The organism is Mycobacterium sp. UNC410CL29Cvi84 (assembly GCF_000686745.1).
GTDB classification, from domain to species: Bacteria; Actinomycetota; Actinomycetes; order Mycobacteriales; family Mycobacteriaceae; genus Mycobacterium; species Mycobacterium mucogenicum_B.
The window spans coordinates 1-57,671 of sequence record NZ_JMLM01000024.1 but is presented as its reverse complement, the minus strand read 5'-3'; the positions used below and the strand labels follow the sequence as shown (position 1 = coordinate 57,671).

The 57,671-nt window shown below is 64.9% G+C and carries 42 protein-coding genes (1 of these 42 running past the window's edge); 18 read left to right on the top strand and 24 right to left on the bottom strand.

Going from position 1 to position 57,671, the window contains the following annotated elements; all coding sequences use genetic code 11:
* From BR47_RS0125510 to BR47_RS0125485, 6 genes are all read right to left on the bottom strand, one after another.
* A protein-coding gene (locus BR47_RS0125510; protein WP_231506779.1) for a TylF/MycF/NovP-related O-methyltransferase crosses the window boundary here: on the bottom strand, window positions 1–150 show its beginning. Its footprint begins 711 nt before the window's first position; only the first 150 of its 861 coding nucleotides appear in the window; the start codon lies at window positions 148–150; its stop codon lies beyond the left edge, outside the window.
* A 125-nt stretch (window positions 151–275) separates the two neighbouring features.
* Window positions 276–1,151 (bottom strand): rhamnan synthesis F family protein, encoded by an 876-nt coding sequence (locus tag BR47_RS0125505; RefSeq protein ID WP_029121219.1) that lies wholly within the window; start codon window positions 1,149–1,151, stop codon window positions 276–278.
* 154 nt (window positions 1,152–1,305) lie between these two features.
* Window positions 1,306–1,977 carry a class I SAM-dependent methyltransferase gene (locus BR47_RS0125500; RefSeq protein WP_029121218.1) on the bottom strand — a complete coding sequence of 224 codons (672 nt, stop codon included), beginning with the start codon at window positions 1,975–1,977 and terminating at the stop codon, window positions 1,306–1,308.
* 87 nt (window positions 1,978–2,064) lie between these two features.
* On the bottom strand, window positions 2,065–3,138 hold the full coding sequence (locus tag BR47_RS0125495; protein ID WP_029121217.1) for a GHMP family kinase ATP-binding protein: 1,074 nt from the start codon (window positions 3,136–3,138) through the stop codon (window positions 2,065–2,067).
* Window positions 3,139–3,153: 15 nt separating this feature from the next.
* Window positions 3,154–3,729 carry an HAD family hydrolase gene (locus BR47_RS0125490; protein WP_029121216.1) on the bottom strand — a complete coding sequence of 192 codons (576 nt, stop codon included), beginning with the start codon at window positions 3,727–3,729 and terminating at the stop codon, window positions 3,154–3,156.
* Window positions 3,730–3,748: 19 nt separating this feature from the next.
* On the bottom strand, window positions 3,749–4,339 hold the full coding sequence (locus BR47_RS0125485; protein WP_029121215.1) for a D-sedoheptulose 7-phosphate isomerase: 591 nt from the start codon (window positions 4,337–4,339) through the stop codon (window positions 3,749–3,751).
* Between the two features lie 468 nt (window positions 4,340–4,807).
* On the opposite strand from BR47_RS0125485, the gene BR47_RS0125480 reads away from it, so the two are divergent.
* From BR47_RS0125480 to BR47_RS0125470, 3 genes are all read left to right on the top strand, one after another.
* Entirely contained in the window at window positions 4,808–5,506 is a 699-nt protein-coding gene (locus BR47_RS0125480) for a glycosyltransferase (protein ID WP_029121214.1), read from the top strand.
* Window positions 5,503–6,444 (top strand): glycosyltransferase family 2 protein, encoded by a 942-nt coding sequence (locus BR47_RS0125475; RefSeq protein WP_029121213.1) that lies wholly within the window; start codon window positions 5,503–5,505, stop codon window positions 6,442–6,444. Before BR47_RS0125480 ends, BR47_RS0125475 begins: the two co-directional genes overlap by 4 nt.
* A 141-nt stretch (window positions 6,445–6,585) precedes the next feature.
* Window positions 6,586–7,338, top strand: a complete 753-nt coding sequence (locus tag BR47_RS0125470) for a class I SAM-dependent methyltransferase (RefSeq protein ID WP_051635001.1) — start codon at window positions 6,586–6,588, stop codon at window positions 7,336–7,338.
* Window positions 7,339–7,393: 55 nt separating this feature from the next.
* Here BR47_RS0125470 and BR47_RS32825 read toward each other — a convergent pair whose 3' ends face one another.
* The 11 genes from BR47_RS32825 to BR47_RS0125420 form a co-directional block, all read right to left on the bottom strand.
* On the bottom strand, window positions 7,394–9,577 hold the full coding sequence (locus BR47_RS32825) for an acyltransferase family protein (protein WP_036427746.1): 2,184 nt from the start codon (window positions 9,575–9,577) through the stop codon (window positions 7,394–7,396).
* Window positions 9,578–9,880: 303 nt separating this feature from the next.
* Window positions 9,881–10,732, bottom strand: a complete 852-nt coding sequence (locus tag BR47_RS31460; RefSeq protein WP_051635000.1) for a hypothetical protein — start codon at window positions 10,730–10,732, stop codon at window positions 9,881–9,883.
* An 80-nt stretch (window positions 10,733–10,812) separates the two neighbouring features.
* Window positions 10,813–12,003, bottom strand: a complete 1,191-nt coding sequence (locus BR47_RS0125455; RefSeq protein ID WP_141772315.1) for an O-antigen ligase family protein — start codon at window positions 12,001–12,003, stop codon at window positions 10,813–10,815.
* A 92-nt stretch (window positions 12,004–12,095) separates the two neighbouring features.
* Entirely contained in the window at window positions 12,096–12,758 is a 663-nt protein-coding gene (locus BR47_RS33340) for a hypothetical protein (protein WP_141772314.1), read from the bottom strand.
* 211 nt (window positions 12,759–12,969) lie between these two features.
* A complete protein-coding gene (locus tag BR47_RS31455) occupies window positions 12,970–14,316 on the bottom strand; it encodes a tyrosine-protein kinase domain-containing protein (RefSeq protein ID WP_231506777.1) in 1,347 nt (448 codons plus the stop codon).
* A gap of 187 nt (window positions 14,317–14,503) precedes the next feature.
* Window positions 14,504–16,351, bottom strand: a complete 1,848-nt coding sequence (locus tag BR47_RS0125445) for a DUF4012 domain-containing protein (protein WP_081831395.1) — start codon at window positions 16,349–16,351, stop codon at window positions 14,504–14,506.
* A 78-nt stretch (window positions 16,352–16,429) separates the two neighbouring features.
* Complete coding sequence (locus tag BR47_RS31450) at window positions 16,430–16,855, bottom strand: hypothetical protein (RefSeq protein WP_029121209.1); 426 nt, start codon at window positions 16,853–16,855, stop codon at window positions 16,430–16,432.
* A 554-nt stretch (window positions 16,856–17,409) separates the two neighbouring features.
* A complete protein-coding gene (locus tag BR47_RS0125435) occupies window positions 17,410–18,768 on the bottom strand; it encodes a right-handed parallel beta-helix repeat-containing protein (RefSeq protein ID WP_081831394.1) in 1,359 nt (452 codons plus the stop codon).
* 121 nt (window positions 18,769–18,889) lie between these two features.
* On the bottom strand, window positions 18,890–20,257 hold the full coding sequence (locus BR47_RS0125430; RefSeq protein ID WP_231506782.1) for a glycoside hydrolase family 1 protein: 1,368 nt from the start codon (window positions 20,255–20,257) through the stop codon (window positions 18,890–18,892).
* Between the two features lie 153 nt (window positions 20,258–20,410).
* Window positions 20,411–21,346, bottom strand: coding sequence for a hypothetical protein (locus BR47_RS0125425; protein ID WP_141772313.1), 936 nt, complete (start codon window positions 21,344–21,346; stop codon window positions 20,411–20,413).
* Window positions 21,347–21,668: 322 nt separating this feature from the next.
* On the bottom strand, window positions 21,669–32,702 hold the full coding sequence (locus tag BR47_RS0125420; RefSeq protein WP_029121205.1) for a type I polyketide synthase: 11,034 nt from the start codon (window positions 32,700–32,702) through the stop codon (window positions 21,669–21,671).
* Window positions 32,703–33,046: 344 nt separating this feature from the next.
* Here BR47_RS0125420 and BR47_RS0125415 point away from each other — a divergent pair, with 344 nt between their 5' ends.
* The 3 genes from BR47_RS0125415 to pe are packed head-to-tail and all read left to right on the top strand — an operon-like array spanning window position 33,047 to window position 38,653.
* Window positions 33,047–34,486, top strand: a complete 1,440-nt coding sequence (locus BR47_RS0125415; protein WP_029121204.1) for a condensation domain-containing protein — start codon at window positions 33,047–33,049, stop codon at window positions 34,484–34,486.
* Between the two features lie 31 nt (window positions 34,487–34,517).
* Complete coding sequence (locus tag BR47_RS0125410; protein WP_029121203.1) at window positions 34,518–37,493, top strand: MMPL/RND family transporter; 2,976 nt, start codon at window positions 34,518–34,520, stop codon at window positions 37,491–37,493.
* Window positions 37,490–38,653, top strand: coding sequence for an acyltransferase PE (gene pe, locus BR47_RS0125405; RefSeq protein ID WP_029121202.1), 1,164 nt, complete (start codon window positions 37,490–37,492; stop codon window positions 38,651–38,653). Before BR47_RS0125410 ends, pe begins: the two co-directional genes overlap by 4 nt.
* Before the next feature lie 3 nt (window positions 38,654–38,656).
* On the opposite strand, the gene BR47_RS0125400 is transcribed toward pe, so the two are convergent.
* On the bottom strand, window positions 38,657–39,298 hold the full coding sequence (locus BR47_RS0125400; protein ID WP_029121201.1) for a GAP family protein: 642 nt from the start codon (window positions 39,296–39,298) through the stop codon (window positions 38,657–38,659).
* 9 nt (window positions 39,299–39,307) lie between these two features.
* Entirely contained in the window at window positions 39,308–41,020 is a 1,713-nt protein-coding gene (locus BR47_RS0125395) for an AMP-binding protein (protein WP_020103507.1), read from the bottom strand.
* A gap of 263 nt (window positions 41,021–41,283) precedes the next feature.
* Between BR47_RS0125395 and BR47_RS31440 the strand changes: the two genes are divergently transcribed.
* From BR47_RS31440 to BR47_RS0125360, 7 genes are all read left to right on the top strand, one after another.
* The gene (locus BR47_RS31440; protein ID WP_177127433.1) at window positions 41,284–42,213 is read left to right on the top strand and encodes a hypothetical protein; all 930 of its coding nucleotides are present in this window, start codon (window positions 41,284–41,286) and stop codon (window positions 42,211–42,213) included.
* Between the two features lie 64 nt (window positions 42,214–42,277).
* Window positions 42,278–43,156 (top strand): CDP-diacylglycerol diphosphatase, encoded by an 879-nt coding sequence (locus BR47_RS0125385; RefSeq protein ID WP_029121200.1) that lies wholly within the window; start codon window positions 42,278–42,280, stop codon window positions 43,154–43,156.
* Window positions 43,157–43,233: 77 nt separating this feature from the next.
* The gene (locus BR47_RS34070) at window positions 43,234–44,748 is read left to right on the top strand and encodes a serine/threonine-protein kinase (RefSeq protein ID WP_081831401.1); all 1,515 of its coding nucleotides are present in this window, start codon (window positions 43,234–43,236) and stop codon (window positions 44,746–44,748) included.
* A gap of 36 nt (window positions 44,749–44,784) precedes the next feature.
* Window positions 44,785–45,654 (top strand): glucose-1-phosphate thymidylyltransferase RfbA, encoded by an 870-nt coding sequence (gene rfbA, locus BR47_RS0125375; protein WP_020103509.1) that lies wholly within the window; start codon window positions 44,785–44,787, stop codon window positions 45,652–45,654.
* Complete coding sequence (gene rfbB / locus BR47_RS0125370; protein ID WP_029121199.1) at window positions 45,654–46,652, top strand: dTDP-glucose 4,6-dehydratase; 999 nt, start codon at window positions 45,654–45,656, stop codon at window positions 46,650–46,652. Before rfbA ends, rfbB begins: the two co-directional genes overlap by 1 nt.
* 14 nt (window positions 46,653–46,666) lie before the next feature.
* Complete coding sequence (rfbD, locus tag BR47_RS0125365; RefSeq protein WP_029121198.1) at window positions 46,667–48,073, top strand: dTDP-4-dehydrorhamnose reductase; 1,407 nt, start codon at window positions 46,667–46,669, stop codon at window positions 48,071–48,073.
* A 69-nt stretch (window positions 48,074–48,142) separates the two neighbouring features.
* Complete coding sequence (locus tag BR47_RS0125360) at window positions 48,143–48,628, top strand: flavin reductase family protein (RefSeq protein ID WP_020103512.1); 486 nt, start codon at window positions 48,143–48,145, stop codon at window positions 48,626–48,628.
* A 1-nt stretch (window position 48,629) separates the two neighbouring features.
* Here BR47_RS0125360 and BR47_RS33610 read toward each other — a convergent pair whose 3' ends face one another.
* The 5 genes from BR47_RS33610 to BR47_RS0125335 all read right to left on the bottom strand — a co-directional run bounded on the left by BR47_RS33610 (window position 48,630) and on the right by BR47_RS0125335 (window position 52,929).
* On the bottom strand, window positions 48,630–48,791 hold the full coding sequence (locus BR47_RS33610) for a hypothetical protein (RefSeq protein ID WP_090563021.1): 162 nt from the start codon (window positions 48,789–48,791) through the stop codon (window positions 48,630–48,632).
* A gap of 209 nt (window positions 48,792–49,000) precedes the next feature.
* Complete coding sequence (locus BR47_RS0125350; RefSeq protein ID WP_029121197.1) at window positions 49,001–49,753, bottom strand: succinate dehydrogenase/fumarate reductase iron-sulfur subunit; 753 nt, start codon at window positions 49,751–49,753, stop codon at window positions 49,001–49,003.
* A gap of 2 nt (window positions 49,754–49,755) precedes the next feature.
* Window positions 49,756–51,660 carry a fumarate reductase/succinate dehydrogenase flavoprotein subunit gene (locus tag BR47_RS0125345; RefSeq protein ID WP_029121196.1) on the bottom strand — a complete coding sequence of 635 codons (1,905 nt, stop codon included), beginning with the start codon at window positions 51,658–51,660 and terminating at the stop codon, window positions 49,756–49,758.
* A gap of 62 nt (window positions 51,661–51,722) precedes the next feature.
* Window positions 51,723–52,550, bottom strand: a complete 828-nt coding sequence (gene sdhC / locus BR47_RS0125340; protein ID WP_029121195.1) for a succinate dehydrogenase subunit SdhC — start codon at window positions 52,548–52,550, stop codon at window positions 51,723–51,725.
* Window positions 52,551–52,644: 94 nt separating this feature from the next.
* Window positions 52,645–52,929 (bottom strand): Rv0250c family protein, encoded by a 285-nt coding sequence (locus BR47_RS0125335; RefSeq protein ID WP_020103517.1) that lies wholly within the window; start codon window positions 52,927–52,929, stop codon window positions 52,645–52,647.
* Window positions 52,930–53,074: 145 nt separating this feature from the next.
* Here BR47_RS0125335 and BR47_RS0125330 point away from each other — a divergent pair, with 145 nt between their 5' ends.
* The 5 genes from BR47_RS0125330 to BR47_RS31420 form a co-directional block, all read left to right on the top strand.
* Window positions 53,075–53,833 carry an isocitrate lyase/PEP mutase family protein gene (locus BR47_RS0125330; RefSeq protein WP_029121194.1) on the top strand — a complete coding sequence of 253 codons (759 nt, stop codon included), beginning with the start codon at window positions 53,075–53,077 and terminating at the stop codon, window positions 53,831–53,833.
* The gene (locus tag BR47_RS33335; RefSeq protein WP_155987080.1) at window positions 53,824–54,231 is read left to right on the top strand and encodes a hypothetical protein; all 408 of its coding nucleotides are present in this window, start codon (window positions 53,824–53,826) and stop codon (window positions 54,229–54,231) included. Before BR47_RS0125330 ends, BR47_RS33335 begins: the two co-directional genes overlap by 10 nt.
* Window positions 54,232–54,368: 137 nt before the next feature.
* Window positions 54,369–56,885, top strand: coding sequence for a nitrite reductase large subunit NirB (gene nirB, locus BR47_RS0125320; protein WP_020103520.1), 2,517 nt, complete (start codon window positions 54,369–54,371; stop codon window positions 56,883–56,885).
* A 13-nt stretch (window positions 56,886–56,898) separates the two neighbouring features.
* Entirely contained in the window at window positions 56,899–57,288 is a 390-nt protein-coding gene (gene nirD / locus BR47_RS0125315; RefSeq protein ID WP_020103521.1) for a nitrite reductase small subunit NirD, read from the top strand.
* Between the two features lie 161 nt (window positions 57,289–57,449).
* A partial coding sequence (locus BR47_RS31420) for a transposase family protein (RefSeq protein ID WP_029118606.1) occupies window positions 57,450–57,671 on the top strand: 222 nt, incomplete at its 3' end.

Sequence of the window (57,671 nt, the reverse complement as noted above, 5' to 3'; positions counted from 1 at the left end):
CAGCTTCTTTCTTGGGCGGACCTCGCGCAAGGCACCTTCGCTGAACCCATATCTGGTCAACATGCGTTTGAGGAGTTCGATATACAGCTGTTGCTCGCGAGTGTCCGTCATGCTGCGCTGTCCTGTCCCGATCTTCTGGTCGTCGGCCATCGAATGCTACCGCCTTTTACGGCTTCTCAGGGGCGGGTTGTCGTACCCCGTCCCAGGTCGGTACGGGGACCTTGCTGCTCTATATCACGGCTGGGAAGTATGCCGTCCAATGCGCGAAATACTCGTTATGGATGCTGCCCCAAACCCAGCCTTTCGACGTTCGATCGGATCAATTCCGCCGGGTACGGTGTGTGCGTTTCAATGAATTTGTCAAGAGTTGCCAATGAGTCATGCCAAGGATGTTTATAGCGTGGCAAGGATGCTTTGAGGAAGGGAAATCGGAGCATCTCAATAAGTCCGTCCCAGAAGAAGAGTGTGCTGTTGCCGCGCTCTACAAAATGGGCAGCGTAGCGATCTTCATGCGACGCTGCCCGTGCTCGCAATACGGTCTCTGCCGAGAGGAATGGCTTTGTGACCAGCCCGGATTCACGTGCCCGGACGGACAAGCCGATTTCGTATTGTTTGATCAGTTCCCATTTTTTCACGGTGTACTGAAATCCATTCCAGAAGTCCTCGAGGAAAGGTCTTGTGCGGCGATTGAGATCCCAGGCCACGAAGAACGACTGGAGGTGCCGTACCTGTTCCAGACTCTCTATCGCACCGTACATGTCGGCTCCGTAGAACGAATCCCACATTTCTTCGATTGGATAGAGCGGTCCGAATACGCTGTCGTTGGCAATAACGAAGCGATCGAACTGATCCAGCGTCCAGCCGGATTCTTTGAGGATGTTCCAGGCGAGGTGCCACGACCCGAAGTCCAGTGACAGTGTGCGTCGCGTGTATATGCCGGCGCACAGAGGGCGAATTAACGAGACTGAGTCGGATGTGATGTTGGGCGATCCAGAAACGAAAATAATTGTGGCATCCAGCCGGCGCAAGGCGTCGAGGTAGTAGACAACGTAGGGATCGACGACGCCCTGGAGATCGAAGTGCGCAAAAAAAACCAGAGTACGACTACCGGAAGGTGGTTGCGGAGGGAGCTGCTGATGGGTTTCGTGCACGAACCTCAGAGCATTGCCGGCTACGCGGTACCGCGCAGCGTTGACATGATCAGACAAGCGTTGGGGTATTTCGCGTGACCTCATTTGGTGCCTTGTGCTAGCTCGCGGAGAACCGGGTGATCGGCATTGGGAGACAGTATCGACGTTGAGAGATTCAGGTCCTCGTTCCCCAGATCACGGTTTCGAATCCGTACAGCGCCCACGTTCCTCGCATCACCTTGTGGCGAGTACGGCTGAGCGGTTCACTGAGGAGTCCGAGCAGGGCCCAGTTCAAAGGCCGGAACCGCTCGGCTGCAAAATCGATCTTGACGCCGGCTGTTGTGAGCAACCCGATCACCCGGTGATAGTCAGGCGGCCGGACGTGCGTGTCGTCGTCGAAGAAGTTCAATGTGCCTTCTCTTGAAGGGAAGTTGACAGTAACTGCTGCAGGGAAAGCCAGGTAGATACGGCCTTCGGGACGGAGTGCACGCGCCATTGCCGTGACGACACCGTCGGGCTCCGCGCAGTGCTCCAGATTGTGAGAACTCACGACTGCATCGAACTCATCGTGCCGCTCCTCGATTGCTCCGAGGAATCGGTCAGGCGGGACGACCAGATACTGGTCGGCGTAGTCGTTGGGGTCGTGCTCGATACCGTAATCGGCGATGTCGAGTCCGACGTAGCGGATATCGGGGCGAATGGACTTGAACAAGTACGGCGAATCGTTGCCGCAGCCGACGTCGAAAACTTCGGCTCCCCAGGGTAATTCAGCGAGGAACCGTCGGCGATTGTGTGCGCGCATGACGACATGCCCCAACGACTTTGCGCGTTCGCTGATCTGCGGCATCTCAGTTGCTGTCCTCGTCCGTCAACCTCGCTCCTGTCCTACTGGGACTATCAGCAGTAGTGCCCGGTGGCCTCAGTCCGATTGAGATCAGTTGTTGCATCCCGACATACATCGAGGAGCCTTGTGCTCTGGTATCCGCCATGTCGCCGCGCCGCTCTTGGTGAACAGGCACGGTGCCACCGAGCCGCCGCATTCCTTCTCCAGCCCCCGCACCACCTCGATGCGGCGCCGCGGATCGACGATCATCATGAGGAACCCACCGCCACCGGCGCCGGACACCTTGCCGGCGACCATCCCGTGCGCGGCGGCTACTTCGTAGGCGCGTTCGATATCCGAGTTCGAAATGCGGGACGCCAACCGCTTTTTGGCCTCCCAACCACGTAGCAAGGAATCGGCGAACCCGGGAATGTCGCCAACCACCAGGAGATCCTTCATCTCCAGAGCCTCGGCGCGGATCGTGTGGGTTGCGTCGAGCGCGTCCTCGTGACCTTCGACAACGTTCCGCTGCTGTTCGGCGATGACTTCGGACGACAGTCTCGAGACGCCGCCGAAGTAGAGAAGCAAAGACGCTTCCAGCTCGGCGACGACGTCACGGCGAATGCGCAGTGGGTTCACGACGACTTCTCCGCCGCGGCGCGATTCCATGTAGTTGAACCCGCCAAACGCCGCGGCGTAGTGATCCTGCCAACCGCCCGCCATACCCAGGTCGACGCGTTCGACCTCCCATGCGAGCCGCGCCAACTCATAGGGACCCGGTGTGATACCGATCAGCTCGCAGGTCGTGATCAGCATGGCTACCACCAACGCAGACGAAGAGCCCAAACCGGACCCGGGCGGGGCATCTACCTGGGTGGCGAGCCGGATCGGGAACGGTGATCCGCCGTTGAACTCTGCCATCACCCGCCGATACACGGCGACATGAAGAGGGAAGTCGTCTTCGAGGCAACGAAGTTCGGCGATATCGGCCTCTCCCGAGCAATCGCGGTCCGGGGACTCGAAAGCTATGTGCTCGCCGCATCCGGCTTCGGCGAACGCGTACGCGTACCGATCGATAGTGGCGTTGAGTATTCGTCCGCCGTACTCAGCTGAGTAAGGATCGACATCGGTGCCGCCACCGCCTAAGCCCAAACGCAATGGGGCTCGCCCGCGCACGATCTTCATGAGCTGCGTTCCTCCTTAGTGGAGTCCCTCCTGCGCCGATATTACCGCTAACGTAAATTCGTGGAGGGAATTGAACGAAACGTCAATACCGCTATCCGGGGCTCTCGTCTCGCCGATATGGACGCCTATGCATCCACCGGTCATCGCAGCTACGTTCTGGGCTAATTCAAGATCGCCACGGCTGTCGCCGATCATCATGCTGAGTGCCGGGTCGACTTCGGGGTGACGGCCGAGCCAGTCCAGGAGAAGGCCGGGGCTGGGCTTTCTGCAGCAGCAGCGCATGTCCTCCAGGTGAGGGCAGACCTGGAAAGCGTTGATTTCGAGACCATTTCGACGAGTCTCGGCTCGGATGCGGCGATGTATCGCAGCTACTTCCTCGGCCGCCATCAGTCCCTTGCTGATGCCTTGCTGATTGGTGGCGACGACCACATAGGGCGCCCACTCCAGGAGGGTACTGATGGCGGAAGCGGCTCCCGGCAACCATTCGAAGTCGGCCCAGCTACGGACATAGTCGCCAACTATTTGACGGTTGATTACTCCATCTCGATCGATGAACAAACACCATTGCCGACCGATCCGGTCGCGAACGATATCCCGAACGGACGAATGGTCAGCAGCTGTGCTGCAGGGACCCGAAAAGTGAATATTCGACATGTTCTGAAATGGCGTGAATGAATACGATGTGCGATTCCTGAATGCGACCTGTATCGGTTGACGGAACGTTTATCAGATAGTCGGCGAATTCAGCCAACTTGCCGCCAGTAGCTCCCGTCATGGCGACCACTGCGACGCCAATTTCCCGGGCTTTCTCCGCTGCCCGGATCACGTTCGGAGAGTTACCAGAGGTGCTGATGGCGACCAGTGTGTCGCCTTGTCGGGCGGATGCTTCAAGCGCACGCGCGAAGACTGTTTCGTAGTCGTAGTCGTTTGCTACGGCGGTGAGGTGAGACGAGTTTCCGTGCAGCGCCTCCGCGCCAAGGGGCGGCCGGTCGAAGATGAAATGACCTGTTAGTTCTGCTGCAAAGTGCTGCGCGTCGGCCGCGCTTCCTCCGTTGCCGCACATGAACAGTCGCCCGCCTGCGCGATAGCTGGCAACTATCCGATCCTCGACCGCCTGGATGGTAGCCAGCAGTGCGGGGTCGTCGAGGATGCGTTGCTTGACGGCGACAGTCTCAGTGAATATTTCTTGGGTGCTCCTCATGTGCGCTCCTACTGACTCAACACGTATTGCGACCGCTTCAAACAACAGTGGTTTCGGGCACTGCGACCGACGCGCTGCTGCTATTCTGCCGACAATAGACGTCCGCGACCAGATGCACTGCGGAAGGCCAGGGAAATTAGAAGTGATTTCGAAAGTGGCGGAGATCAGTTGACCGGGCCGGCCGGCGCCTGTGTACGGATCTACAGTCCGCTGCACTACGTCTCTGAACATTTCGTCGAGCGCTTGATCGAATCGCTCGACGCCGGAGGCATTCCATGTGTTCGCTTGTCCTCGCGTAATGGTGAGGTGGGCGCAAATCGCCTCGCGAAGGTGCAGGCGCTCGGCGCCCACGTACGAAACGTACGCCAGTATGTCCGTACGGGGGGTCCCAACGTCGTCGCTTGGCCCCTGACTGGTTGGTGGGAGATACCGTTGTGGCGCCACCGTACTCACCCGACGTTCATTGCCATGCACGATCCCGAAGCGGTGGCCCGACAAGACGGCCTGACGCCACTGGCCGCGGTGAATGCGATCAAGCTGTCCGGCTCTCGTTGGCCGCATCTGGTGACCATGAGTCCGGAGGCGTACACGGCCGCCGCCCGACATGTCGATCAAGATCGCCTGCATCATGTGCCGCATCCAATGCGTGCCCCGCAGTTGAACCAAGCGTCAGCGCACCGAAAGACCGTCCTCGTGCTTGGTCAGTACAAGCCGGCGCGGGATCTGGCTGTCATGTCTGCGATCGCACCGGCCTTGCGGGCAGCCGGATGGCTGCCCACAGTCGCCGGCCGTGGCTGGCCGTCTGTATCCGGCTGGGATGTCATCGACCGCTTCGTCAGCGAGGCGGAGTTCTCCGAGTTGCTCAGCTCCGCCGGGGCGGTCTTGTTGCCCTACAAGCACTACTTCCAGAGCGGTGTGGCGCTGCGCGCCCTCGAGGCCGGTGTGCCCACGGTCGGGCGGAGCACCGGATTCCTCACCTCTATCCTCGGCGCGAATTTCTCTGGAGCCGTGCTCAACTGGGACGACCCTGAGTCGTGGCTGGAGGCGGTCGCCGCGGCCACCTCAGCCCGTGAGTCGCAAATGCATGCTGCTGCAGCCTATTCAGATCGAGCGGCAGCAGCCTGGCGTGACCTCTTGTGTAGGTCGGAACAGATGTCGGTCCCATGAGCAACGCAGCAGACGGCGCACTGCATGTTCTGACCGTTCACTTCAACACGCCGGCTTTGGCTTCGAGCTTGGTGAGATGCCTTCCTTCGCAGACGCCGAGCGGGCGCAGAGTCGTCGTCCACGTGCTCGACAACTGTTCAACACCCGAGAATCTCCGCGAGCTCCGTGACAACCTTGCCGGCTTGGGTGCAGTGACCCTCCAGGTCAGCGATCGGAACATCGGATTCGGCGCCGGCATCAACTTGTTGGCCGGTCAAGACGACATTGGGCCTTCCGATGTGCTGTGGTTCCTCAATCCTGACACCCGACTAGAGGTTGGATGCCTCGATCAGCTCGAAACTGCGCTGGACGAAGGTCACTTCGATGCGGTCTCCCCGTTCATCTTCAGTGGAGACGGGGCGTCCACCTGGGTGTGGTACTGCGGTGGTGATGTCGACAGGCTCTCGGTGCGCGTGGCACATCGCCTGTACGGCTGTGCAACCGCTTCCGTGCCGAGCGAGGCGTTTGAGACCGAATTCATCACGGGTGCGGCTCCGATGATGAGAGCGTCCGTGTTCCGCGCGGTCGGCGGGTTCCCTGGCGACTACTTCCTCTACTGGGAAGACGCCGAATTCTCGTGGAAAGCAAGAGAACTGGGACTCAGGCTGGGTGTTGTCCCAACGGCGCGACTTTGGCATGCAGTGGGGGCTTCGTCGGGCAGCGGACAGAGTCGGACCTTCTACTATTGGGCCGCTCGGAATCGTTTCGTGTACGCCCGCGACACAGGTGTGGCGTTGCGGAAGCTGATTTTGGGTCGCGGCGCACCGGAGACATTACGGCTGATCGCTCGCGCGCTGCGTGAGCAGGACGAGCGAACCCTGAAGCTGGGGGCCGCACTTCGTGGTACGTACGACGGGATTCGGCAGTTTTCCGTGTCGAACATGCGAAGTGCATCTTGAACGGGTGGGTCTGCCGTCGGGTGAATACGGCAAGCGGTCGCGAATTAGGCAGCGGCAGCTGCGATCTCCGCGCATTCTGACTGTCGGACGGAGTCTGATGAAATTGCCCGCAACGTCAGTATTGCGTCCTACCATGAGAAGGTGGTCAACGCACTGAACCTGCCCGCACAGTTGCGCGGGCGCCACGGCGACCCACATCCCCGTGTCCAAGAGGTCGTCGACCAGGTGCTGGAGGGCAAGAATCGACCGCGCGTCCTGGAGGCTGGATGCGGTTCGCTCAGTCGGGTCACTTTGCCGAGCGGACGTGTGCTCGTGGGCATTGACATTGAACAGCGGCAGCTGGACCGCAACACGTCGCTGGATGAGAAGATTCTCGGCGACCTGCAGACCATGGCTACGCCCGTTGCGGGCTACGACCTCGTGGTCTGTTGGGACGTGATCGAGCATTTGCCGTTGCCGATGAACGCATTGGAGCGGATGACAGCGGCGCTCAATCCGGGCGGCGGTTTGGTGCTGGCCTTCCCGCACCTCTGGTCGTTGAAGGGCTTGCTGACCAAATTCACTCCGTATTTCGTCCACGCGCTCTTCTACCGATACGTCGTCGGCGACAAGCGTCGCTCCGACGAATGGGACCAATTCCCTACCTTCTTTCGTGCGTGCATCGCGCCGGCGAAGTTGCGGGGCTGGGCAGGTGAGCATGGCCTCGAGGTGGCTTACGACGAAATCTACGAAGGACCGGTTCAGACGGGACTGCGCGCGCGAAACCGATTGCTGGACAGTGGCTTCGCGGCGCTGGGAGCGGTTTCGCGAGTGCTCAGTCTTGGCCGGCTGGACTTGGGACTGTCTGATTGTCTTTTGGTGCTTCGCCGACCGTCGGGCACTGCTGCACTCTGATCTCAGCATTTGACGCTCAGCTGCATCGGTGCGCCGGGACGCCGACGAGCCCGTTCTATTCCGAAATGAGTACTCCGGATGTCGTCAGCGACTCCAGAATGACAGGACGGATCTTCTGTCCGTACGCAATGGTCATGTGCACCATGTCCCGCTTGGTGAGTGTTGTTCCGACGAAGCTGGGGCAGAGTCGTCCCGATGCACAGAACCAAGGTTGGGAATCGATCCACGTCCCACCGATGGTCTGCGCGAGTTGCTGCTCCGCGTTCGCGGCCACTCGCCAAGCCTCGCTGACCCTCGATATGCAGTCCTCGGGCGAACTCGAATGCTTTCCGTAGCACTCGCTTATTGCGACGCCGCCAGGAGGCGGTGCGATGAAAACGACCTTCTTTACGCTTGACCTGAACTTGTCGATGAAGGCTCTCAATGCATCAGCCCAGTCCTGCGGACTGAGGACCTCCCCGGTAGTCGCGAGTCGTTTGGGGCCGGAAAAATGCGAAATCATGACCACGTCCGGCCGTGTGTCGTTGATGTAGTCGACGGCGATCTGCTTCTTTTTCGCACACGCGTCGACCATCGACTGGTCCTTGTATGAGACCGGCTGCTCGATGAAGTAGCACGCGTACTGTGCCTCGCTGTGAACCTGGAAGGCGCCGTTGGAGTTCAAGGCGATATCTCGCAGCGGGCCCAGGTAGCCGAGCGCGACGGAATCGCCGATAACGACCGCTCGTGTGTGCGCGGTTGGAGAACCCCAGGTGCACAGTTCCGGGCTTTGAACGACGGTGCCGCCGCATAGGTGGACTTCGGCCGGCGTGATGAGATCTTTGACGGCTACCTCAACAGATGGCTCCAATTGTGGCCAGTCGGTGGCCCGCAGTGCGGCCAAGATTTCCTGGCGAAGTTCGCTCGCCAACGGCGCGGTGGCTGTTCCTTCTGGGACATCGTAGGAAGCGGCGACCGAAAGAACTTCCGGTGGCACCACCGGCTGGCGATAGGCATCGGGACGCTGTGCATACGCGGTGAGTGCCACAGTCAGCAGGGAAGCGGCCATGATCGCAGCGAACTGAGTTGGACGCCGTAGCGTGAGCCGGCGGCGCTCCAATGCGCGCTGTGCTCGACGCAACTGAGCCAAGTCGATGCGGCGTAAGGGATCTTCGATGAAGTGGTAAGACGCGATGGCCAATCCCAAAGACAGTGTTATCGCGGCTGCGTAGTACGCAATCGAGGGGGCCATCATGACCCCGAGCAATATGATGACCGGCCAGTGGACCAGGTAGAGCGAGTAGGAGATGTTTCCGAGATAGGTGCTGACTGGATTGCGTAGGAACGGCTGGTATCGGGGTTCGCCGCCGACGCCGGCTGCTATCACCAATGCGGACCCTACGACGGGGAGGAGCGCCCACGGCGCGGGAAACCCCATCGCCGGATCTGTGATGAGCATGATGCTCGCTACGATGACCGCCAGCCCGGCCCATGACAGCATGGGCTTCACCACTGTGGGAATCCGGGCCAAGAGACCGGTAGCGGTGGCCAACGCTGCTCCGACACCCAATTCCCAAACCCGAGTAGATGTTTCGAAGTATGCCCGCGCGGGCCAAGCTGCGGATTCGTAGACAGCCCACGCGAACGACAAGGTCATGATTATCGCCATGGCGCCGCCGGCAAGCTGCATCCTGCGCCGGTGTGTCCACGACCTGCGAATCACGATCAGACTGATCACGAAAATCACTGCCGGCCAAACGAAGTAGAACTGTTCTTCCACCGAGAGTGACCAGTAGTGCTGGATCGGAGATGCTGAATCGTCCGCGTTGAAGTAGTCCGTGCCAGTAGCGGCGAAGTGCCAGTTCGCCATGAATACGGATGCAAACAGCGCATCGACGCCGACTTCGTGGGCTCTGAATGGCTTGAAGATCAAGGTTGCAGCCGCATACGTGAGCAACAGAACAACGGTGGCCGCCGGGATGATCCGTCGGACCCGGTTCCAATAGAACTGTCGGAAAGGGACGGTCCCGTGTTTCTCCGCGCTTCGTAGCAGGTTGCCAGTGATCAGGAACCCTGAGATCACGAAAAACACATCGAGTGTGACAAAGCCGCCCTCTGGCCAGTGCCATAGGTGGGTGGCGAAGATCGTGAGCATGGCGAACATGCGCAGACCTTGGAGATCCAGTCGTTGATGCGACGCCGCGGCGGTCCGATACCGCTGTCGGTTGAATCGGCGATACCGCTTGAGAAGTGACGCCACAGCCAGTCTCCTATTGTCCGGAGAAGCGTATCGTCGCCAGCGTCAATTTTTCGGCGAACAGGTGAAGCTGTGAGAGCGTTCTTTGCACAGGGCAAGTATCTGCCGCGGACCCGTCAACGTGACGCCGCCGAGTACGTCATTGGGTCGGCGGGCAAGAGAACTGCGCTGCCCAAGTCAATCGGAGCACGGATGAAAACCGTTCCTCGGGAACAGATTTTGATCCTCCACGACCAGCACGGGCGTCCACATGATCCGTGGCGGTCAACACCTCGACGTGAATGGTCTGATCCCGAATCCAGATGATCAGAGGGGGAGTTGCCCTCCTGCATCGTCCCCAACGTAGTCGGAATATCGCGAGTGCTGGAAGTCGTGATACACCATCACCTTCTCTTGCCATCTCTCCTGGGCAAACTGCACGAAGTCGTAGCAGGGCGACAGCTTGCGGTATTCGCTCCGCGCGTTGAATTCGCGAATGGCAAGTCGCGCTCCGGTGTAGTCCGAGAAGACTTCTCCCGATCCGATGACGTCGTCCATGTTGCAGAACACACGTGGCAGAATCGACTCTGTGCTCAGATCGAATATCTTGAACGCCTCAACAGTGGAGCTGTAGTAGTCCAAGTCGAATGAAATCATCCCTACTGGAGCATCTGCGCATCCCCTGGAGATGAATCCCGGGAGGGTGTCCGAGATCGGCCCTATGACGAGTTCGGCTGTGTCCAGTCTGCTTTTCAAGGCGGGGACGTCCATCTCGTAGAAGCCACGCTTCCAGGCGTAGGGCAAATCGCGATAGTCGACGGGTGCTGGCAGGCCTGAGCCCATGTCGAATCCGACGATACGGACGCGCACCGGCAGCGCTTCCTCGACTTGTGACTTGATTTGTTCCAGAACCAGCAATCCGGCCCCGCCCGCGACACCGAACTCGATCCAGGTGACTTCTTTGTAGCCCAGTCGAACCGCAGTTTCGGTAGCGCAGATCGCCGTGTATGCGTACTGCGGTCGCGGCAAGATTCCAAGCTGGACCTGCTGCATGAGCGAGTACCCCGGACTACCTGGAAACGACGCCAGGAAGCGTCTGCCGATCAAGCCAACAGATGACGAATCTTTTGCGGCCGCGCGGACCAACTTGTTGATCAGTGCAGCCTTGCGGTTCGTCATCTGCAATCCTCGTGTTGAATGCACTGGCGTCTTGCGAAGAAGCCAATTTCAGTACTGCGGCCGGCGATTATTGAGTCAGATCAACGCACTGATATCGTGCCACCAGTGTTGCCGGTACGGTGACCGGAACCGACATCCCCACCAATGTCAGGCCGGTCGTGGGGAGAAGGCGACTCGGTCTTTTCTGACTTTATGAACTGCACCGCCAGCCCGACGGCGATGAAGATCATGCTCTGGTATTGGGTTATCAGGCCCACGGTCAAGAACAGCGGGATCTGCCCAACCAGCGCGAGCTCTGGTACAGATCCCCTGCCGGCAACGACTCGCGCCACAACGACGAACAACGGAAACACAATCATTGCAGTGATGATCCAACCCCAGGTGACACCGAGATACAGGACGGCGCTGTCGACCGAGTCAAGTGATGTGTTGCCAGGGAAGAAATCTGGGCATCGACCGAACCACTTGATTATCGGCAAATACGTGTCGTACAAGTAACTCCGGTAAGTTGCGCTGACCTGTTCCTCTGTCGAGGATCCCGCTGCCCATTCCTCGATGATGGGCATGACGTGCGGGCCGACCAAAAACGTTGTTGCGGCTGCAACCAGCACAGCTACAGTTCGAGATGCTTGCTCTTTGGCGAGGTAAGCCATGGTCAGGCAGCCTGTTAGCGCAGCGGCCAGCATCGCGCCCCTGCTGCCGGTCGTGATGATGCCGCAGCCGACGGCAATAACCATCAGTATCTTCCACGGGAAGCGAAACGACGCATGCGCAATGAACGGGATTGCGAGCACCAGCGAACCGCCTAGCGCGATTGAGTGCCCGAAAGCCCACGTGCTGCGATCGGTACCGCCGCGTGACTGGATCAGGTGCCAAGTCTCGAACTCGGGGGATTTTGCGTTCCAATCGACTGACCAGTTTACGAACGGATGCCAGGCAAAGAACAGTTCGATCACCGCGAGATAGCCGACGACTGCGAGAAAGACAGAGAGCGCATCAACGGTGAATTGGAGCCCGGCGGAGGCCGCCAGTATGCGAATAACAAAATACGGAAGAACCCAGCGCACTGCCATTTCTGCCAGCACGCCTCGATTGACGTCGTCCATCGCGAGAGAAGCTACACCCAAGATTGCGATCAGGTAGGCATCAAAGGCGGTGAACTGGATGTGATGGCCGCCGAAGGTGATGGCGAAGACGAGAATCATTATGGCTACCATGCAATAGATCGGAACTGTGGCGAGGAAGTGGACGCTGATCCAGATCGGAACCATGGTGATAGACAGTAGCCAAATGATGAGGGCCAATCGTGGTGCCGTCAATCGCTTGAAGGGGAGCGTGTGCATGTTATTCGGGCCCCTTGCGCTTAGTGTTCCGGACCTGCTGCGGAAGCTGTGATGGGCGTAGTTGGCTGGCCATCTTCGAGAGCCCACACTTTGTCGAAGTCGAAGACCTCGCCGGCCGGGGTTCGGTTTGGAGATTCGCGCCAAAAGCCAAATGCCCCAGGCGATATCGGTATCGGCAGCGGTTTCGATACGGTGACTCCGGGGCCCGACACGCTTACGCGGTCGCCGGTGGAGCTGAGTACGAACGTGTAGCGATGGTCGAGTTCCAACATATGAGGGAAACTTCCGGACGCCACTGTCTTCAGCGTGCCATTGACCAGTCTGCTTCTCAGCTCCCAGGAACTTCTGTTGGCGAGGAACACTACGACATTGGTTTCGAGATTGTTGTCTCCGCCGGTCCCGATCATCATTGTGGTGTCGCCGTTGAGATGATTGATCCGGCGAAACTGACCGTCTGTGCCGATGCTCTGTACAGGTGTTCGAAATTGTCGTACTGCAATCGCATCACTTTTCCCGGCATACGTGAACTGCCCGTCCTTGATGTAACCATCCATCGCGGGCAGCAGAGGTGCACCGTTCTGAGGCATGCCGCGCAAATCCCAGTCGTCTCCGAGGCCGTTCGTCGTATCCGGTCGGTCGAAATCATCGATGAATGATGCCTCGTTTGGTGGTGATTCGGGCATCGTGTGACCAGGCATTGTTGCTGTGCTTGTGAAGCTCGGTAGCAAGACTTCGCGCGAATCGTACGGTGGTGGAGGTTTGGGTGTGCATGCGGTGAGTGTCAACAGGATTGCGAATAGGCACCAACCTCGGCTGTTGGCCAATCGTGTTGGAGTCCAGGCGGAATCACCGCGTCCGGCGCTGAAGCTGCGTGGATTCATTGCTTGAGTCAAGCTAGGTTTTGCGGGAATGACGGCTATTGCTGCCACGATTGTCGCCGTAGTAATAGTAGGCGCCGCCGTAAGCTGAACGAGAGCGCGGCGGCGTCATCACGAAGACCGAGCCGAGCAGGGCTGCGCCTACGTTCTGAAGGGCATCAGTAGCATTCTTGAGTTGATCACGCCTGGTCTGTCCGTAGCGTCCGAGCAGTAGGGCGCCGTCGGCGTTGGCCGCCAACAATGCGGCGTCCGTGACCGCAAGTAATGGGCAAGAGTCCACGATCACATAGTCGAATTTCCCGCGAAGCTCCTCGAGTAGATTCTTGGCGGCGTGCGATGCCAACAATTCGCTCGGGTTCGGTGGCGTTGCGCCGGCTGCCAGTACAGTGAGGCCGGAGAATTGCGTCTCCTGCAGAGCATCAGAAAGCGAGACGGCGCCACTGAGGACGGTGCTCAATCCTACTGCGCCATCAACATTCAGATGTTTGTGCGCGATCGACCGACGCATGTCGCCATCAACGAGCAGCACATTGTTTTCCACTTCGACCAAGGCCAAGGCGATGTTCACTGCGGTTGTCGATTTACCTTCATTCGGAATCGAGCTCGTGACAACGATTACGCGCGGCGGGTTGTCGACGGAAAGAAAGCTGAGGTTGGTGCGTAACTTCCTGAACGATTCGGCAATCTGCGAATTCTCCGTGCCGAATGATATGGCGGGGGTTCCTCGTCGCGCCTTGTCCATCGGAATGTCGCCAACCACGGCCACGCCGGTGATGCTCTCGAGATCCTCGTGCTTCTTGACGGTGTTGTCGATCATTTCCCGCCCGAGGGCGCACGCGACGCCGAACAGAATGCCCGCGAACAGACCCAATGCCAGATTCCGCATCAGGTTCGGAACGGCGGGGGAGCTGGCAATCGCGGCGGGCTGCTCGACTACTACCCGAGTGTCGGGAAGGCTGCCATCACCTGGGGTTTCAAGCTCTCGAACCATCTTGACGAACTGGTCCGAAAGCGTATTTGCGATGTCGCGTGCACGTACCGGTGACGGGTCGAGGACGTCCACGTCGATCAGAACCGTGCCCATTTTCGACCGCGCGCTGACCTCCTGACGCAACGCCCGCGCGGACATGTCGAGATGAAGTGCATCGATTGTGCGCTGTGCGAGCGCCTCGCCGGTGAGCAGAATCGTGTACGAACGCACCCGCTCCTGAGAGAGCAGATTTCCTTGGTACGTGTCCATCAGTGAACTACCGGCATACGTCGAAACAAACAACCGTGTTGACGATTTGTAGAGTGGGGTTGTTGTGACAGTAATTGCAATTGATGCCAGCAGTGCTAAAACAACCACTGCGCTGATCGTCATCCATCTCAGTCGCAGTATTCTCAAAAACCTCTGGAGATTCAACGCCGCTCCCTCCTTCTAATCGTCGAGCGGGGTCGATCCAGACGTCTGTTGTGAGAGGTTGTTGTCAGCCTGGCGGTGTTGTTCAACGCATGGATCTTGCTACCTAATGTATGTCAACGCTCGCGACAATTATGTGGAACGGCAATCATTTCTCGGGACATTCGGGGACCTTGACCACGGGGACGCTCTGGTCGACGAGGGGTTGCTGGGGAACCCGCGCCGGGCCCGGAGCCGTCGGCTCGGACAGGCGAAAAGTCAGTACGCCCGACTGCCCGGGCGGGATGGCTACCTGGATCTCGAAGGTCGGATGACCGCGGTCCGTCCCGGTGAACACGGGTATCTGCTCTCCGTTGGAAAACGCTGCCACCAACTTCGCCCCCTTGGTGGCAACGAGCCGAACTGATGTCAGCATGGTTCCGCTCGGGATGGACAGCGGGACACTGCGATTAACGCCCAGGGAGCCGGCCACATACTCGGGTAGAGGTGTGTCGGGTACGACGCTCCGCAACTTCACGGTTACCGTCGAGGTTCGAGTGTCCGCGCCACAGCCTTCGGCGTCGTAAGTGACTTCTTGTCTGAGATAGTAGTCGAGTTTGTTGCCTGCGAGGTTGTTGGTCACAACGGCCGCGTACGGCGAGGTGTCGTCAGGAATGGTGTGAGCCAGTGGAGTCTGCTCTAGCAGATTTTCCTCTTCGGGTTTTGCGCTCCACATCGCGATTCGGCGCTCGCTCACTGCCTTCCCGAGCGCGTCGAGGAGTCGTCGTGGCGACTCGATGGCACCGGTCATCTTTTTGACGACGGCCGTCGCGATGTCCTGTAGGAATCTCTTGCGAGCACTCTGATCCGTCGGAAACCTCTGGTAAGCAGTCGATTCGGTGAGTTCAACTACGTTTTCGGCGGTGATGACCTCGCCGTCGGGCAGTGTCAGCGGCCCGGTGGCCCCCAGTACGTAACTCAACGCGACGGGGTCCAGTGCGATGACTCCGTCGACATCCGTACCCGTTTGTTGCGCCCACATGGAGCGCCAGATCTGAGCCGCGTATGGAAAGTGCGAACTGAGATTGCTGTTGCGGTAGTCGGTGCTCGGATTGGTGAAGCCGTACTCCTCGCTGAACTGAGGTCCCAAGTCCAGCGGTTTGAAAGGTCCAGTTAGTTCGGTGTTGGGGCCCAACGCATTAACCGTCGGCACGCCGTCGTCATAACGAAGGATCCCAAACCCGCCAAGTATGCCTCCCGTACCCCTCGCTTCGGCGTTGGTCTGAAAACCCATGAAGTAGGTGCGCGGTCCGTCGATGCCCATTAGCGCCGGTGCCAGCTTGGCGGTGATGGAGGCTTTATCGAGGAGGCTCGTGATCTTGATGGTCTGTGCCTGGAGTTCCCTGCGCGCGTTCTGAAGGGCGGACAGGTAGGTCGGTTCAGAAATTGCGGAAGCATCCGCTTGAAGGCGCCGGGCGTCGGTTGCGACCTTGGCTATCGCCGGCTCTTTGTCGCGAAGAGCTTGAACGTCGACGTGCGAACCTTCGATCAGATGGGTCGGGGAAAGTGCTTCGCCCAATTGGGATGCCGGCTTCATCACATCGGATGCGAGTTCCAGAACGACCTGCGAGATTTGCTGAGCGGTCTTGAATGGACTGCCGAGCCACGGCACATGTGCTGCGGCATTCCACGGCAGCGACCGCGTTGCACTGCTCGCCTGCTTGGCATCTGTCTCCGTCGCCGAGGCGAAGCGCACCGCCGCCTCAAGGTCTCCCGCCGACAGCGCTTCCTTTGCATGCTGTGCATTGGCGCGAGCCTGCGCCAGGCTGGATTTTGCTGCGGATCCTTCGAATCCCAACCAGCACAGAAACCCGATTAGGGCGAGAAGGACGGCCAACCCCAACAACCGAGCGCGGCGTTTACGGCGCCCGGTGCGTGAATGACCGGGGGCGGCGTCGGGTGGTGCGTCGCCGTCATCGGGTGTGTTCTCCGTCGCGCGTCGCGAATGCCCGCTCACTCAGGAACATTCCGCATTTGAACGACAGTCTGTGCTGTGTCCGCAGATCTATCCACGTCCTGCCCGATGGGCCGCGACCTAGCAGCCCCGAGTCAACGAAACGGTGATGGTGCCGTAGGGGCCTATCTTCGCGCCTGCGCCGAAGAAGCACACCGCGAAGTTTATGTTCTGCGTCAGGCGTTTCCACGGGTCCTGGAGGAAACCGGGGATGATCGACAGTGGGGTGAACGTACCTACCAGGATCGGTGCGCCGGGGCTTGGGTTCGAGCCAGGGCCGACCCACCACCACGGATCGTTCTGCCACCAGGTGTTGAGCGGTGCGAACGACAACGGGCTCTGGGCGACGTTATCGAGGACGTGCGTGATCGGCGCGAGCGGTGCGGGCGCTGCCATATCCGCCTGTGCGACCGGCGTCAGGATGGCTGCGCCGGCGATCGCGCAAGAGGCCAGGCCGACCTGAAGTTTGACCGTTGCGTCCGACATGCGAGTTGCGAGAACAGACATGGTCCAAGCCTTCCGCCGAAGGGAGCTTGCATAGCAGCTTCGCAGAAATTGTGTCTGGCGTCAATAGTGAACGTTGCAGGTTGGCGGATGTTTCGGATGTTGTAGCGCCGACTCCGGCGACCTCTATCAGTCTGCGCAGCGGTCGGCACGGCCGCTCTTCATGCGGGCAATCTCGGGGGCGCGACCGGGCGCGGGTGTGGACGACGTCCGAGTTGTGCTCATTTGGCGCATTCGGGACCGGCGCCGTTCGATCGGTGGGATAGGGCCGAGGCTGGCAAATGGCTTGCAGGGCGTATGCAATGCGAAGTCGTCTGGTAGTAACCAATTTCAGGTGCTCGCCCGAGCTGAGGTCGTGATGCGACGATCGGCAAAGACGTGTGAATCCGGAGTGGGGTACTTCGTGCGTGCCGGTGCGGAATGGTGGCAGGGAGGCTGAGTTTACCGAATGAGTTTCCTCAATGGTGGATTCCGCGTTACGTTGGCGCGACGCAGTCGGAGCCTTTGTGGAGGGGTGTTATATTTCCGTCTGTGCCGTTACTTTCGGCCAACTGTCGCTATCGCAAGACGGTCATCGTCGATCCGATTTCGCGACCAGTTATTGCCCGCCATTCGGCAAACTGCTCTACCGTCTCCGGGCGCTTGCCTTCGATCAGTCGACCGGCTCTCATGGTGATTCTGTTGTTCCGAGTTACATATCCGGCCGGCGGTTCTAGGCCGTGGTAGCTGAATGCCGCGTAGGCATCGTCGAATACGTTGTTTTGAATCGTAATGTCAACGGGCGTCTCGAGCAGATATGTGAGTAGGTGAACGCGGACGCTTTGATCTGGCCGAACATCGGAAAATGCGCCGTAGCCTGCGCGTTCGCACCGGTTGCCCTCGACCTGGACCCGGGTGAATCCGGGTGAGGCGGGATTGCTGCTTTGAGACCAGAATTCAACAGTCTGGCCGCAGTCGTGTATGTGGTTGTTACGCAGCACAAGGTCGTGCCAGAAGACGGGATCATCTGCCGCGTCGTGGCCCTGTGCGGTCCACGCGACGTCATAAACGTGTGCGATCTCGTTGTTTTCAATCATCCAGTGTGAAACGTTGGTCCAACACTCGATGCCATTGCCGAAGCGCGTTTCCCTATCTACGGTATCGAGTATCGAACCGCCGATGTAGTCGATCTGACATTCGTGGATATGTATATTGCTACTCAAGCCGCGAATTCCATGCCCACCAGATCCGGTGACGTGTATGTCGTGGATATTATTTCCGCCTTCATTGCAGTAAACCGCCGCTCCGGTGCCATCTCCATGAGGCGCAGCTTTGATTTCTCTGGCCAATGTCGTGGGATTGGCGGATGCTTTCACGTACAGCAGGTGATTCGAACGGTCGCAGAAGAAGTCCCATGGAAGCCGGAGTTCCGAGAGGTCGAACTTGAGTGCCGGCTTGACGGCCTGGTCCACCAAGAGGAAGCCGATGTTGGTGTCATTTGTTGCGTTGTAGCCGTCGTGGGTGTCCGGAGAACCCAGATCGATCGTCCATATCCCGGGGGAATCCTCGCTCCAGCCGGAAGCTTTGTTGAGCAGCTTGTACATCGTCAGCGTGGGCTTGGCTCCGGTGCCGTATGCACCTACTTCGCATCCTGCCGGCAGGATGAATTCACCGTAGAACGTGTCGCCGCGCCGAAACAGCACGAGTGATCGGTCTTGGGGGAGTGAGTCATTGGCCTTCTGCAAGGTGGCCCAGGCGGACTGTTGGCTCTGTCCGTCATTGCTGTCGTCGCCGGTGCTCGAGATGTAGTACGTCGGTATCGGAACGGCATACCCTCGCGCTTGGCCCGGGTTGCCGGCGAACAGGCCGGCGGCAGCAGCCGCGGTCGTCTGTGCAGTTACCCGAACAAATGTGCGGCGCGAGAGGGGCATTCCCATTGTTCGTGCTCGGTCCGTTCATTAGATGTGAGCGGCAGTGACGACCCAGTTCAATCGCCAAGGCTACCGGAGTGCTGGTTGCGTTTCGGTGTCAGAAGGGGCAGTGCCTGACCGCCTCGAGTCATTTGAGCGTGGTCAGCGGTCCGTTCACGTCCAGCGGCGCGCAGCTGTCCTGGCCAACGGTCGTCGAGCAGAGCGGCGCGGGGATCACCGGCCGGTATCCCGGCGGGGTGCCCCCGTCGTGGGTGATCTGTGTGTAGGTCTGGACGGCGTCGGTCGGAACCCGTCGCAGCGCTGGATTACCGAGTGCGTCAACCGAATACAGGCCGAACCTGGGCCGATAGCTGCCCCATTCGTAGTTGTCGATGAGTGACCAGTAGTTGTAGCCGATGATCGGGATGCCGTCGGCCTTTGCTCGCTGTAGCCAGAACACGGTGTCGCTGAGGTACTGCGACCGGGTCACGCCGTCGGTGCGCGGCTGGCCGTTGTCGGTGACCATGCCGTTCTCGACGACATAGATGGGCAGGCCGGGATACCGCTGGGCATAGTGGCGTGCCACGTAGTAGATGTCCTCGGGCTGCAGCTTGATGAGCCATCCCGCCGCCGTTCCCGGTGCGGTGGCCGGATTGTCTCTGGCCGTTCCCGTGTAGTAGTCGAACCCCAGGTAGTCGAGGGTGTCCTTGACCCGGTCGAAGAACGAATCCCGAACCACCCAGTCCAGGCCCATTCTGTGCAAACCCATGGTGTCGGCTTGGAGGAACTGTGCCACTACATCCGGCGAGATGTAGGCCTCGTTGGTGGTCACCTTGGCCCTCGGGTCGGCATCGTGGGCCGCCCGGTAGACCGCCCGGTGCGCTTCAGCGGCGCGGTCGAGGAATGTGCCGAACTGGTCAGGTTTGATGGCGCCGGTGCGCACTTCCATCGCGCCGAAGGCCAGTGGCTCGTTGATGCTCACCCACAGCACGCCCTGCCCCGCATAGCGTTTGGTGATCGCCTTGGCGAAGTCCGCGAACGCGGCGACATTGTTGAGGAAGCCGCCGCGGTCGGCGATCCAGCCGGGGTAGACCCAGTGCATCAGCGTGATCATCGGCGTCATGCCGTTGGCGAGCAGCGTGGCGACCACGTCGTCGTAGTAGGCCAGTTCTTTTTCGTCCCACTTGCCCGGTTCGGGCATCACCCGCGCCCATTCGACCCCGAAGCGAAAAGTGTTGACGCCCATGGCATGCGCGTTGGCGATGTCCTCCTTGTAGCGGTGCCGGAAGTCGTCGGCCTGCTTGTAGGGGTCCACCGGAAGAGTCCCGGGAGAAGACCCCGGTGCCACCGGCGCGCCGGCTGTCCGATCGACGTATCGGCGCCAATTACTGTCCGGGGCGCTCCCTTCAACCTGGTATCCCGCTGTCGCGGTGCCCCAGTAGAAACTGCGGTCCCAGACCGAATGCCCCGGGTCCGGCTCTTGGCGCGAGAGGCAACCGGCACTGCTCATTGCCATGATGACGACTGCTGCCGACAGCGCCCGGTAGCACTTCATGCCAAACCTGGATTTCCGTGATTGCTTGGGCGAGCAGCTCTGCCTGTTGAGGTCGCCAGTGCGCGAGAAAAGTCTTGTCCTGCATCGATTTCCCTCGGCAACAGTCCTCCCGGCTCAACCCAGCGCCTGAGCAATCAAGGAGGCGAGGTGGTGTCCGCTCACGGTGTAGGCCGCCTGCGTGAAGTGTGTGCCGTCCACCGTCAACGATGGCGGCACCATCCCCGCCGCAACAGCTTCGGTATCGGCGGCGGTGGGCGTAATACCTGTGGCGGCCGGCCCCTCTGACATGAGCCAGCTCCGCAGATCAACGAACCGCGGTCCGTACATCTTCGCCAGGGCATCGTTGGTGCTGGGGATGCTCCCGATTATCAGGTAATGCGAGGTGCCGGACAGAGAAGAGGTCATCGACGCGATGTCGCGAATAATCGCGGCCGGCTGCGATGGATTGTTGGCACCAGCCCAGATGATTGCAAAGCAGCCCCGGTAGTCAACGCCATCGTCACCGGCAAACAGGGAACCCGGCGCGACTGGAACGGCACTGTCCGCGGGATCGTCAGGCGTGAACGAGAAGTCGTCGACAGCTGGGGCCAGCATGTGCTGCAACGTTCCCGGTACGCCGGCTAGCGTGCCGTGCATTTTCAGCGCCCCGGCCTTCGCGTACTGGCTCCAACCATCGGTGGGACGGATTGCTTCTACGTGGATCGGCGAGGCCGATCGTGCGGGTATTTGGTTGCCGATCAAGGTTATTCGGGGCCTCAGGCCGCCTTGTCGAACGGCGATCTCAGCTGATCCGAGCGAGGGGAGGCCGAAATTCTTGGTCGGCAGACCCAGATCTTGGCCGATCGTTGCGACCATGGTGGGGTTTGCCTGTTGCCACGCAGTATCGATCCGGGTCAAACCGTAAGTCAGTGAATCGCCCCAGGCCACGAGTTGGTTCGGAGGGCAAGCCGAACCGCCTGGTTCTGGTTTACCGACCGCGGCGCAGCAGGTGACCGTCAGTACGAAGCACATGGCACTGGCGAGTGCAGCGAGATGACGCATCGACTTCACGTGCTCGGCCTAGCTGGGACTGCTCGAAGGTGAGAACTCCACAATCTTCTCTGCACAGGCCGCACCGGTGCAGAGTCTCGCGAAATCCCATGACGTGTAGCCGTGGCTGACTCCCTTGGTGCGGCCGCGAGCGAATAGGCGCTGCGTCGTGGGAGCGATTATAGCTACAGGCGTCAATAACTGCTCGGTCGATCCGTGAGCCAGTGGTGCAGCTGAGGCGAGCCTGCGGCAACCGGCAGTGGGCGGCCTGTGGCAAGGGAGCCACCTGGAACTGAGGGGTGTGCATGGCGAGATCGCGCGCACACCCCTCAGATTCGTTACGTCAGTCCGTTGCCTCGGGCCCGGCTTCGCCGGAAGCCTCCCCGGCAGGTGCCTCTGCCGCCGGTGCCTCAGCCGGCGCCTCAGCCACGGCCTCAACCGCAACCTCCGGCGCATCCGACGGCGGCAGTTGCGACGCCAGGTGCCCGGCGAGTTCGCCGAGGGTCGGGTAGTCGAAGATCGCCGTCGGGCTGATGTCGAACTTGCCACCGAACTGACCGAACAAGCGGTTACGGAGCTCGACCGCCATCAGCGAGTCGGTGCCCAGATCGAGGAACCGGCTCGTGGCCGCGGGCGGCTGTGCCAGGCGCAGGAAGCCCTGCACCTCCTTCTGCAGGAACTCGGTGATGAACCCGGCGCGCTGGGCGTCCGGAATCTCCTGCAGCTGCCGCAGCAGCTCGCTGTCGCCGGTGGCTGCCGCATCGCTGGTCGGCAACACCTGGTCGAGCAGCGGCGGACGGATGCCGCCGAGCATCTTGGCGGCCCGCTGCCAGTTGGCCTTGAGGACCGTCGCCTGCGCGGCGCCGTGCCGGATCACCTCGCCGAGAGCGGCCAGCGCCGCCGACGGCTCGAGCGGCATCATGCCCTGCGCACTCAGGTTCGCGGTGGCTGCCTGCGAGCTGGCCATGCCGCCTCGGCCCCACGGACCGAAGTTGACGGCCGTCGCCGGCAGGCCGAGGGCCCGACGGTGCGCGACGAGGCCGTCGAGCAGCGCGTTGGCCGTGGCGTAGTTGGCCTGTGCCGGTGAACCCAGTACCGCCGACGCCGACGAGTAGACGATGAAGAAGTCCAGATCGTCGTCCTGCGTCAGCTTGTGCAGGTGCAGCGCGCCGAAGGCCTTGGGGCCCAGGGTCTTCCGGAAGCGCTCCAGATCCTGCTGGGGCAGCAGCGCGTCGTCGAGCACACCCGCCAGGTGGGCCACGCCGGCCAGCGGCGGCAGTTCCGTGCGGATCCGGTCGAGCAACGCCGCAACCGAGGACTCGTCACCGACGTCGCCGGAGAAGACGTGCACCCGGCAGTGGAAGCGCTCCATCATGGCGTCGATCGCGCGCTGCGCGTCGGCATCCGGCTCGCGCCGACTGGTCAGCACGATGTCGCCGGCACCCAGCTGGGCCAGGTACGCCGCCGTGTGCAGACCCAGCGCTCCGAGGCCACCGGTGACCAGGTAGGTCCGATCCCCATGCGGCTGCAGCGGTTTCGGCATCTGCACCACGATCTTGCCGATGTGCCGCGCCTGCTGCATCCGGCGGAACGCGGTCTTGGCCTCGGTCAACGGGTAGACCTCGGCCGGCACCGGCGTCCACTCACCCTTGGCCAGTCCGTCGGCCACCTCTTCCATGAGGCGCTGGATGTGCGCCGGATCGGTCATCATCGTCACGTCCAGCGCGACGATCTCGTAGTTGATGTCCGGCCGTGCCTCTGCCATGCGCTCAGGGGTCCAGATGTCGCGCTTGGCGATCTCGGCGAACCGGCCACCCTGGGCGGTCGCCCGCACCGTGGCCTCGACGAAGCCCTCGTTGGTCAGGCTGTTGAGCACCACGTCCACACCCTCGCCGTTGGTGTCGGCGAGAATCTGGTCCGCGAAATCGGTTGTGCGCGAGTCGTAGACGTACTCCACACCCATCTTGCGCAGCGTCGCGCGCTTGTAGGTGCTGGCGGTGGCGAAGACGACCGCGCCCTTCTGGCGCGCCATCTGCACCGCCGCCAACCCGACACCACCACTGGCGGCGTGGATCAGCACGCGGTCGCCCGGCTTGAGCTGCGCCCAGTCGAACGCCAGCCGGACCGTGAGCGCAGCTGCGGGCAGCGTCGCCGCGTCGACCGGGTTGATGCCCTCGGGGACGACGGCGAGCAACTGCTCCGGCACGTTGAGCCGGCTGGAGAAGGCGCCCTGCATGGAGCCGAAGACGCGCTGCCCGACCTCGAATCGGGTGACCTCCGAACCCAATTCGGTGATGACACCGCACAGGTCGCCACCGATGGGCCCCGGATCGCCCGGGTAGAGCCCGAGCACGTTGAGCACGTCGCGGAAGTTGAGGCCGGCGGCCTCGATGCGGACCTGCACCTCGTGCGGCGCCGGCGGCGTCACGTCCTTCTCGGTCAGCCGCAGGTTGTCGATCGCACCGCGCTCGGTCGGAGCCAGCACGTAGTCGTCGGACCGCGGCATCGGCAGGTGGCCGCTGCGCGCCCAGTGCATCAGCCGTGGCACGAGGAACTTGCCTTGCCGCAGCGCGAATTCCGACTCGGTCGCCGGAGTGCCCAGGATGCCGGTCAGCCAGTTGGTGGCGTTGTCGTCGGCGCCGTCGAGGTCGACGAGCTTCAGACGCAGCGTCGGCTGCTCGTTGATGACGGTGCGTCCCAAGCCCCACAGCGCGGCCTGTACGGGGTCGACGGGCTCACCGGGCTCGGTGGCCACGGCACGCTCGGTGACGATCCAGAGGCCGCCCGTGAGGTTCAGCTTCTCCTCGGCGAGAGCGGTCTGCATCGCGCTGAGTACGGTGCCGACCTCGGTCTCCAGGCGAGCCGCGACGTCGGCGTCCTCGTACCCCGAAGCGCGCCAGACGATTCCGGTGACGGGCGCGCCGCTCTCGGCGGCCGTCGTGATCGCCTGCTGCCAGGCCGCGGCGTCCAGCGTCTGGTCGAGCTTGACGGCACCGGACAGGCCGGCGGCCAGCTCGTCGAAGCCGGCGACGAGCCAGGTGCCCGCGGTCTTGGCTTCGGCGTCGTCCGCGGCGACCGGCGTCGCACCCTCCTGCCAGCCCAGCGTGTAGAGCAGGCGGGTGGTGTCGCCGCCGAGCCCGCGCAGCAGCGCCTCACGTGGCGCCCGTTTCACGGTGAACTCGGTGATGCCGCCGAGCCGCTTGCCATCGCGATCGAGGAAGTCGATGTCGAAGACCTGAGTCTCGTTGGTCAGCTCACTGGTGTGCCAGCGGGCCCGGGCGTAGAAGCGCCGTGGCATCTTCTCGCGCAATTCGACCTGGCCGTACCGCAGCGGCAGGAACAGGTCGTGCATGCCGTGTTCGGCGGCCAGCAGCGCGGGGAAGGCCGGGAAGGCCACACCGGTGCAGAGGTCCAGTAGGACGGGGTGGATGGGCTCGCTGCTGAGGTGCTCGGCGAGCTCGTCGCCAACGGATACATCGCCGATGGCCATGCCGTCGCGGACCCACAGCGACTTGAGCGACGTGGACCACGTTGGGCCCCATGCCAATTCCATGTCGTTGAAGGTCTCGAACAGCTGCTGGGGACGCAGCCGCTCCATGCGCTCGACGACGTCCTCCATCGAGCCGGCGACGTTGTCGGACGCGTCGGCCTCGTCGGCGCCGGCCAGCAGGGTGCCGTCGGCGTTCAGTGACCACTCGGCTTCCCGTACGCCGTTCGGGCGGCTGTGGACCTGGAACTTCCAGCCTTCGCCGCCCTCGAGGGCGCGGATGGTCAGCTGGGTCTCACGAGACGCCTTGTCGGGCAGGATGATCGGCTCGTAGAAGAAGACTTCCTTCACTCGCGCCGGTGCGCCGACCGAGGCCAGCGCCATGGCTGCGTACGTCGCACCCGGCACCACGACGGTGCCGTAGATGACGTGGTGCGACAGCCACGGCTGCGTCTTGACCGACAGCACATTGCTATAGATCGTGTCGCCGGTGGCCAGATCCTTGGCGCTGCCCAGGATTCCGGACGTGGCGGCGGACCCGCCGGAGCTCATGCCCACGACGTTCGCGGTCTTGGGCCAGAAGCGGCGCCGCTGGAACGGATACGTGGGCAGCTCGACGCGGTGTCCGCGGTTCTTGACCGAGAAGTCCGGCCGGTGTCCGCAGATGTACGTCGTGGCAAGCGCTTCGGTGATCTGACGCTGGGCGTTGGCGCCCTTGCGCAGGGACACGATGGCGCGCGGGGTCTCGGCGCCCTCGGGCCAGCACTGCAGCGCGGCTGCGGTGAGGATCGGCTGGGGGCCGATCTCCATCAGCACCGAGCAACCCAGCGCGGCCACGGTCTTGACGCTCTCGGTGAACTGCACGGGCTGACGTGAATGCCGCCGCCAGTACTGCGCGTTGATGGGCGTCTCGGCGGTGAGGACCGCGCCGGTGCGGTTGCAGATCAGCGGCAGGGTCGGCACCGCGAACTGGAACTGCGTTGCGAAAGACTCGAATTCGTCGAGCACCGGGTCCAGCAGCTCCGAATGGAAGGCGTGGCTGGTCTCGAGCCACGTGCAGCGCGTGGCGTCTTCACTGCAGGCGGCGACGATCTGCTCCAGATCCTCACCCGGACCCGACAGCACGGTGTTGCGGCCGTTGTAGGCGCCGACCGACACCCGCGGGAACGCCTCGGCGGCGCGCTCCACGTACTCGGGATCGGCGAACACCGCGACCATGCGGCCACCGGCGGGCAGGCTGCCGAACAGCCGGCCGCGCTCGGCGATCAGGCGGGCGCCGTCCTCCAGGCTGAACACCCCGGCCACACAGGCCGCTGCGTACTGGCCGACGCTGTGGCCCAGCACCGCGTCGGGCTCGATGCCCCACGACTGCCACAAGCGGGCCAGGCCCATCTCGACGGCGAAGATCGCGGGTTGCGCGAACGCGGTGTTGCGCAGGGTCTCTGCCGCTTCCCGGTCGTTGCCGAACATGACCTCCAGCAGCGGGCGCGGCAGCATCGGGTCGACGGCCTGCGCGCAGCGGCGTACGACGTCGGCGAAAACCGGTTCGGTGTCGAACAATTCGCGCGCCATGCCCGGGTACTGGCTGCCCTGGCCGGGGAAGAACCACGCGGTGGTCGGCGGGTCGGCGCATTCGCCCTTGAGGACGCCCGGCCGCAGCTTGTTCGCCACCAGGTCTTCCAGCAGGTTCTTGGCGTCGTGGACGGTGTTCGCGACCACCGCGGCGCGGTGCTCGAAGTGCGAACGTCCCGACCCGGCGGTGAAGCAGACGTCGGCGATCGAGGCGTCGGGGTGCGCTTCGAGCCAGTCGCGGTACCGCTGTGCGAGCGCCGTCAGGCCCTGGGCCGAGCGCGCCGACAGCGGCAGGACGCTGATCGGTTCGGCGGCAGGGGTTTCCGGCGTGGTCTCATCCGTGACGTCGTCATCGGCGGTGACCACCGGCGCCTCTTCCAGCAGCACGTGCGCGTTGGTGCCGGTGAACCCGAAGGAGCTCACACCGGCGCGGCGCGGGCGGCCGTCGGCGTGCCACGGCGTGGGCTTGTCGACCACCTGGACGGGCAGCGAGTCCCACGGGATGTGGGGCGACGGCTTGTTGAAATGCAGGGTCTGCGGGAGCATTTCGTGCTCGAGCGACAACACGACCTTGACCAGGCCGGCGACGCCGGCGGCGGACTCGAGGTGCCCGATGTTGGTCTTGGCGGTGCCCATCAGCAGCGGCCGGTTGGCATCACGGCCGGCGCCGTACGCGGCGGCCGCGGCCTGGACCTCGATCGGGTCGCCGAGCGGGGTGCCGGTGCCGTGCGCCTCGAGGTAGTCGACGTCGCCGCCGCTGAGACCGGCCCGGGCGAGTGCGGTGTTGATGAGTCGTTGCTGCGCACCACCATTGGGGACGGTGAGACCGCTGGACGCGCCGTCCTGGTTGACGGCGGTGCTGCGGATGATCGCGGCGATGCGGTCGCCGTCGCGCTGCGCGTCGCTGAGCCGCTTGAGGACCAGGACACCGCAGCCTTCACCGCGGACGTAGCCGTCGGCGGCGGCGTCGAACGTCTTGCAGCGGCCGTCGGGCGCCAGCATCCGCGCACGGGACGCCGCGACGATGGACGCCGGGCTCAGCAGCACGTTGACGCCACCGGCCAGGGCCATGTCGCAGTCGCCCGCGTGCAGGGCCTGCACGGCCTGGTGAACCGCGACCAGTGACGAGCTGCAGGCGGTGTCGACCGCCATGGCCGGACCTTCCAGGCCCAGCGTGAACGACACGCGACCGGCGATGGCGTTGAGCGCGTTACCGGTGATGAAGTGCGGTTCGAGATTCTCGACCGAGCCGCCCGACAGCAGATGCGAGTACTCGTTGGCGCCGACGCCGATGAACACGCCGGTTCGGCTGCCGCGCAACGCGGCTGGGGCGTAGCCGGCTCGCTCGAGGCCTTCCCAGGCGATCTCGAGCATCAGACGCTGCTGCGGGTCGATCCACACGGCCTCGCGCGGGGAGATGCCGAAGAACTCCGGATCGAAGGTGTCGACGCTGTCGAGGTAGCCACCGGAGCGGGTGTAGATCTTGCCCGGCGTCATGGCGTCGGGGTCGTAGAACTCGTCGACGTCGAAGCGGTCCTCGGGGATCTCGCTGATGGCGTCGACACCCTGTGAAAGCACCTGCCAGAACGCATCCGGATCGGGCGAGCCCGGGAAACGGCACGCCACCGAGACGATGGCGATGGGCTCGTCGGCGGCGGCGAGCGACTTGACCTCGGTGACGGCTTTCGCGCCGGCCTTCTCGCTGAGGTTGAGGATGTCGCTGAGCAGGTAGTCCGCGACGTCGGTGAGGCGCGGGTGGTCCATCGCGAGGGTCGCCGGGAGTTCCTTGCCGACACCCTGTTCCAGGCGACGACGCAGTTCGACGGCCATCAGCGAGTCCATGCCCAGGTCGAAGAACCCGGTCTCCTCGCGGATCTCGGAGGCCTCGATGCGCGTCACCTCGGCGACGGCGTCCCGCAGGTACTCCAAAACCAGCTTCTTGCGCTGCTGCACCGGCGCGGCGATGAGCTGCTCGACCAGTCGGGTGTTCCCGGACGCGCCGACGGCGCCGGCGGTCGCGGATTCGGGCACCTCGCGGGCGACCTCGGCGAGCAGGGCCCGGGACCCGGCCTGCGAGTAGATGGGCAGGAACTTGGCCCAATCCATGCGCGCGACAACGGCTTCCGCGGGGTTGCCGCCGGCCACCATGACGTCCGCCATGCCGGTGAGGGCGTCGGCGGGGGACAGGGTGCGGACGCCGCGGCGCTCCAGCTGGGCGCGGGCATCGGGGTCGGCCATACCGGCGGCGTGGCCGTTCCCGCCCGCCCCCCAAGGGCCGAAGTTGACGCTCATGCCGGGCACACCCTGCTCTCGCAGGCGCCAGGTCAGGCCGTCCAGGAACGCGTTGGCGGCGCTGTAGGCGGTCTGGCCGTAGCTGCCCCACACCGCCGAGATCGACGAGGTCGACAGGAAGAAGTCGAGCTTCAGGTCGGTGACCGCTTCACTGAGATACCAAGCGCCCCACACCTTTCCGGAGAAGACGCGCTCCAGTTCGGCGTCTTCCAGAGTGGCCAGCGGGGTGGTGCTGTTCTCACCGGCGGCATGCACCACACCCGCCAGCGGCGGCAGTTCGGCGCGCAGGGTCGACATCAGGCGGGCGACGTCATGCGGATTGGCGACATCGGCGGTGACGACGCGGGTCTGGCAGCCGTACTGCTCGCGCAGCGCGTCAATGCGCTGCTGCGCTGCCTCACTCGGTGCGCGCCGACTGGTCAGCACCAGGTTCCGGGCGCCGTGCGCGGCCAGGTAACCCGCGATCTCCAGGCCGAGCGAACCGAGGCCACCGGTCACCAGATACATTGCGTCAGCGCGCAATTCCAGCTGTGTGGGGTTCGGCTGCCCGGTACGACGGACCAGCCGCGGCACGTGCACACCCTCGGCGCGCAGCGCGATCTGGTCTTCGCCACGCGGCGCGGCGATCACGTGGGTGAGCAACCGCGACCATTCGTCGGTGCTGCCCTCGGCCAGGTCGGCCAGACCGCCCCACACCTGGGGATACTCCAGCGCCGCCGAGCGGCCGAAGCCCCACAGGCCGGTCTGCTCCGGTGCGACGGTGTCGGTGTCGGTAACGCGTTGTGCGCCACGGGTGACCACCCAGATGGGCGCCCGCAGCTCGGCGGCGGCCGCCGCGCGGAACAGGCGCTGCGTGCCGCTGAGGACGCGGTGCTGCACCCGCAGCAAGGCCTGCATGGAAGCGCGGTCGGCGTCGAGTCCGGCGACGTGCAGGATGCGCAGCGCCGGCTCCTCCTCGACAGCCGCGCGCAGGTCGGCTTCCAGCTGCTGCTCGTCGGCGTCGGACCCCGGCAATCCGAGAACGCGGTGCCGGTGGCCGGCCCGGGTCAGGGCCTCGGTCAGCGGCGCGAGCACGGCCGCATCGTCACCGATGAGGACCCACGCGGAGCCTTCCCCGGCTTCCGCGGAGGCCGCCGCGGTCGACTTCTCCCAGCGGATTTCGTACCGGGCATCCGAGACGGATTGCGCGGTGCGCTGCCGGTTGTGCTGGGCCGCAAGCTTGTTCAGCACCGCGGTGGTCGACTCGTCGATGCCGCCGAGCAAGGTGGCGAGCTCGTCGATGCGACCGTCTTCGAGCAGGCGGACGGCCTCGGTGGTCGCCCCGCCACCCATGTGCGCCGTGGCAGTCGGGGTGACGCGCTCGTCGCGGAACCAGTAGGCCTTGCGTTGGAAGGGGTAGGTCGGCAGGTCGACCTTGTGCGCCGAGCCGGGCCGGACGGCGGCGAAGTCCGGCAGGTGGCCGGCGGTGTAGGTGGTGGCCAGCGCCTCGGTGATCTGCCGGTGGTCAGCGCCCTTGCGGCGCAACGACGCAATGGCCCGCGGTGCGGTCGCCGGGTCGGGCCAGGCGCGCAGGGCCGCGGCAGTCAGGATCGGCTGCGGGCCGACCTCGAGCAGCACCGCGCAACCGAGCTTCGCGAGGGTCTCGACACCTTTGGAGAACTCGACGGGCTGGCGTGCGTGCCGGCGCCAGTACTGGCCGTCGAGCTTCGCGGTGCGGCCCAGGGTGTCGCCGGTCCGGTTGCACACCAGGATGCGCTGCGGCGCGTTGAACGTGAATTGGTTTGCGTACGACTCGAATTCGTCGAGCGCCGGGTCCAGCAGCGCCGAGTGGAAGGCGTGGCTGGTCTCCAGCCAGTCGCAGCGGATGCCGTCACCGGTCAGCCCGGCGACAGCGCGTTCCAGGTCGGCGCCCGGACCGGACAGCACGGTGTTGGCGCCGTTGTATGCGGCGACCGAGAGGCTTGGGTATTCGTCGGTCAGCCGCTCGACGCGCTCGGGCGCGGCGAAGATCGCCGCCATCCGGCCGCCCGCGGGCAGGTTCCCGAAGAGGCGTCCGCGCTCGGCGAGCAGGCGCATGCCGTCTTCGAGGCTGAACACCCCGGCGACGCAGGCCGCGGTGTACTGGCCGACGCTGTGGCCGAGCACGACGTCGGGCTCGAAACCCCACGACTGCCACAGCCGCGCCAGGCCCATCTCGACGGCGAAGATCGCCGGCTGGGCGTAGCTGGTGAGGCGCAACGTCTCATCCGGACCTTCGAAAATGACGTCCAGCAACGGCTTTTCGAGCACATCGGCGACCGCGGCCGCGCACTGCTTCACGGTCTCGGCGAACACCGGCTCGGTCTCGAACAGCTCCTTGGCCATGCCGGCGAACTGGCTGCCCTGACCGGGGAACAGCCAGGCGGTCTTCGGCTTGTCCGCGGACGTGCCGCGCACCAGGCCCGGTGCCGGACGGTCGTCGGCCAGCGCGCCGAGCAATTCGCGCGCGGAATCCAGGGAATTCACCACGAGCGCGGCCCGGTGCTCGAAGTGGGCGCGGCCCGCACCCGCCGTGATGCAGACGTCCGAAAGGGTGGCCTCGGGGTGCGCGGCCAGCCAGCCGCGGTAGTCCTCGGCGGACTGCAGCAGCGCGGCCGGGGTCCGGGCCGACAGCGGCAGCACCATGAAGCGCCGGTCATCGGGCTCCTCGGCCGGCGTCTCCGCGGGAGCGACGGCAGGCGCTTCCTCAAGCAGCACATGGGCATTGGTGCCGGAGAAGCCGAACGAGCTGATGCCCGCGACGCGCGGCCGGTCGCCCCGTTCCCACGTGGTGGCCTCGTCGACGACTTTCACGGGGATGCGGTCCCACGGGATGTGCGGCGACGGGTTCTTGAAGTGCAGGTGCTTCGGCAGTTCCTGATGCTCGAGCGACAGGATGACCTTGATGATCCCGGCGACGCCGGCGGCGGCCTCGAGGTGGCCGATGTTGGTCTTCACCGAGCCGATCAGCAGCGGATCGGTCGCATCGCGTCCGGTGCCGTACGCCGCGGCCGCGGCCTGCACCTCGATGGGGTCACCCAGCGACGTGCCGGTGCCGTGCGCTTCCAGGTACCCGACGTCACCCGGCGTCAGGCCCGCACGCTCCAGCGCTTCGGCGATAACGCGTTGCTGCGCAACACCATTGGGGACCGTCAGGCCACCGGAGGCGCCGTCCTGGTTGATGGCGCTGCCGCGGATGACGGCCCGGATCCGGTCGCCGTCGCGCACCGCGTCCTCCAGTCGCTTCACGACGATGACGCCACAGCCCTCGCCGCGCACGTAACCGTCGGCGGAGGCGTCGAACGTCTTGCACTTGCCGTCCGGGGCCAGCATGCGCGACTGCGAGAAGGTGATCATGGTCGCCGGGCTCAGGATGACGTTGGCGCCACCGGCCAGCGCGAGATCGCACTCACCGAGCTGCAGCGCCTGGCAGGCCTGGTGGACGGCCACCAGCGACGAACTGCAGGCGGTGTCGACGGTGACGGCCGGACCCTGCAGGCCCAGCCGGTAGCTGATGCGGCCGGCTGCCGCGGCGCCTGAGGTACCGATGGCCATGTAGGCCTCGATCTCCGGGTAGGTCAGCTCGCCCGAGGCCATGCCCAGGTAGTCGTGCGTTGCCAGACCGATGAACACGCCCGTCTGCGTGTTGGCCAGGGCGGACGGCGCCGTGCCTGAGTGTTCGACGGCGCGCCACGCCATCTCCAGCAGCAACCGCTGCTGCGGGTCCATCATCTTGGCTTCGCGGGTGGACACCCCGAAGAAGGGAGCGTCGAACCCGACGGCGTCATCGAGGAAGCCGGCGCGGCGCGTGATGATCTTGCCGCGGGCGTCCGGGTCGGCATCGAAGAACTCGTCGACGTCCCACCGGTCTTGTGGCACCTCGGATACGGCGTCCCGGCCTTCGCGCAGCATCTCCCAGAAGGATTCGGCGTCGGTGGCTCCGGGGAAGCGGGCGGCGTACCCGACGATCGCGAAGCTGGACGTTTCCGGACCTTCGATCGTTGCCATGAAAAAGCTGTCCTCCGCGTTTTGCCGGTGACGTCCGATCCCGCGCAGGAGACCGTGTTCAGCGCCAGATTTAATGTGCGAACGGCCGGCCTTGTCGGGTGCCCAGCAGACCCACCGAACGGCGTCGGCCAGTTGATCTTCCGAACGGCCACGGCCAGCTCATCTTCTGCGGGCCAGTATTACATGTAGGTTGCTGAAGCACGAGGATTATGCGCAGCGGTGCTGATTGGTCATCGACGACCGCCCCACCAGGCGTAACGGCGCCGGCAAAGGTTGCCGGGGTATGTTGATGACGCCATCAGCGTTGCCGGGCCTCAGTGTGTCCAGACCTGGGAGGAAAGTAATTGCGAATCGGGAAAATCACGATCGGAAAGATCGATGATTGGACGCCGATCCCAGGTGTTCTGACCTCTTGGCACCCGACCGAGACGGCTCGTGAAGTGGCCCGGCAGGCACCTGTGAGTTCGGTGCCGGTCAGCTACATGCAGGGCCAGCACATCCGGGGCGTCGTCGAGCGCACCGGCTCGGGCCTGGAGTACTCCCGGCAGATCATCGCGACGTGCGAAGTTCCTGGTCAGTGCGATATCGCGGCCATGAACGAGGCGCTCAACTCGTATCTGCGCAGGCACGACACCTACCGCAGCTGGTTCGAGTACACCGACGACGGGGCGAGCGGAGCGACGGGAAATGGGTTCGCCGAGATCCGTCGTCGTACCATCAGCAATCCCGAAGACCTCGAATTCGAGCCTGTCAACCACGGCGAGCTGGCGGTCGAGGACGTCCGCAAGCACCTCGTGGACATCCCGACGCCGCTCGAGTGGGGCTGCTTCTCCTTCGGCATCGTCCAGAGCGAAGACAGCTTCAACTTCTACGCGGCCATCGACCACGTCCACGGCGACGCCGCGCTCATCGGCATCACCATGCTGGAGGCTCATGGCCGGTACACAGCATTGACAACAGGGGGCTCAGCGTTTGCTCTGCCCGACGCCGGAAGCTTCGACGAATGGTGCGTCCAGGAGCACGAGCGGACCTCGGCGCTGACCGTCGATTCGCCCGAGGTTCAGGCCTGGATCGAGTTTGCTGAGAACAACAACAACAGCATGCCGGAATTCCCGTTGCCTCTGGGCAACGCGATGGAGCCGTCGGTTGGCGACATGGTCGGCGAATCGCTCTTGGACCCGGAGCAGACGGCGCGGTTCGAAGCTGCCTGTGAGGCGGCGGGCGCGCGCTTCGTCGGTGGCCTGTTCGCTTGCATGGCGCAGGTTGAGCACGAATTGACCGGTGCGGCAACGTATTACGGCCTCACGCCGCGCGACACCCGGCGTACCTCGGACAACTTCATGACGCAGGGCTGGTTCACCGGCCTGGTGCCCATCACCGTGCCGATCGCCGCGGCGACGTTCAATGAAGCCGCGTGGGCGGCGCAGGAGTCGTTCGACGGCAACCTCAACATGGCGCGGGTTCCGTACTACCGCGTCCTGGAGCTCGCGCCTTGGCTGGACTGGCCGCGGCCCAACTTCCCGGTGTCGAACTTCCTGCACGGCGGTGCGGCGCCGCTCAACACCATCCTCGCGGCCACCGAGATGGGGTACGCCAACAACATCGGCATCTACTCCGACGGCCGGTACTCCTACCAGCTGACCATCTACATCTTCCGCTACGAAGGTGGCACGGTCATGGAGGTCATGTACCCCGACAACCCCATCGCCAAGAAGTCCGTCACCCGGTACCTCGAGGCGATGAAGTCGGTCTGCACGCGGATCGCCGACGGCGGGAACTGGTGACCCGTCGGGCGGGCTCGACAAGGGGCCTCCGTTGCGACGGCTAGCCGATTTTGTCGTGCGGTGGCCGTGGGCGGTGATCGGCCTGTGGATCACGCTGGCCGTGGCACTGCCGCTGGCCGTGCCGAGTCTCAACGAGATGGCGCAGAAGCATCCGCTGGCAATGCTGCCCGCCGATGCGCCGTCGAACGTTGCCGCCCGGCACATGACCGAGGCGTTCAAGGAACCCGGCACCGACGACCTCCTGCTCGTCGTGCTCATCAACGACCGCGGCCTCGACCGCAATGACGAAGCCACCTACCGCAAGCTGGTGGACGCCCTGCGCGAAGACCAGCACGACGTCGTCATGATGCAGGACTTCATCAGCACGCCGCCCCTGCGCAACTTCATGACCAGCAAGGACAAGAAGGCCTGGGTGTTGCCGGTCGGCCTGGCCGGTGCGCTGGGCACGCCGCAGTCGTACGCCGCCTACAACCGCGTGGCCGACATCGTCCGGCACAGCACCGCCGGCAGCCCGCTCAAGATCCATCTGTCCGGACCCGCGGCCACCGTCGCCGACCTCACCGTCGCCGGCGAGAAAGACCGGATGCCCATCGAGATCGCCATCGCAGTCCTCGTGCTCCTGGTCCTGCTGATCGTCTACCGCAATCCGGTGACCATGATGCTGCCGCTCGCCGGGATCGGCATGTCGCTGGTGATCGCGCAGGCGACGGTCGCCGGGCTGTCCCAGCTGACCGGGCTGGGCGTGTCGAACCAGGCCATAATCCTGTTGAGCGCCATGATCTTCGGTGCCGGCACCGACTACGCGGTGTTCCTGATCAGCCGGTACCACGACTATGTGCGGCAGGGCCTGGAATCCACGGATGCCGTCCGGCGGGCATTGGGTTCCGTCGGCAAGGTCATCACCGCGTCGGCCGCGACCGTCGGCGTCACCTTCCTCGGCATCAGCTTCGCCAAGATGGGCGTCTTCTCCACCGTCGGTGTCTCGTCGGCCATCGGCATCCTCGTGGCCTTCCTCGCCGCGATCACGCTGCTGCCGGCGATCATCACGCTCGTCGGGCCGAAGGGCTGGATCAAGCCGCGCAACGAGATCACCGCACAGCTGTGGCGCCGGTCCGGCGCGCGCATCGTGCGCCGGCCGCGGCTGCACCTGGTGGCCAGCCTGCTGGTGCTGCTCCTGCTGGCCAGCGCCGCGGTCTTCGCGAAGTTCAACTACGACGACCGCAAGGCTGTCGCCGCATCGGCGCCGAGCTCCATCGGGTACGCCGCGCTCGAGAGCCACTTCAACGTCAACCAGTCCGTGCCGTCGTACGTCCTCGTCCAGTCGCCGCGCGACCTGCGCTCCCCGCAAGCTCTCGCCGACCTCGAGCAGATGGCATCGCGCATCAGCCAACTGCCGGACGTCGCCATGGTCAGCGGCATCACCCGTCCCCTCGGCGAGGTGCCGCCCGAGTTCCGGGCCACCTTCCAGGCGGGCCTGGTCGGCGACCGGCTGACCGAGGGCGCCGGAATGATCGGCGAGCGCACGGGCGATATCAACCGGCTCGCAAAGGGTGCCGACACCCTCGCGACCAACCTCGCCGACGTGCGCGGCCAGGTCGGCCAGATCGCCACGCAACTGCAGACGACGCTGGATGCTTTCACCGCGATCCGCAGCCAGTACGGCGGCAACAAGCTGGTGCAGAACGTGGAAGTCGCGGCCAAGCTCGTCAACAGTGTCAGCAAGCTGGGCAACACGCTCGGGCTGAATTACACGGCGGCCAAAGACATGTTCGGCTGGGTGGGCCCGGTGCTTGCGGCGCTGCAGAACAACGCGGTGTGCGACCTCGACGTGTCCTGCGCCGAAACCCGCGGCCATTTCCAGCGGCTCGAACAAGCGCGCCAGGACGGCACCATCGACGAGATCAACAAGCTCGCCGGGCAGTTGCAGACCATGCAGGATCAGAAGACGCTCAACGCGTCGGTGCAGCAACTCCAGAGCGCGATGACCAACCTGACCAAGGTGATGCGCAGCATGGGGATGGACAGCCCCGCCGGCGCGCAGGCCAATCTGACCAAGCTGCGCCAGGGCGCCGACCGTTCGGCGACCGGCAGCCGGGAGGTCGCCAACGGCGTCGACGAGGTCGTCGAGCAGATCAAGCTGATGCGTTCGGGCCTCGACCAGGCCGGGGCCTTCCTGCTGTCGATGAAACAGAACGCGGCCGGCCCGACGCAGGCGGGCTTCAACATCCCGCCCGAGGTACTGCAGCTCGAAGCCTTCAAGTCGGCGTCCAAGATGTTCATCTCGCCCGACGGGCACTCGGTGCGGTACCTCGTGCTCACCAAACTCGACCCGTTCAGCTCCGCCGCCATGGATCAGGTCAACACCATCCGCGACACCGCCCGCGGCGCCCAGCCCAACACGTCGCTGTCGGACGCCACGGTATCGATGGGCGGATATCCGGTGGCGCTCAAGGACACTCGCGACTACTACCAGAACGACATCCGGTTCATCATCATCGTCACCGTCGCGGTGGTGCTGCTGATCCTGATGCTGTTGCTGCGGTCGCTGATCGCGCCGCTGTATCTGGTTGGCTCCGTGGTGCTTTCGTACTTCGCGGCGCTCGGCATCGGCGTCGTGGTATTCCAGTACCTGTTCCACCAGCCGCTGCACTGGACCGTGCCACCACTGGCATTCGTGGTGCTGGTCGCGGTCGGCGCCGACTACAACATGCTGTTCGTCTCACGCATGCGTGACGAGTCACCACATGGCATGCGCTACGGCATCATTCGCACGCTGTCGTCGACCGGCGGCGTGATCACCGCGGCCGGCCTGATCTTCGCGGCCTCGATGTGGGGTCTGTTGTTCTCCAGCATCGGTACCGTTATCCAGGGCGGCTTCGTCATCGGCGCCGGCATCCTGCTGGACACCTTCCTGGTGCGGACCATCACCGTGCCCGCCATGGCCACGCTCGTCGGAGACGCGAACTGGTGGCCGTCCCGACCGAAACCGCAAGGGAGCGACGTATGAACAAGCGACTTGCCACCTCGTTGGCGATTGCCACCACGCTGTTGACGGTCGGTGCCTCTGGGCCGCTTGCGGATTGGATCGCGACCGCCGACGAGCCGTGGGCCGGTCCCGGGTCGGGCTCGGGCTCGGGCGAGCCGATCGTCCCCGCCATCCCGCCGATCGGTACGCCCGGCCGCGGGTATGCACTCGGCGGCGCACACGTCATGGGCATCCCGTACGACGAGTACATCCGCCGCACCGGCGCCGACTGGTTCCCGGGCCTCAAGCGCGAGATCGTCGACTATCCCGCCGGCCAGGTGCAGGGCCACGTGCTGAGCTTCATCCCGGGCATCGAAGAACTGCACGAGAAGATGCCCGAGATCGGACTGAACGGCCCCAGCATCGGCGAGTCCGTCGTGATCGGGCAGGACAACGTCGTCAACCGCGTCCGTGAGGGCGGTCCCGGCACCGTGATCGGCCTGTCCGAAGGCGCCATGGTCGTGCACGCCGTGCAGGACCGGCTGGCCTACGACCCGGCGGCGCCGCCACCGAACGAGCTGTCGTTCGCCACCTACGGCGACCCGCTCGCCATCAACCCGTGGACGCAGAGCTTCCTGCGGCAGACGTATCCGGTCGGCAGCACGGTGCCCGCGCTGGACTTCCTGATGCCGCCGGTGGTCGACAGTCAGTACGACACTTACCAATTCATCTCGGCATACGACAGCATCGCCGACTGGCCGGACCGGCCCGACAACCTGATGGCGCTCGCGAACGCGGTCGTCGGCCTCGCCACCGGCCACACCGCGGTGGCGTTCACCAACCCGAAGAACGTGCCGCCGCAGAACATCATCAAGACCGTCAACTCCCGCGGCGCGACGACCACGACGTACATGATCCCCGAGCAGCACCTGCCGCTCGTCGTGCCGTTCAAGTACCTCGGGATGTCCGAAGCGGACATGAATCACCTTGACGCCGTGATGAAACCCATGGTGGATGCGGGATATTCGCGCAATGACGACCCGGCGACCGCACCGGTCACCGTTGATCCCGTCAACGGCTACGACCCCGCTGCCGCCACCGCCCCGGCCACTCAGGCCGCCTTCGGTGGTGCCGCCGACCCGGTGTCACAGCTGATGTCGGGTATCAACTACGTGCTGAGCCACGGGCCGAGCGCGCACTAGGGGTCAGATCCCCACCGCACCCGCGGCGACGAGCACAACACCCACCGCCGCCAGCAGGCCCGCGACTTCGTGGCGCTGGCGGGCGCGAATCCAGTTGTGCAGGTTGCTCATCGCGGTGCGGGTGCGCTGCGGCGCGATCAGGTAGGCCAGCAGCGGGATTTCAACCAACGAGAACGCCACCACGTTGAAGGTCACCAGCGCGCCCATCCGCACACCGGCCTCGAGGTGCGCGGCGGCGATGACGGCCAACGCCGCGAGATAGTCGACCGAGGGCAGCGCGATGCCCAGGCCCGCGACACCGGCGATCCACAGCGACCGGCCGGTGAGCAGCCGGGTCAGCCAGTCCGGGACGGTTCGCTCGCGCCCCTTCGTGACGGCCAGCAGCACCGCGGCCACCAAGGCCAGCACGCCGATCACGATCTGGACCGTCGGCAGGTTGAAATGCGCTGAGGCCCAAGCGGGTAACCGTGACTCGAGGAAGAACAGGACGACCGCGCCGACGGACAGGCCCATCAGGAAACCGCCGCACAGGAATGCTGCCAACTGCAGGTGTGGGCGCGGCCGGTTCAGCATGACGACGGACATGCCGATCCGGAACGGCTCCAGGCTCACCGCGATCGCCATCACCAGCAGGGTGATCCACATGCGGTGCGGTTACGCGTCCAACCGGACGAACTGCCCCTGCCGATATTGCTCGGCGCACGCCGACCGGCGCATCTTGCCGCTCGTGGTGGTCGGGATGGACCCGGCTTCCACCAGCACGACGTCGGCGACCTGTAGTCCGTGCGCCCGCGAAATCGCCGCCACCACATCGTTTTTCAGCCCATCGAGCGCAGCGGCGTCGGCGCGTGACTTGAGCTCGATGATGGTGACCAGCTGGTCGGTGTGGTCATCGGTCACGGCGATCGCCGCCACCCGGCCACGGCTGATCTTCTGCACCGTCGCTTCGATGTCGTCGGAGTAGTGGTTGCGGCCACGCACGATCAGCATGTCCTTGATGCGGCCCACGATGAACAGGTCGCCGTCGGAGATGAAGCCCTGGTCGCCGGTCCGCAGCCAGCCCGTCTCGGGTGTGCCCTCCGGGGCGCCCACCAGCGTCGCGTCGAAAGCGGACCCCGTCTGCTCGGGCTTGCGCCAGTACCCGGCGGACACATTGTCGCCGCGGACCCAGATTTCGCCGACGACGCCGTCGGGGCACACCTGGCAGGTGTCCGCGTCGACGATTTCCAGCAGCGGCGACGGCGCCCGCCCGTACCGCATGAGCGGCGTCCCACCGGGTTTGCGCAACGCGATGCCCTGGGTCAGTTCGTCGGCGGCGAACTCGACGACCTCGGGCGGGCGGCCGTGGGCGCCGCTGGCCACGTAAAGCGTCGCCTCGGCCAGGCCGTACGACGGCACCATCATCTCGGGCCGGAAGCCGACGGCGGCGAAGCGTTCGTCGAACTTGATCAGGGTGGGCGGGTGAATGCGTTCGGCACCGTTGTTGATGCCGATGACGCCGCTCAGATCGAGCTCGCCCATCTCGTCGTCGGTGACGCGCCGGGTCGCGAGGTCGAACGCGAAGTTCGGGGCGGCCGACCACGCAGGGTTGTTCCGGGACAGCGCCTGCAACCAGCGGACGGGACGGGTCAGGAACGCGATGGGGCTCATGAGGTCGGCCTTGTGGCCGGAGAAGACCGGCACCGCGATCCCGAGCACCAGGCCCATGTCGTGATAGAAGGGCAGCCACGAGACGAGCGTCGACCCCGGCGGCAGCTCGCCACCGTGCTGCGACAACAGGTCGGCGAGCAATTGCTCGACGTTCACGCGCAGGTTCTTGTGCGAGATCATCACGCCGGCCGGCAGCCGCGTCGACCCGGAGGTGTACTGCAGGTAGGCGATGTCCGGGCCGGCCGGCACCTCTTCATCGAAGTCCCGGTCCGCGTCCAGATCGAGGGTGTCGACGGCGATCACGGCGACCATCGAGGCACCGTCGTCCACGTTCTGCGCGGCGATGTCGAACGCGGCCGCGGTGGTCAGCACGACCGTCGGTGACGTGTCGGTGATGACGGCGCTCACCCGCTCGTCGTGCGAACCCGGTAGCGGGACCGACAGCGGCACCGCGATGAAACCCGCCTGCATGGCGCCCAGGAACCCGACGATGTAGGCCAGCCCCTGCGGCGCGATGATCAGCGCGCGGTCGCCGGGGACGCCGTGCATGCGGAGCTCGTGCGCCACGTTGAGGGTGCGACGGTACAGCTGGGCCCAGGTCAGGCTCTCGGTGACGCCGTCCCAGTCGTGGTCGTAGTCGGTGAAGGTGTAGGCCACGTCGTCGGGGGTCGCGCCGGCGCGCTCGCGCAGGACGGACAGGATCGACGCATCGGACATGGCGCCAGGTTACTCAACTCACATGTGACCGGTGGTACCTGGTTTGCCGGTCAGGTGCTGCATGCGATGCGCGGTGCTATGACGAGTGTGCAGGTTTGGCCCGCAAAACCGTGAAATCTCAATCCGAACATGCACATTCGTCGTAGCAACGCGGTCCGGATGGTTGTGGAGACCGGCAGCGCCAGGGGGCGACAGCTCCTGCCCTGTGGATAACCACTGGTCGAAGAATCGGATCTGTCGGTGGTCACAGCGATGCTCGCCGCATGAACAGACCGTTTCTCGGCAGCACAGCCCTGGAGACCGGACTGCTGACCAGACGAGAGCTCCGTGCCGGGTACCGCGCCGTCTACCGGGGTGTCTACCTTGCCAACGAGGTGGCGCTGACGGCGAGGCTGCGCGCCGAGGCGGCGTGGTTGTTCGCCGGGCCGGATGCGGTGTTGTGCGGATTGTCAGCGGCGGCCGTCTACGGGACCGAATGGCTCGATGCGGACGCGCCGGCAGAGGTCGTGCGGTCCAACCGGCACTCGCCGGCCGGACTCACGGTGCATTCATATGCGCTCGCTCCCGACGACGTCTGCATGGCCGGCGGCATGCGGGTGACATCTGCGGCGCGGACGGCATTCGACCTGGGCCGGCTCCTACCCGAAAACCAGGCGATACCGACGCTGGATGCATTGTTGAACGTGACCGGCTTGGACCCGGCACACGCGTGGGCGCTGGCCGAAGCCAATCGGGGCATTCGCGGTGTGGATCGACTGCGGATTGCGCTGGGGCAGGCCGACGGCGGTTCAGAGTCTCCGCTGCAGACGCAGACCCGGCTGTTGCTGCGCCGCACGGGCATTCCAGGACTGCGAACGCAGATCCCGTTCTACGACGAGTGGGGACTGGTCTGCACTCGGGCTGCATTGGGTTGGCCGCGGTGGCAGGTAGCCGTCGAGTGTGACGAGGACGCCGATATGCCGGGATATCGCGAATGGGTGCACAGCCACACCGCCGAGCTCGAATCGCGGGGATGGAGCGTCATCTGGGTGACGAAGTCGACGGCGGAGGGTCGAGGAAGCCCCGGACCCGTGGTGCTGCGGGCACAGGAGAAGCTGTGGGCCGCCCAGCGGAGGCGAGCGAGCCGAGTGGTGCGTGTCCCCCGATCGGGGGACGCCGATTTCGTCCGGTCGAGGGCCCGATCAGCGGACTGACCTGGGCCGTCGATTTCGCGAAGGTTGTTTCAACGCCAAACGGCCCCAACCTTCAGGAGACGATATGACCACCACGACCGTGACCACCCGCCCCCGCTTCACCCGCCGTATCGCGGCCGCCGCCGCCCTGGTGGTAGCGCCGGCGCTGGCGTTCGGTCTCTCGCCCGCCGCCCACGCAGAGACGGGCACGCAGCATTTCCAGGGCTGCGACAACGGCAAGGACGACCCGATCTGGGACGGCGTCCGGCCGCCGACCCACTCGCACCCGCTGGAGCACTCGCCCAAGCACCCGGGCGGGAACTTCGACATCCAGTGGCCGGGCAACGACTCGACGCGCGGATGGGCAGTGCATCCGGGTGTGGACATGACGAAGACCCAGGACCTGCTGGTGGTTCCCACCGTCCGTGAGACGGGGATCGAATGCGACAACCTCCTGCGCGGCGACGCCCCGAACTACTTCAAGCACGCCTACGAGTCGGTTCACTTCATGACGGGCGGCCCGGACTGGGCACTCGGGCTCAACTCGGCGGACGGCCGCCGGCTGAACCAGCTGCACATCCACCTGACCCGGCTCTACGGCCCCGCCCGCGAAGACATCGACCGGGCCGTCAAGGCCGGCAAGGTGAGCAACAACGAGCACAAGTGGGTCGATCAGGTCATCGAGGTCACCGGGCACAAGGACGACAAGTTCATCAAGTCCGAGGACAGCAAGCACCAGTACCGGGCCTGGATCACGGACAGTATCGACGCCAACTTCTTCAAGAAGCTGAACGACGACATCGTCACGCCACTGCACAAGCAGGGCAAGCCGGTCGGCATGTCGCACGAGGCGATGCTGATCACGCGCAACCCCGCGGGCAAGGGTTTCGTGGTCCTGGAAAGCGACACGAACAGTGGCATCCACGGTGTCCCCAACATCGAAGGGATTCTGGACAAGAGGTAGGTCCACGTCGAAAAGGCGGCCACCCGAGCGAGTCTCGAGTGGCCGCCGATTCGCGTTCTGGCAGTTACGATCCGACCATGTCGCTGCCCGATGGATCGGTTTTCGCCGGATTCACCGTGGTCCGAAAGCTGGGCGCCGGCGGCATGGGCGAGGTGTATCTGGTCCAGCATCCGCGACTGCCCCGCACCGATGCGCTGAAGGTCCTGCCGGCGTCGTTGTCCGCCGACGCCGAATACCGCCGGCGCTTCGAGCGCGAGGCCGACGCCGCGGCGACGCTGTGGCATCAGCACATCGTCGGAGTGCACGACCGCGGCGAGTACGACGGGCGCCTGTGGATCTCGATGGACTACGTCGACGGTTCCGATGCCGGCAACGTGCTCCGGACGCAGTGCCCCGGCGGCATGCCGAGGGACCAGGTGATCGCGATCGTCACCGCGATCGCCGACGCGCTGGATCATGCGCACAGTCGCGGGCTGCTGCACCGGGACGTCAAACCCGCGAACATCCTGTTGAGCGGACGGGGCCCGGGCCGCGGCCGGGTGATGTTGGCCGATTTCGGGATCGCCCGGCGCGTCGACGATTTCGACGGACTGACGTCGACGAACATGACGCTCGGCACGCCGAACTACGCGGCGCCGGAGCAATTGCTCGGTGAGGCGCTCGACGGCCGCACGGACCAATACGCCTTGGCCGCCACCGCTTTTCAGCTGCTGACCGGCCAGCCTCCGGGTGGCGATTCGACGCCCGTCGTGCTCATCAGCCAACGCGTCAGTGGCGTGGTGCCACGACTGGCCGACGTCCGCCCGGACCTCGCCGACCTGGACCCCGTGCTGGCCATTGCGATGGCCCGCCGGCCCGCTGACCGCTTCCGTTCGTGCGGGGATTTCGCCGCGGCACTGGCGCGCGGTGCGGCGGCGACGCTGCCGCCGGTCGCCGCCGCACCCGCGGTCCCCGGAGTGCCGACAGTCGCAGCCGCGCCGCCGCCCGCACCCATGGGCCTTGTGCGCCAGGCGGATCCGTCGCCGAAGGCACGGTCCGGAATGAGCCCGACGGCCTGGGCGCTGATCGGCGTGGGGATTCTGCTGGTGGTGGCGTTGGTCTTCGTCGGCGTCGTGCTGATGCGCGGGCATGACGCACGCAGCGGCCCAACGACTTCGGCGGAGGCCACGACAACCATGTCCGAGCCGACGGGCGTGACCGTGACGTCGGTCGAGTCCACCGAGCCGGAGCCCCCGACCTCGCTGGTGCCCACCACCGCGCGAATGGTGCTGCCCGACGCCGACACCCGCGGCTTCACCACCTACAACGGCGCCGCCCGGTGCACCGGAGCGGACGAGGCCGCGATGATCCTGCGCACCGCGCAGTCGGCGGTCGTGATCTGCCGCAGCAGCGTCGGGGTGCTGTATTACCTGGGCTATCGAATCTCCGACGGCGCCACGATCCGATTGGGAACCGTGAACGAGTCCGGCGACGGCTTCGTCGCGTTCAACGATCCCGATGCCGCTGAGTACCACGTCTCGTCGTCAGGCCTGGAAATCGTGCAGAACGGCAAGACGCTGGCGTCCGAGCCTGCGGTTGAGTCCGCTCGGTGAGCACCTGACGCGGTGCGCGTATGTCAGGATGGCCGGGTGAAAGGCATCATCCTGGCCGGGGGCGCGGGCACGCGACTACACCCCGTCACCGCCGGGGTGTCCAAGCAGCTGATCCCGGTCTACGACAAGCCGATGATCTACTACCCGCTGTCCACGTTGATGCTGGCGGGGATCACCGACATCCTCGTCATCACGACGCCGCTCGACGCGCCGAGTTTCGAACGGCTGCTCGGCGACGGATCGCAGTACGGCGTCTCGATCAGCTATGCCCAGCAGCCGTCGCCCGATGGGTTGGCGCAGGCCTTCACCATCGGTGCTGACTTCCTCGGCGGTGACAGCGTGGCGCTGGTCCTCGGCGACAACCTGCTGTACGGCCCGGGCCTGGGCACGCAGCTGCAGCGGTTCAACAACGTGGACGGCGGCGCGATCTTCGGCTACTGGGTCGCCGAGCCCTCCGCCTACGGCGTCATCGAATTCGACGATGCCGGGCACGCGGTTTCGCTCGAGGAAAAGCCGGCAGTGCCGAAGAGCAACTACGCCGTGCCGGGGCTGTACTTCTACAGCAACGACGTGGTGTCGATCGCCCGCGAGCTGAAGCCCAGTGCCCGCGGCGAGTACGAGATCACCGACATCAACCGAACGTACTTGGCGCAGAACCGGTTACGCGTACAGGTGCTGCCGCGCGGCACGGCGTGGCTCGACACCGGGACGTTCGATCAGATGACCGACGCCGCCGAATTCGTGCGGACCATCGAGCGTCGCACCGGTCTGAAAATCGGGGTGCCCGAGGAAATCGCCTGGCGGCGTGGCTATCTCAGCGGAGACGAGCTGCGCGAGCGCGCCGAGCCGTTGGTGAAGTCGGGCTACGGCACGTACCTGCTGGACCTGCTGAGCAGGGGGTACTGATGGCGCGGCTGCTGGTCACCGGGGGCGCCGGATTCATCGGCGCCAACTTCGTCCGATACGTCCTGGACCACACCGACCATCACGTCACGGTGCTGGACAAGCTGACCTACGCGGGCAACCGGGAGTCGCTTGCCGGCCTGCCCGAACAGCGGATGACGTTCGTCCTGGGTGACGTGGCCGACGCCGCGCTGGTCGACGAGCTGATGGCGACGACAGACGTCGTGGTGCACTTCGCCGCCGAATCGCACAACGACAACTCGCTGCGCGAACCGGAACCGTTCCTGCACACCAACGTGGTCGGGACGTTCACGCTGCTGGAGTCGGTCCGCAAGCACGGCACCCGGCTGCACCACATCTCGACCGACGAGGTCTACGGCGACCTCGAACTCGACGACCCCGCCAAGTTCACCGAACGCACGGCCTACAACCCGTCGTCGCCCTATTCGTCGACCAAGGCCGGCAGTGATCTGCTGGTCCGGGCGTGGGTGCGCTCGTTCGGCGTGCGCGCCACAATTTCCAACTGCTCCAACAACTATGGGTCCTATCAGCACGTCGAGAAGTTCATTCCACGGCAGATCACCAACGTGCTGTGCGGTATCCGGCCGAAGCTCTACGGCGCGGGCCGCAATGTGCGGGACTGGATCCACGTGGACGACCACTCGTCCGCCGTGCTGACGATCATCGAGAAGGGGCGCCTCGGCGAGACCTACCTGATCGGCGCCAACGGCGAAAAGGACAACAAGACCGTCATCGAGATGATCCTGACGCAGATGGGCCAGCCGGCCGACGACTACGACCACGTGACCGATCGCGCCGGCCACGACCTGCGCTACGCCATCGATTCGACCAAGCTGCGCACCGAACTCGGTTGGCAGCCAACGTATGTCGACTTCGCCGACGGGCTGCGCGCCACCATCGTCTGGTATCGCGACAACGAGGCATGGTGGCGCCCGGTCAAGGACGCCACCGAAGCGCGCTACGCCAGCCAGGGCCAGTGAGTGATGGGCAACCCGTGACCGAATACGGAAAACCGTTGTCCGCCACTGCCACACCGATTCCCGGCCTGACCATCTGGGACCTGCCGGTGCACGGCGACAACCGTGGCTGGTTCAAGGAGAACTGGCAGCGTGAGAAGATGACGGCGCTCGGGCTGCCGGACTTCGGGCCCGTGCAGAACAACATCTCGTTCAACGACGCCGCGGGCACGACCCGCGGCATCCACGCCGAACCGTGGGACAAGTTCGTCTCGGTGGCGACGGGCCGGATCTTCGGCGCCTGGGTCGACCTGCGCGACGGCCCGACGTTCGGGGCGGTGTTCACCGCCGAGCTCGATCCGTCGCGGGCGGTGTTCGTGCCCCGTGGGGTCGGCAACGCGTTCCAGACGCTGGCGCCCGACACTGCGTACGTCTACCTGGTCAACGACCACTATTCGCCTGACGCGCAATATGTTTCGGTGAACCTGGCCGACGAGACGCTGGCCATCGAATGGCCGATTCCGCTTGAGCGCGCCGAGCTCTCGGCCAAGGACCGGACGCATCCCCGGCTGGCGGACATCCAGCCGGTCGCACCGCGAAAGACGTTGGTACTGGGCGCCAATGGCCAAGTCGGCCGGGCCCTGCGCGCTGAATACGGTGATGATCCCAGCGTCGAGTTCGTCACCCGCGACGACGTGGACCTGACCGGCGACCTGGACAGCGCCCGTCGGTGGCAGGACTACGACACCGTGATCAACGCCGCCGCGTACACCGCCGTGGATGCGGCCGAGACCCCGAGTGGGCGAGCCGACGCCTGGGCCGTCAACGTCACCGCCGTTGCGGCGCTGGCCCGTATCGCGACGGTCCGTGGCCTCACACTGGTGCACATCTCCAGCGACTACGTCTTCGACGGAACCTCCGACTCCCCGTACCGGGACGACGACCCGATCGCCCCGCTCGGGGTGTACGGCCAGACCAAGGCGGCCGGCGACCAGATCGTCGCGACGGTGCCGCGGCACTATGTCCTGCGGACGTCGTGGGTTATCGGGGACGGCCGCAACTTCGTCCGGACCATGGCGTCGCTGGCCGAGCGCGGCGTGGACCCGTCCGTGGTCGACGACCAGGTCGGGCGGCTGACGTTCACCTCCGAGCTGGCCCGGGCGATCCGCCACCTGACGACGACCGGTGCGCCGTACGGCACGTACAACGTCACCGGTTCGGGCCCGGCGACGTCATGGGCGGACATCGCCCGCCGGGTATTCGAGCTCACCGGCCACGATCCGGCGCGGGTGACGGGCGTCAGCACAGACGCCTATTTCGCCTCGGCGACCAGCGCGGTGGCCCCTCGCCCGCGCAACAGCGTGCTCGACAACCAGAAGCTGGAATCAACGGGATTCATACCCCGGCCGGTCGAAGACTCGCTGGCGCGCTACCTGAGCCGCTAGCGGCGCATTCCCGCCAAGCGGACGCTTGCTCGGGTGGCTCGGGGAGCGTCATGTGAAGATGGACGGACTATGAGCTCTACAGATCTCAGCCCGGCATCCCTGCGCGCGGCGTTCGGCCACTTCCCGATCGGCGTCGTCGCCATCGCAGCCCACGTCAACGGCGAGAAGGTCGGCCTGGCCGCCAGCACCTTCGTGCCAGTGTCGCTGGAGCCGCCGCTGGTGTCGTTCTGTGTGCAGAACACGTCGACCACCTGGCCGAAGCTCAAGGACCTGCCGGCCCTGGGCATCAGCGTCCTGGGTCAGCAACACGACGCCGCGGCGCGCACCCTGGCCGCCAAGACCGGCGACCGGTTCGCGGGCATGGAAACCGAATTGCGCGACAACGGCGCACTGTTCATCCACGGCACCAGCGTGTGGCTGGAGACGTCGATCGATCAACTGGTCCCCGCCGGCGATCACACCATCGTGGTGCTGGCGATCAGCGACATCGTCATCAACCCCGACGTCGAGCCGATGGTCTTCCACCGCAGCGCATTCCGGCGCTTGGAGGCGTGAGTCAGGGCTTGGCGGCCAATTCCTGCCGATACGCCGCGACCCGCGCCTCGAGTTCAGCGGCGTCGTCAGGCCGCCCTTCCTTGCGGGCCAGTTCGGCGCGCAGGGAGAGTTCGCGGATCGCGGTCCGAATGTCGTTGACGCTGTGCGTTTCTGATTGGCCCATCTGGCTGCCTTTCGTCACGGATTGGCTGCCCTTCCGAGCGTACGCCGAAACATCGCCGTCCCCGGCGGATCGGCAATCTGGCGGAACCGGCTGCTCTCGTGTGGCATGTTCGGGCCAGAGGCGGCAACTTTCCTTGACCGTCAAGGCAAGTTGACGGCCTCAGATCGAACATCTACCAAGGCGGGCGTCACGCCCCGGCACCGCGCGCCCTACCGCCTGAAGAGCTTGTTCCCCAGCCAGACGATCGGGTCGTACTTGCGGTCGGCGACGCGCTCCTTCATCGGGATCAGCGCGTTGTCGGTGATCTTGATGTGCTCGGGGCAGACCTCGGTGCAGCACTTGGTGATGTTGCAGTAGCCCAGGCCGAACTCGTCCTGCGCCATGTCCTTGCGGTCGAGCGTGTCCAGAGGATGCATGTCCAGCTCGGCCACCCGCATCAGGAAGCGCGGCCCGGCGAATGCCTGCTTGTTCTCCTCGTGATCGCGCACCACGTGGCAGGTGTTCTGGCACAGGAAGCACTCGATGCACTTGCGGAACTCCTGCGATCGCTCGACATCTTCCTGCTGCATCCGGTACTCGCCGGGCTTGAGGTCCTTCGGCGGCGCGAAAGACGGGATCTGGCGCGCCTTTTCGTAGTTGAACGACACATCGGTCACCAGGTCGCGCATGATCGGGAACGCCCGCAGCGGCGTGATGGTGACGGTCTCGGCCGGATCGAACGTCGACATCCGCGTCATGCACATCAGCCGGGGACGGCCGTTGACCTCCGCCGAACACGACCCGCACTTGCCGGCCTTGCAGTTCCACCGCACCGCCAGGTCCGGGGCCTGCGTGGCCTGGATGCGGTGGATGATGTCGAGCACCACCTCACCGTCGTTGACCTCGACCTTGAAGTCATCGAGGCCGCCGCCGGTGTCGTCCCCGCGCCAGACCCGCAGATTGGCTTGGTAGCTGTTGCTCATCGCTAGCTCCGTTCCGGATGGGCGGCCAATTCGGCGTCGGTGTAGTACTTCTCCAGCTCGGACAGCTCGAAGCAGGCGAGCAGCTCGGCGGGCATCGGCACCTGCTGTTCCGGGGTGACGGTGACGTCGGGGACGATCGGGTCGCCGCCGCCGGCACTGCACACCAGCAGGATGTTGCGCCAGTCGGCGCTCATCTCCGGGTAGTCGTCGCGGGTGTGGCCGCCGCGACTCTCGGTGCGGGCCAGCGCGGCCTTGGCCACACACTCGCTGACCAGCAGCATGTTCCGCATGTCGACGGCCAGGTGCCATCCCGGGTTGAACTGCCGGTGGCCCTCGACGGTGATGTTGTGCATCCGGCGCTTGAGCTCGTCGAGCTTGAGCAGTGCCTGCTCGATCTCTTCCTTGGTGCGGATGATGCCGACCAGGTCGTTCATCGCCTGTTGCAACTCGGTGTGCAGGGTGTAGGGGTTCTCCGCGCCGACGTGTTCGTCGAACGGCGCCAACGCTTCCCGCGCCGCGGTGGTCAGTGCGTCATCGGAGACCGCCGGCCGTGCGGGCAGCGCCTTCACGTACTGCGCCGCTCCGAGGCCGGCCCGCCGGCCGAACACCAGCAGGTCGCTCAGCGAGTTGCCGCCGAGCCGGTTCGAGCCGTGCATACCGCCCGAGCACTCGCCGGCCGCGAACAGGCCGGGTGTCCGCGCCGCGCCGGTGTCGGGGTCGACCTCGATGCCGCCCATGACGTAGTGACAGGTCGGGCCGACCTCCATCTCGTCCTTGGTGATGTCGACCTCGGCCAGCTCCATGAACTGGTGGTACATCGACGGCAGGCGCTTCTTGATCTCCTCGGTGGGGATGCGCGACGCGATGTCGAGGTAGACGCCGCCGTGCGGGGTGCCGCGACCGGCCTTGACCTCGGAGTTGATGGCGCGCGCCACCTCGTCGCGCGGCAGCAGGTCAGGAGTGCGGCGTGCGGAGTCGTTGTCCTTGAGCCACTGGTCGGCTTCTTCCTCGGTCTCGGCGTACTGGCCCTTGAACACCGAGGGGATGTAGTCGAACATGAAGCGCTTGCCCTCGGAGTTCTTGAGGACTCCGCCGTCGCCGCGCACACCCTCGGTGACGAGGATGCCCTTCACCGACGGCGGCCAGACCATGCCGGTCGGGTGGAACTGGATGAACTCCATGTTGATCAGCGTCGCGCCGGCCCGCAGTGCCAGGGCGTGCCCGTCGCCGGTGTACTCCCAGGAGTTCGACGACACCTTGAACGACTTGCCGATGCCGCCGGTCGCCAGCACCACGGCGGGCGCCTCGAACAGCACGAACCGGCCCGACTCACGCCAGTAGCCGAACGCGCCGGCGATCCGGTCGCCGTCCTTCACCAGCTCGGTGATGGTGCACTCGTGGAAGACCTTGATACGGGCCTCGTAGTCGCCGGTCTCCTTGAAGTCCTCCTGCTGCAGCGAGACGATCTTCTGCTGCATGGTGCGGATGATCTCCAGGCCGGTGCGGTCACCGACATGCGCCAGGCGCGGGTAGGTGTGGCCACCGAAGTTGCGCTGGCTGATCCGGCCGTCCTTGGTGCGGTCGAACAGCGCCCCATAGGTTTCCAGTTCCCACACGCGGTCCGGTGCTTCGCGGGCGTGCAGCTCGGCCATGCGCCAGTTGTTCAGGAACTTGCCGCCGCGCATGGTGTCACCGAAGTGCACCTGCCAGCTGTCCTTGGAGTTCGCGTTGCGCATCGAGGCGGCGCAGCCGCCCTCGGCCATGACGGTGTGGGCCTTGCCGAACAACGACTTACACACCACCGCCACGCGCAGGCCCTGCTCCCGGGCCTCGATGACCGCACGCAACCCCGCCCCGCCGGCTCCGATTACGACGACGTCGTACTCGTGCCGTTCGAGTTCAGCCATGAAATAACTCCAAATTGTTGTGAACAGCGTTGAAAATCAAAAAGTTTCGTTGCCGACAAAACTCATCCGACAAACCTCGGGTCGCTGAACCACCCGGCCGACACCGCCATGACGTAGAAGTCGGTGAACATCAGGGTGCCGAGGGTGATCCACGCGTACAGCTTGTGGCGGGTGTTCAGCTTGCTGACCTGGGTCCAGATCCAGTAGCGCACAGGGTGTTTCGAGAAGTGCTTGAGCCGGCCGCCGGTGACGTGCCGGCAGGAGTGGCAGGACACCGTGTAGACCCACAGCATGATGACGTTGCCCAGCAGGATGATGTTGCCGAGCCCGAAGCCGAAACCGCTGGGCGAGTGGAACGCGACGATGGCGTCGTAGGTGTTGATCACCGAGATGATCACGGCGATGTAGAAGAAGTACCGGTGGGTGTTCTGGATGATCAGCGGGAATCGCGTCTCACCGGTGTACTTGGCGTGCGGTTCGGCGACGGCGCAGGCCGTCGGGGACTGCCACACCGTGCGGTAGTAGGCGCCGCGGTAGTAGTAGCAGGTCAGCCGGAACAGCAGCAGAAACGGCAGGGACAGCGCCGCGAAGGGAATCAGCGACAGCGGTCCGTCGGCCGGCAGAATCTGGGGCCAGAACTCGCTGGCCGCACCGCACTTGACGCTCAGACACGGTGAGTAGAACGGCGTCAGGTAGTGATAGTCCGCGACGTAGAAGTGGTCCCGCTGGAAGGCGCGCACCGTCGCGTAGATGACGAACGCCGCGAAACCCAGGTCGATGAGAATCGGGGATTTGAGCCAGTTATCGGTCCGCAGGGTGCGCTGCGGTATCTGCGCACGCGTGGGGGAGAAGACGCCGTTCCCGGGGCGGTTGGCGGCGGGTGCGCTCACGAAAGCATCCTCGATTTCGGTTGGGGGCAGGGCCTACCTATGAAGTTGTGGGACGGGCCGGTGATGGGCACGACGACCGTCGTGCCCAAGTCGGTCAGCCGCCGACGCCACCGTCGTGGTCGTTCCAGAATTCGCTGGAGTAGTCGTGGTCAGGGATCACGATCTTTTCCTTGGCGTGCTGGGTCTTGATGCCGCGGCTGAATTCCAGCTCTTCGATGTCGATGTCCAGCCGCTCGATGTCGACGGCCAGGCGCTCGGCGTCATTCGCGATGCGGCGGGTGGCGGGGGAGTCCCCGTATTTGGCGGCCAGCGAGCTGACGGACCGACGCAAATTGCCGATCAACTCGTGCAGTTCGGTGAGCTCAGTGGTGGTGGACATCGGGCGACCTCCTTGGGCTGAAGGGTGTCATAAATCACAGTACGACACCGGATGCTAGTCAGATCCGGAGATGAAAGTGAGACAGGTCACGTTTGTGGGGACGGTGTCGGCATGTCGTCGCAGTGGTGGTCGGTACGGTATGACCATGTCCGACGCGGTTCTGGCGCAGCGCGCCGAAGCACTATTGGCCCTGCACCAGCCGGGGAACCCGGTCGTCCTGCCGACTGTGTGGGACGCCTGGTCGGCGAAGCTGGCGGTGTCCGCCGGGTTCGTCGCGCTGACGGTCGGCAGCCACCCGGTCGCCGACTCGGTGGGCAAGCCCGACGGCGAAGGCATGTCGTTCGACGACCTCACCACGCGCGTCAGCCAGATCACCGCGGCAGTCGACGTGCCGGTGTCGGTCGACATCGAATCCGGTTACGGCGAGGCCCCGAGCCGCCTCATCTCCGGCCTGCTGGCCGCGGACGCGGTGGGTCTGAACATCGAGGACACCGTGCACAAGGACGGCGGCCGCATCCGCGACGCCCAGGAGCACGCCGACCTGGTCGGTGAATTGCGCAGGGCGGCAGACGCTTCCGGGGTCCACGTCGTGATCAACGCGCGCACCGACCTGTTCCTGCGCCAGATCGGCGACGAGGCCGACCGGTACGAGCGCGCGGTGCAGCGGCTGAAGCTGTGCGCAGCGGCCGGCGCGGACTCCCTGTACCCGGTGGGCCGCCATGACGACGACACCTATCGCCGCCTGGCCGCCGACCTGCCGTTGCCGATCAACGCCATCGCGATCCCGGAGTCCGACGATCCCGCGTCCTTCGGCCCGTTGGGCGTCGGCCGCATCAGCTTCGGGCCGTTCCTGCAGCGCGCTCTCGGGACGGTGGCCGCCGATATTCTGGCGCGGTGGCAGTGAGCGACCCCGACGGCGCCGAGGAGAACTACGGGTTGTGGTGGGCCGCCGGCGTTGCCGCCGCGATCCTGCTGATCATCCTGATCTACCAGGTGATTCAGACGTCCGACGAGTCCGAGCAGCCGTCCGGTCCCGTCGGTGACTCCACGGTGCTGACGACGTATCCGACCACCACCAAGCGGACGACGACGCGGACCACCACCACGACGACGACCACCACGACCACGACGACAACGACGACGGAAAGCACGTCGGATACGTCGACGACGGACGAGACGACCACGTCCACCAGCACCTACACGCCGTCGAGCACCTCCGGTTACGGGACGACCACCACCACGACGACGATCTACAACCCGTACACCACCCCGACCACCGTCCCGCCCGCCGGCGTCGGCTAGTTCGGCGGACGTCAGCCCAGGTATATGACCGGGGTCACGCACTTCACCGGCGTTTGCCGACTGGTGTGAGAAGAGCGTGACGGTCGATTCACACGCGGCAACACAATTCGCAATATCGCCTCCCTACCTTTTGGGGCATGGACGCGAAGAACCTTGTGGTCGTTGGCCACGGAATGGTCGGGCACCGCCTGGTCGAGGCGCTGCGCTCGCGGGATGCCGCGGGCCAATGGCGCATCACCGTGCTGTCCGAAGAAGCGGACGCCGCGTATGACCGGGTGGGGCTGACGGGTTACACCGAGCACTGGGACCGGTCGAAGCTGGCGTTGCCTGGCAACGGGTATGACGGCGACGGCCTCGTCGACCTCGTGCTGGCCGACAAGGTCGGCGGTATCGACCGCGCCACCAAGACGGTGGTGACCGAGTCGGGTCGCGGCATCGCCTACGACAAGCTGGTGTTGGCCACGGGCTCTTACGCTTTCGTGCCGCCGGTGCCCGGTCACCAGCTCGACGGCTGCTTCGTCTACCGCACCCTGGACGACCTCGACGGCATCCGCGCCGCCATGCAGCGCTCGGCCGAACACGGCAACAACACCGGTGTGGTCATCGGTGGTGGCCTGCTGGGTCTGGAAGCGGCGAATGCGTTGCGCCAGTTCGGCATGCAGGCCCACATCGTCGAGCGGGCGCCCCGTCCGATGAACCAGCAGCTCGACGACGCCGGTGGTGCGCTGCTGGCCCGCATGATCGGCAAGCTGGGCATCTCGGTGCACCTGGACGTCGGCACAGACGCCATCGAGCCGCTCGACGAGGGCGTGCGCGTGCTGCTCAGCGACGGCACGCTGATCGACGCCGGCCTGGTCATCTTCGCCGCCGGTGTGCGTCCGCGCGACGAGCTGGCCCGTGACGCCGGTCTGGACATGGCCGAGCGTGGTGGCGTCCTGACGGACTTGTCCTGCGTGACAAGCGATCCTGACATCTACGCCGTCGGTGAGGTGGCCGCGGTCGAGGGCCGGTGCTACGGCCTGGTCGGTCCCGGTTACACCACCGCCGAGGTGGTCGCCGACCGCCTGCTCGGTGGCGCCGCCGAGTTCCCCGAGGCCGACATGTCGACCAAGCTGAAGCTGCTCGGCGTCGACGTCGCGAGTTTCGGTGACGCGCAGGGCGTTACGCCCGACTGCCTGGAGGTCGTCGTCAACGACCCGGTGAAGGAGACCTACGCCAAGCTGGTGCTGTCCGACGATGCCCAGACCCTGCTGGGTGGCATCCTGGTCGGCGACGCGTCGGCATACGGCGTGCTGCGCCCGATGGTCGGCGAGGCACTGCCCGGTGACCCACTGGCGCTCATCGCCCCGGCCGGATCCGGTGACGGCGCAGGAGCTCTCGGTGTAGGCGCCCTGCCGGACGCTGCGCAGATCTGCTCCTGCAACAACGTCACCAAGGGCGACCTGTGCGGTGCGATCGAAGGAGGTTGCTCCGACGTCGCCGGCCTGAAGGCCTGCACCAAGGCCGGAACCTCCTGTGGCTCCTGCGTTCCGCTGCTCAAACAGCTGCTGGAAGCGCAGGGCGTCGAGCAGTCCAAGGCGCTGTGCGAGCATTTCCCGCAGTCGCGGGCCGAACTCTTCGAGATCATCTCGGCCACCGAGATCCGGAAGTTCTCCGGGCTGATCGAGAAGTTCGGCACCGGAAAGGGTTGCGACATCTGCAAACCCGCCATCGCCTCGATCCTGGCGTCGACCAGCAGTGGCCACATCCTCGACGGCGAGCAGGCCGCGCTGCAGGACTCCAACGACCACTTCCTGGCCAACATCCAGAAGAACGGCAGCTACTCGGTGGTGCCGCGCGTCCCGGGTGGTGACATCACCCCGGAGCAGCTGATCCTGATCGGTGAGATCGCCAGGGACTTCGGGCTTTACACCAAGATCACCGGTGGCCAGCGGATCGACATGTTCGGTGCGCGCGTGGACCAGTTGCCGGAGATCTGGCGGCGTCTGGTCGACGGCGGCATGGAGTCCGGGCAGGCGTACGGCAAGTCGTTGCGCACCGTCAAGAGCTGCGTCGGCAGCGACTGGTGCCGCTACGGGCAACAGGATTCGGTACAGATGGCTATCGATCTGGAGCTGCGTTACCGCGGCCTGCGGTCGCCGCACAAGATCAAGATGGGCGTCTCCGGCTGTGCCCGGGAATGCGCCGAGGCCCGCGGCAAGGACGTCGGCGTCATCGCCACCGAGACCGGCTGGAACCTGTACGTCGGCGGCAACGGCGGCATGACGCCCGCCCACGCGCAGCTGCTGGCCGGTGACCTCGACGACGAGACCCTGGTTCGCTACATCGACCGGTTCCTGATGTTCTACATCCGCACCGCGGACCGGCTGCAGCGCACGGCGCCGTGGGTCGACCAGATGGGCCTGGACCACGTCCGTGACGTCGTGTGCAACGACTCTCTCGGTCTGGCAAGCGAATTCGAAGCCGCCATGGAACGGCACGTCGACGGCTACTCCTGCGAGTGGAAGGGCGTGCTGGACGACAAGGCCAAGCTGACCCAGTTCGTCTCGTTCGTCAACGCGCCTGACGTCGCCGACCCGACCATCGCGTTCACCGAGCGCAACGGCCGCAAGGTGCCGATCGGCATGCCCACCGTCCCGCCCGCCAAGAGCTGATCAGGAGGCCACGATGACTCTCAACGACCTGTCCGAAGTTGCTCAGTACCAAGACCGTTCGGAGTGGACCGCGGTCTGCTCGTACCACCGGCTGGTGCCCGGCCGCGGTGCCGGTGTGCTGCTGCCCGACGGCTCCCAGGCGGCGCTGTTCCGCCTGCATGATGGATCGCTCTACGCCGTCGGCAACATCGACCCGTTCTCCGGCGCTGCGGTGATGTCACGGGGCCTCGTCGGTGACCGGGCCGGCCGGGCCTGCGTGCAGAGCCCCATCAAGAAGCAGGCGTTCGCCCTGGATGACGGTGTCTGCCTTGATGATCCCTCGGTGCGCTTGCCTGTCTACCCCATCCGGGTGTGGGCCGGGCTGGTCGAGATCGGTCCGCTGGGCGTCGACGCAGCGGCTTAGCCGGGCTCGTTCTCCCCCGACAGTCTTCGTCCGGAGCCGTCAACTTTCCTGGCTCTGTTGACGTATGTGTGGGTGATTTTGGGGTTTGAATAGCCGAACGCCGTTCTCGGTCTAGGTTTCTGGCTTGTCGAAGGTCAGTCACCAATAGAGCGGAGAACGGCGTGCGGGATGCCAGCTTATGGCGGGTCTTGTTGTGCGTCCAGAACACGGTCGTCGAGGACGTCGAGTTCGACGAGATGGCGCAGGTGTTGGTGGCCCATGTCCGGCCGCTGCGCGCCGCGGCGGGGCGGTGTGGCCTGTGCGGTGCGCGGGCCCGCTGGTACGACCAGGGCCGGGGCCGACGACGGTGGCGTTCACTGGATATGGGCACCACTGAGGTGTTC

Bases quoted from the DNA above. Each gene is read 5' to 3' on its own strand.
- BR47_RS0125500 (WP_029121218.1), bottom strand. From the start codon at position 1,977: ATGCCGCAGATCAGCGAACGCGCAAAGTCGTTGGGGCATGTCGTCATG.
- BR47_RS0125495 (WP_029121217.1), bottom strand. From the start codon at position 3,138: ATGAAGATCGTGCGCGGGCGAGCCCCATTGCGTTTGGGCTTAGGCGGT.
- BR47_RS0125485 (WP_029121215.1), bottom strand. From the start codon at position 4,339: ATGAGGAGCACCCAAGAAATATTCACTGAGACTGTCGCCGTCAAGCAA.
- BR47_RS0125480 (WP_029121214.1), top strand. From the start codon at position 4,808: ATGCACGATCCCGAAGCGGTGGCCCGACAAGACGGCCTGACGCCACTG.
- BR47_RS0125475 (WP_029121213.1), top strand. From the start codon at position 5,503: ATGAGCAACGCAGCAGACGGCGCACTGCATGTTCTGACCGTTCACTTC.
- BR47_RS31460 (WP_051635000.1), bottom strand. From the start codon at position 10,732: ATGACGAACCGCAAGGCTGCACTGATCAACAAGTTGGTCCGCGCGGCC.
- BR47_RS0125455 (WP_141772315.1), bottom strand. From the start codon at position 12,003: ATGGTTCCGATCTGGATCAGCGTCCACTTCCTCGCCACAGTTCCGATC.
- BR47_RS33340 (WP_141772314.1), bottom strand. From the start codon at position 12,758: ATGCCCGAATCACCACCAAACGAGGCATCATTCATCGATGATTTCGAC.
- BR47_RS31455 (WP_231506777.1), bottom strand. From the start codon at position 14,316: ATGACGATCAGCGCAGTGGTTGTTTTAGCACTGCTGGCATCAATTGCA.
- BR47_RS31450 (WP_029121209.1), bottom strand. From the start codon at position 16,855: ATGTCTGTTCTCGCAACTCGCATGTCGGACGCAACGGTCAAACTTCAG.
- BR47_RS0125435 (WP_081831394.1), bottom strand. From the start codon at position 18,768: ATGGGAATGCCCCTCTCGCGCCGCACATTTGTTCGGGTAACTGCACAG.
- BR47_RS0125430 (WP_231506782.1), bottom strand. From the start codon at position 20,257: ATGGCAATGAGCAGTGCCGGTTGCCTCTCGCGCCAAGAGCCGGACCCG.
- BR47_RS0125420 (WP_029121205.1), bottom strand. From the start codon at position 32,702: ATGGCAACGATCGAAGGTCCGGAAACGTCCAGCTTCGCGATCGTCGGG.
- pe (WP_029121202.1), top strand. From the start codon at position 37,490: ATGAACAAGCGACTTGCCACCTCGTTGGCGATTGCCACCACGCTGTTG.
- BR47_RS0125400 (WP_029121201.1), bottom strand. From the start codon at position 39,298: ATGTGGATCACCCTGCTGGTGATGGCGATCGCGGTGAGCCTGGAGCCG.
- BR47_RS0125395 (WP_020103507.1), bottom strand. From the start codon at position 41,020: ATGTCCGATGCGTCGATCCTGTCCGTCCTGCGCGAGCGCGCCGGCGCG.
- BR47_RS31440 (WP_177127433.1), top strand. From the start codon at position 41,284: ATGAACAGACCGTTTCTCGGCAGCACAGCCCTGGAGACCGGACTGCTG.
- BR47_RS0125385 (WP_029121200.1), top strand. From the start codon at position 42,278: ATGACCACCACGACCGTGACCACCCGCCCCCGCTTCACCCGCCGTATC.
- BR47_RS34070 (WP_081831401.1), top strand. From the start codon at position 43,234: ATGTCGCTGCCCGATGGATCGGTTTTCGCCGGATTCACCGTGGTCCGA.
- rfbB (WP_029121199.1), top strand. From the start codon at position 45,654: ATGGCGCGGCTGCTGGTCACCGGGGGCGCCGGATTCATCGGCGCCAAC.
- BR47_RS0125360 (WP_020103512.1), top strand. From the start codon at position 48,143: ATGAGCTCTACAGATCTCAGCCCGGCATCCCTGCGCGCGGCGTTCGGC.
- BR47_RS33610 (WP_090563021.1), bottom strand. From the start codon at position 48,791: ATGGGCCAATCAGAAACGCACAGCGTCAACGACATTCGGACCGCGATC.
- BR47_RS0125350 (WP_029121197.1), bottom strand. From the start codon at position 49,753: ATGAGCAACAGCTACCAAGCCAATCTGCGGGTCTGGCGCGGGGACGAC.
- BR47_RS0125345 (WP_029121196.1), bottom strand. From the start codon at position 51,660: ATGGCTGAACTCGAACGGCACGAGTACGACGTCGTCGTAATCGGAGCC.
- BR47_RS0125335 (WP_020103517.1), bottom strand. From the start codon at position 52,929: ATGTCCACCACCACTGAGCTCACCGAACTGCACGAGTTGATCGGCAAT.
- BR47_RS0125330 (WP_029121194.1), top strand. From the start codon at position 53,075: ATGTCCGACGCGGTTCTGGCGCAGCGCGCCGAAGCACTATTGGCCCTG.
- nirB (WP_020103520.1), top strand. From the start codon at position 54,369: ATGGACGCGAAGAACCTTGTGGTCGTTGGCCACGGAATGGTCGGGCAC.
- nirD (WP_020103521.1), top strand. From the start codon at position 56,899: ATGACTCTCAACGACCTGTCCGAAGTTGCTCAGTACCAAGACCGTTCG.